The 57,671-nt window shown below is 70.9% G+C and carries 47 protein-coding genes, 1 tRNA gene and 1 pseudogene (1 of these 49 only partly in view); 30 read left to right on the forward strand and 19 right to left on the reverse strand.

Annotation, left to right across the window (positions count from 1 at the left end; translation table 11 throughout):
* From ACIQM4_RS14510 to ACIQM4_RS14525, 4 genes are all read right to left on the reverse strand, one after another.
* A partial coding sequence (locus ACIQM4_RS14510) for a hypothetical protein (RefSeq protein WP_401590880.1) occupies window positions 1–637 on the reverse strand: 637 nt, incomplete at its 3' end.
* 123 nt (window positions 638–760) lie between these two features.
* Window positions 761–1,747: a hypothetical protein gene (locus ACIQM4_RS14515; RefSeq protein WP_401590883.1), complete on the reverse strand. Its 987-nt coding sequence runs from the start codon at window positions 1,745–1,747 to the stop codon at window positions 761–763.
* Window positions 1,748–1,927: 180 nt separating this feature from the next.
* The gene (locus ACIQM4_RS14520; protein ID WP_401590885.1) at window positions 1,928–2,509 is read right to left on the reverse strand and encodes an HD family hydrolase; all 582 of its coding nucleotides are present in this window, start codon (window positions 2,507–2,509) and stop codon (window positions 1,928–1,930) included.
* Between the two features lie 13 nt (window positions 2,510–2,522).
* A complete protein-coding gene (locus ACIQM4_RS14525; RefSeq protein WP_401590888.1) occupies window positions 2,523–3,653 on the reverse strand; it encodes a helix-turn-helix transcriptional regulator in 1,131 nt (376 codons plus the stop codon).
* A 192-nt stretch (window positions 3,654–3,845) separates the two neighbouring features.
* On the opposite strand from ACIQM4_RS14525, the gene ACIQM4_RS14530 reads away from it, so the two are divergent.
* Both ACIQM4_RS14530 and ACIQM4_RS14535 read left to right on the forward strand, forming a co-directional pair.
* Window positions 3,846–4,448 carry an ATP-binding protein gene (locus ACIQM4_RS14530; RefSeq protein WP_401590891.1) on the forward strand — a complete coding sequence of 201 codons (603 nt, stop codon included), beginning with the start codon at window positions 3,846–3,848 and terminating at the stop codon, window positions 4,446–4,448.
* A 38-nt stretch (window positions 4,449–4,486) separates the two neighbouring features.
* On the forward strand, window positions 4,487–5,683 hold the full coding sequence (locus ACIQM4_RS14535) for a protein-L-isoaspartate O-methyltransferase (RefSeq protein ID WP_401590894.1): 1,197 nt from the start codon (window positions 4,487–4,489) through the stop codon (window positions 5,681–5,683).
* Here the strand turns inward: ACIQM4_RS14535 and ACIQM4_RS14540 are convergent.
* Window positions 5,665–6,039, reverse strand: coding sequence for a hypothetical protein (locus ACIQM4_RS14540; RefSeq protein ID WP_401590897.1), 375 nt, complete (start codon window positions 6,037–6,039; stop codon window positions 5,665–5,667). The genes ACIQM4_RS14535 and ACIQM4_RS14540 overlap by 19 nt on opposite strands.
* Window positions 6,040–6,333: 294 nt before the next feature.
* Between ACIQM4_RS14540 and ACIQM4_RS14545 the strand changes: the two genes are divergently transcribed.
* From ACIQM4_RS14545 to ACIQM4_RS14575, 7 genes are all read left to right on the forward strand, one after another.
* Window positions 6,334–6,741: a DUF1232 domain-containing protein gene (locus tag ACIQM4_RS14545; protein ID WP_401590900.1), complete on the forward strand. Its 408-nt coding sequence runs from the start codon at window positions 6,334–6,336 to the stop codon at window positions 6,739–6,741.
* Between the two features lie 121 nt (window positions 6,742–6,862).
* Window positions 6,863–7,810: an LLM class F420-dependent oxidoreductase gene (locus tag ACIQM4_RS14550; protein ID WP_401590903.1), complete on the forward strand. Its 948-nt coding sequence runs from the start codon at window positions 6,863–6,865 to the stop codon at window positions 7,808–7,810.
* A gap of 86 nt (window positions 7,811–7,896) precedes the next feature.
* Window positions 7,897–8,682: an SDR family NAD(P)-dependent oxidoreductase gene (locus ACIQM4_RS14555; RefSeq protein WP_401590905.1), complete on the forward strand. Its 786-nt coding sequence runs from the start codon at window positions 7,897–7,899 to the stop codon at window positions 8,680–8,682.
* 130 nt (window positions 8,683–8,812) lie between these two features.
* On the forward strand, window positions 8,813–9,940 hold the full coding sequence (locus tag ACIQM4_RS14560) for an LLM class flavin-dependent oxidoreductase (RefSeq protein ID WP_401590908.1): 1,128 nt from the start codon (window positions 8,813–8,815) through the stop codon (window positions 9,938–9,940).
* Between the two features lie 223 nt (window positions 9,941–10,163).
* On the forward strand, window positions 10,164–11,912 hold the full coding sequence (locus ACIQM4_RS14565) for an amidohydrolase family protein (protein WP_401590911.1): 1,749 nt from the start codon (window positions 10,164–10,166) through the stop codon (window positions 11,910–11,912).
* Window positions 11,909–13,366 (forward strand): aldehyde dehydrogenase family protein, encoded by a 1,458-nt coding sequence (locus ACIQM4_RS14570; RefSeq protein WP_401590913.1) that lies wholly within the window; start codon window positions 11,909–11,911, stop codon window positions 13,364–13,366. Before ACIQM4_RS14565 ends, ACIQM4_RS14570 begins: the two co-directional genes overlap by 4 nt.
* Window positions 13,367–13,613: 247 nt before the next feature.
* Window positions 13,614–15,203, forward strand: coding sequence for an APC family permease (locus ACIQM4_RS14575; RefSeq protein ID WP_401590916.1), 1,590 nt, complete (start codon window positions 13,614–13,616; stop codon window positions 15,201–15,203).
* Window positions 15,204–15,230: 27 nt separating this feature from the next.
* On the opposite strand, the gene ACIQM4_RS14580 is transcribed toward ACIQM4_RS14575, so the two are convergent.
* Window positions 15,231–15,581, reverse strand: coding sequence for a hypothetical protein (locus tag ACIQM4_RS14580; protein WP_401590919.1), 351 nt, complete (start codon window positions 15,579–15,581; stop codon window positions 15,231–15,233).
* 113 nt (window positions 15,582–15,694) lie between these two features.
* On the opposite strand from ACIQM4_RS14580, the pseudogene ACIQM4_RS14585 reads away from it, so the two are divergent.
* From ACIQM4_RS14585 to ACIQM4_RS14605, 5 genes and pseudogenes are all read left to right on the forward strand, one after another.
* Window positions 15,695–16,521, forward strand: a pseudogene (locus ACIQM4_RS14585) (LLM class F420-dependent oxidoreductase).
* 73 nt (window positions 16,522–16,594) lie between these two features.
* Window positions 16,595–19,225, forward strand: coding sequence for a bifunctional FO biosynthesis protein CofGH (locus tag ACIQM4_RS14590; protein WP_401590922.1), 2,631 nt, complete (start codon window positions 16,595–16,597; stop codon window positions 19,223–19,225).
* A 201-nt stretch (window positions 19,226–19,426) separates the two neighbouring features.
* Complete coding sequence (locus tag ACIQM4_RS14595; RefSeq protein WP_401590925.1) at window positions 19,427–19,942, forward strand: hypothetical protein; 516 nt, start codon at window positions 19,427–19,429, stop codon at window positions 19,940–19,942.
* 54 nt (window positions 19,943–19,996) lie between these two features.
* Window positions 19,997–21,433, forward strand: a complete 1,437-nt coding sequence (locus ACIQM4_RS14600) for a flotillin family protein (RefSeq protein ID WP_401590928.1) — start codon at window positions 19,997–19,999, stop codon at window positions 21,431–21,433.
* A gap of 166 nt (window positions 21,434–21,599) precedes the next feature.
* Window positions 21,600–22,769, forward strand: coding sequence for an ADP-ribosylglycohydrolase family protein (locus ACIQM4_RS14605; RefSeq protein ID WP_401590931.1), 1,170 nt, complete (start codon window positions 21,600–21,602; stop codon window positions 22,767–22,769).
* 104 nt (window positions 22,770–22,873) lie between these two features.
* Here the strand turns inward: ACIQM4_RS14605 and ACIQM4_RS14610 are convergent, their stop codons facing one another.
* The gene (locus ACIQM4_RS14610; RefSeq protein ID WP_401590933.1) at window positions 22,874–23,665 is read right to left on the reverse strand and encodes an SDR family oxidoreductase; all 792 of its coding nucleotides are present in this window, start codon (window positions 23,663–23,665) and stop codon (window positions 22,874–22,876) included.
* Between the two features lie 80 nt (window positions 23,666–23,745).
* On the opposite strand from ACIQM4_RS14610, the gene ACIQM4_RS14615 reads away from it, so the two are divergent.
* Window positions 23,746–24,585, forward strand: a complete 840-nt coding sequence (locus ACIQM4_RS14615; protein WP_401590936.1) for a hypothetical protein — start codon at window positions 23,746–23,748, stop codon at window positions 24,583–24,585.
* A 193-nt stretch (window positions 24,586–24,778) separates the two neighbouring features.
* Here the strand turns inward: ACIQM4_RS14615 and ACIQM4_RS14620 are convergent, their stop codons facing one another.
* The 3 genes from ACIQM4_RS14620 to ACIQM4_RS14630 all read right to left on the reverse strand — a co-directional run bounded on the left by ACIQM4_RS14620 (window position 24,779) and on the right by ACIQM4_RS14630 (window position 27,202).
* Entirely contained in the window at window positions 24,779–24,985 is a 207-nt protein-coding gene (locus ACIQM4_RS14620; protein WP_401590938.1) for a DUF397 domain-containing protein, read from the reverse strand.
* Window positions 24,986–25,234: 249 nt separating this feature from the next.
* Complete coding sequence (locus ACIQM4_RS14625) at window positions 25,235–26,098, reverse strand: helix-turn-helix domain-containing protein (RefSeq protein ID WP_401590941.1); 864 nt, start codon at window positions 26,096–26,098, stop codon at window positions 25,235–25,237.
* A 336-nt stretch (window positions 26,099–26,434) separates the two neighbouring features.
* Complete coding sequence (locus tag ACIQM4_RS14630; RefSeq protein WP_401590944.1) at window positions 26,435–27,202, reverse strand: GPP34 family phosphoprotein; 768 nt, start codon at window positions 27,200–27,202, stop codon at window positions 26,435–26,437.
* 204 nt (window positions 27,203–27,406) lie between these two features.
* Between ACIQM4_RS14630 and ACIQM4_RS14635 the strand changes: the two genes are divergently transcribed.
* From ACIQM4_RS14635 to ACIQM4_RS14645, 3 genes are all read left to right on the forward strand, one after another.
* The gene (locus ACIQM4_RS14635; protein ID WP_401590947.1) at window positions 27,407–30,232 is read left to right on the forward strand and encodes a serine hydrolase; all 2,826 of its coding nucleotides are present in this window, start codon (window positions 27,407–27,409) and stop codon (window positions 30,230–30,232) included.
* A 411-nt stretch (window positions 30,233–30,643) separates the two neighbouring features.
* Window positions 30,644–30,847: a cold-shock protein gene (locus tag ACIQM4_RS14640; protein WP_189825182.1), complete on the forward strand. Its 204-nt coding sequence runs from the start codon at window positions 30,644–30,646 to the stop codon at window positions 30,845–30,847.
* A 237-nt stretch (window positions 30,848–31,084) separates the two neighbouring features.
* On the forward strand, window positions 31,085–32,677 hold the full coding sequence (locus ACIQM4_RS14645; RefSeq protein WP_401590951.1) for a DEAD/DEAH box helicase: 1,593 nt from the start codon (window positions 31,085–31,087) through the stop codon (window positions 32,675–32,677).
* A 127-nt stretch (window positions 32,678–32,804) separates the two neighbouring features.
* On the opposite strand, the gene ACIQM4_RS14650 is transcribed toward ACIQM4_RS14645, so the two are convergent.
* Window positions 32,805–32,877: transfer RNA gene (locus ACIQM4_RS14650), tRNA-Arg, on the reverse strand.
* Window positions 32,878–32,965: 88 nt separating this feature from the next.
* On the reverse strand, window positions 32,966–34,357 hold the full coding sequence (locus ACIQM4_RS14655) for a M6 family metalloprotease domain-containing protein (protein ID WP_401590953.1): 1,392 nt from the start codon (window positions 34,355–34,357) through the stop codon (window positions 32,966–32,968).
* A 270-nt stretch (window positions 34,358–34,627) separates the two neighbouring features.
* Between ACIQM4_RS14655 and ACIQM4_RS14660 the strand changes: the two genes are divergently transcribed.
* Window positions 34,628–35,296 (forward strand): TetR/AcrR family transcriptional regulator, encoded by a 669-nt coding sequence (locus tag ACIQM4_RS14660; protein ID WP_401590956.1) that lies wholly within the window; start codon window positions 34,628–34,630, stop codon window positions 35,294–35,296.
* Between the two features lie 169 nt (window positions 35,297–35,465).
* Complete coding sequence (locus ACIQM4_RS14665; protein ID WP_401590958.1) at window positions 35,466–37,004, forward strand: MFS transporter; 1,539 nt, start codon at window positions 35,466–35,468, stop codon at window positions 37,002–37,004.
* Between the two features lie 42 nt (window positions 37,005–37,046).
* On the opposite strand, the gene ACIQM4_RS14670 is transcribed toward ACIQM4_RS14665, so the two are convergent.
* A complete protein-coding gene (locus ACIQM4_RS14670; RefSeq protein ID WP_401590961.1) occupies window positions 37,047–37,580 on the reverse strand; it encodes a MarR family winged helix-turn-helix transcriptional regulator in 534 nt (177 codons plus the stop codon).
* Between the two features lie 44 nt (window positions 37,581–37,624).
* Here ACIQM4_RS14670 and ACIQM4_RS14675 point away from each other — a divergent pair, with 44 nt between their 5' ends.
* Window positions 37,625–38,407 carry a dioxygenase gene (locus tag ACIQM4_RS14675; RefSeq protein WP_401590964.1) on the forward strand — a complete coding sequence of 261 codons (783 nt, stop codon included), beginning with the start codon at window positions 37,625–37,627 and terminating at the stop codon, window positions 38,405–38,407.
* A gap of 15 nt (window positions 38,408–38,422) precedes the next feature.
* Here ACIQM4_RS14675 and ACIQM4_RS14680 read toward each other — a convergent pair whose 3' ends face one another.
* Together ACIQM4_RS14680 and ACIQM4_RS14685 are read right to left on the reverse strand one after the other, a co-directional pair.
* Window positions 38,423–39,448 carry a questin oxidase family protein gene (locus ACIQM4_RS14680; protein ID WP_401590967.1) on the reverse strand — a complete coding sequence of 342 codons (1,026 nt, stop codon included), beginning with the start codon at window positions 39,446–39,448 and terminating at the stop codon, window positions 38,423–38,425.
* A gap of 170 nt (window positions 39,449–39,618) precedes the next feature.
* Complete coding sequence (locus tag ACIQM4_RS14685; RefSeq protein ID WP_401590970.1) at window positions 39,619–40,176, reverse strand: GNAT family N-acetyltransferase; 558 nt, start codon at window positions 40,174–40,176, stop codon at window positions 39,619–39,621.
* Between the two features lie 174 nt (window positions 40,177–40,350).
* On the opposite strand from ACIQM4_RS14685, the gene ACIQM4_RS14690 reads away from it, so the two are divergent.
* Complete coding sequence (locus ACIQM4_RS14690) at window positions 40,351–41,346, forward strand: RNA polymerase sigma factor RpoD/SigA (protein WP_401590972.1); 996 nt, start codon at window positions 40,351–40,353, stop codon at window positions 41,344–41,346.
* Window positions 41,347–41,782: 436 nt separating this feature from the next.
* Here ACIQM4_RS14690 and ACIQM4_RS14695 read toward each other — a convergent pair whose 3' ends face one another.
* Window positions 41,783–42,772: a helix-turn-helix transcriptional regulator gene (locus ACIQM4_RS14695; RefSeq protein ID WP_401590975.1), complete on the reverse strand. Its 990-nt coding sequence runs from the start codon at window positions 42,770–42,772 to the stop codon at window positions 41,783–41,785.
* 63 nt (window positions 42,773–42,835) lie between these two features.
* Between ACIQM4_RS14695 and ACIQM4_RS14700 the strand changes: the two genes are divergently transcribed.
* The 4 genes from ACIQM4_RS14700 (at window position 42,836) to ACIQM4_RS14715 (ending at window position 48,730) form a co-directional block, all read left to right on the forward strand.
* Window positions 42,836–44,449 carry an MFS transporter gene (locus tag ACIQM4_RS14700; protein WP_401590978.1) on the forward strand — a complete coding sequence of 538 codons (1,614 nt, stop codon included), beginning with the start codon at window positions 42,836–42,838 and terminating at the stop codon, window positions 44,447–44,449.
* A 199-nt stretch (window positions 44,450–44,648) separates the two neighbouring features.
* A complete protein-coding gene (locus ACIQM4_RS14705; RefSeq protein WP_401590981.1) occupies window positions 44,649–45,410 on the forward strand; it encodes a DeoR/GlpR family DNA-binding transcription regulator in 762 nt (253 codons plus the stop codon).
* A 4-nt stretch (window positions 45,411–45,414) separates the two neighbouring features.
* Window positions 45,415–46,362: a 1-phosphofructokinase gene (pfkB, locus tag ACIQM4_RS14710; RefSeq protein WP_401590984.1), complete on the forward strand. Its 948-nt coding sequence runs from the start codon at window positions 45,415–45,417 to the stop codon at window positions 46,360–46,362.
* Window positions 46,363–46,585: 223 nt separating this feature from the next.
* Window positions 46,586–48,730 (forward strand): fructose-specific PTS transporter subunit EIIC, encoded by a 2,145-nt coding sequence (locus tag ACIQM4_RS14715; protein ID WP_401590987.1) that lies wholly within the window; start codon window positions 46,586–46,588, stop codon window positions 48,728–48,730.
* A gap of 39 nt (window positions 48,731–48,769) precedes the next feature.
* On the opposite strand, the gene ACIQM4_RS14720 is transcribed toward ACIQM4_RS14715, so the two are convergent.
* The 3 genes from ACIQM4_RS14720 to ACIQM4_RS14730 all read right to left on the reverse strand — a co-directional run bounded on the left by ACIQM4_RS14720 (window position 48,770) and on the right by ACIQM4_RS14730 (window position 52,121).
* A complete protein-coding gene (locus tag ACIQM4_RS14720; protein ID WP_401590989.1) occupies window positions 48,770–49,588 on the reverse strand; it encodes a DUF6227 family protein in 819 nt (272 codons plus the stop codon).
* A gap of 215 nt (window positions 49,589–49,803) precedes the next feature.
* Window positions 49,804–50,925, reverse strand: a complete 1,122-nt coding sequence (locus ACIQM4_RS14725) for a P1 family peptidase (RefSeq protein WP_401590992.1) — start codon at window positions 50,923–50,925, stop codon at window positions 49,804–49,806.
* The gene (locus ACIQM4_RS14730) at window positions 50,922–52,121 is read right to left on the reverse strand and encodes a low temperature requirement protein A (protein WP_401590995.1); all 1,200 of its coding nucleotides are present in this window, start codon (window positions 52,119–52,121) and stop codon (window positions 50,922–50,924) included. Before ACIQM4_RS14730 ends, ACIQM4_RS14725 begins: the two co-directional genes overlap by 4 nt.
* A gap of 273 nt (window positions 52,122–52,394) precedes the next feature.
* On the opposite strand from ACIQM4_RS14730, the gene pflB reads away from it, so the two are divergent.
* The 4 genes from pflB to ACIQM4_RS14750 all read left to right on the forward strand — a co-directional run.
* Complete coding sequence (gene pflB / locus ACIQM4_RS14735; protein WP_401590997.1) at window positions 52,395–54,674, forward strand: formate C-acetyltransferase; 2,280 nt, start codon at window positions 52,395–52,397, stop codon at window positions 54,672–54,674.
* Between the two features lie 214 nt (window positions 54,675–54,888).
* Window positions 54,889–55,716, forward strand: a complete 828-nt coding sequence (gene pflA / locus ACIQM4_RS14740) for a pyruvate formate-lyase-activating protein (RefSeq protein WP_401591000.1) — start codon at window positions 54,889–54,891, stop codon at window positions 55,714–55,716.
* 189 nt (window positions 55,717–55,905) lie between these two features.
* Window positions 55,906–56,982 (forward strand): MFS transporter, encoded by a 1,077-nt coding sequence (locus tag ACIQM4_RS14745; protein ID WP_401591002.1) that lies wholly within the window; start codon window positions 55,906–55,908, stop codon window positions 56,980–56,982.
* 17 nt (window positions 56,983–56,999) lie between these two features.
* Window positions 57,000–57,671 carry the 5' portion of a molybdopterin oxidoreductase family protein gene (locus ACIQM4_RS14750; RefSeq protein WP_401591421.1) on the forward strand. Its footprint extends 1,668 nt past the window's final position, so 672 of the gene's 2,340 nt are visible here — the first part of the coding sequence; its start codon is at window positions 57,000–57,002; the stop codon falls past the right edge of the window.

The following is a 57,671-nucleotide window of genomic DNA, read 5'->3' on the forward strand; positions in this document are numbered from 1 at the left end:
GGTTCCTCCAGGTGGTGCGGGCCGGGGAGTCTCCCAGGCCGATTTCCAGTAGTTCGGCGTAGTAGTCGCGGGACGTGGGGTCCACCGCCCCGAGGGCGCGGGCGAGTGCTTCCAGTATGGCCGGGGCCTGTGGTTCGTTGCCATGTGTCATGGCGGAGAAGGTCGCCATGGTCAGGTCTCTGGCGGCCTCCTCCGGGTCGGTGATCACGGGCACGTTGTCCGGGCCCAGGGCCATGGGGCGGACGGTGAGGGCTGTCCAGCCCTGTGCGGCGCAGGCGAACGGGCCCGCAGCCCATGCGGCTGTGGCGCGGTCTCGGCAGACCACCAGCAGCAGGGCGGGCATGCGGTGCTTCGACTCCAGGAAACCCAGGTAGTACCGCCAGCTGCGTTCCTTGTCGGGGTCGCGTCGGCCCTGGGCCTCGATGGCGAGGAGAAACGGCGGGCCGTCGCAGGGAGTGACGCGAAGGACGCTGTCCACCCGGCGTTCCAGTACCCGGATCTCGGTGGCCTCAGGGGTGAGGACTTCGACGGACGCCTTCTCGGGTACGTCCGCGCCCAGCAGGCGGAAGATCGGAGCCAGTAGTTCCGGCTTCTCCTGGAAGATCCGGTGAGAGGCCTCGTGTGAGGTGGTGACCATGTGGTCGACGTTAGGGCGGGATGTGCCAAGTGAGGTGGGCTTCTGGCATATGCCACCAGTGTGGGTGAGGGGTCGGGCGCTTGAGCGATTTCGCGTGCGGGTGAGTCTGAGGGGGTGGGCGGGTCAGAACGGGGGTGGGTTGTGGGATGCGCCCGTGCCGATCGGGGCCCACTCTCCGCCGTCCTCGCGTACCAGGCATTCCTCGATCTGCGGGTAGTCCCGGCGGCACCCGTCGCACAGGGTCTCGTCGCCGATCGGGCGGAACACGTGGGCGTACGGACGCCCGGGGCCTTGGCACTCGACGGCGGGCCTGGGGCGGGCCCGGTCGAGGAGAGGGTCAGCTGTCAGCTTCGCGAGCGTCGCGTCGTGGGCGGGGCCCAGGGGGTCGGCGACCTTATCCCGGAGGCGGTGGGTGACGAAACCGGCCGAGTTCCGGATCGGCGAATCCGGCAGGGCGTGGGTGAGCGCGTGCTGGACCTCCCAGACCGGGACGCCGCGCCGCAGCTGTGCGGCGACGGCCGACGCGAGGTAGCGGGCGTTACGGAAGCTGAGGGCGAGGTCCTTGCGGGTGTGCCCGAGCTGTCGCAACATCCGCTCGGCGACGGCGAATTGGCTGTCCTCCGGCTCTGTTCCCTGCGGGGTGCTCACCGCCGCTTCCGCCGCCGCTTCGGCTGTCGGTTCTTGGGGCGGGTGGGTGGGGGATGTCTTGCTGTCCGTCTTGGAAGTACCGGTAGAGCGGCCGACGGGCCGCACACTCGGCTGTCCGACGGTCGGTTGCCGCCCGTCGGTGCGCAGCGCGGTGAACTGGTCCTCCGTGAGGGGGACATTGCTGACCCACTGGTCGGTGAACCAGCGCCCTCCGGGGCCCTGTTGACGGTGGTCGTGGACGTACCCGTACTGGACGAGTTCCTTCTTGATCCGCTTGTACGCGGCACACTTGATGCCCAGCTTGGCGGCGTACGCGGAGAGCGGGAGGAGCTCGTCGGCGGGCTTCAGTCCGCTCAGGTGGGCGAGCAGGAGGCGGGCGGCCGGATCGAGCCGGGTGTCGTTGATGAGTGCCTTGGACACCTTGGTGAAGGCGCGCGAGGGCGAGATAGCATGCAGAAACATCGCTGAGGCTCCGATAGCAAGCTTTGGTGGTGAGGCCCTCGGCCGGTGTTGGAGCACCGACGGGGGCCGCCTCTACGCGCCGTAGCGCACGCGGAGAGTGATGACGCGGTCACCGTACCGTATGAAGTGCACGCTCTGTTACGGGACTTGAGAAGTTGCTGGCGGGTCCGGTTCGTGCGATCAGGCCTGACGCTCGCCCATGGCTCGGTGCAGCCAGTCCAGCGTGCCCTGCGAGAGCAGTTCGTCGGCCAGCCGAACAGCAGTTGGGGTGGTCAGGCGCTTGCGGCTGTTGTCGATCCACCGTTGGGCGCTTTCGTAACCCTGCGCCTTGTACTCGATGCCTTGCAGCAGGCACTCCAGCTTGTCCGCGTCGCGGGCACAGATGGACTCCGGGGTCGACTTCGCCTCGTACTCATCGACCAGCTCGCGGACGGTGGTCGCGAGCAACTCGGGCATGCCGGCAGTCTGGTCGGCGGTCACCGCGCGAGCGTCGGCACTCGGGGCGTATTTCTTGCCGAGGTGGTTCACATCCCCGGTGCGGGATTCCTGGGAATCGTGCCAGACGGCGAGGAACGCGGCCCTGGCCGGATCTGCGCCTTCCAGCTTGGCAATGACCGACGCGATCAGCGACGTACGCCAGGAGTGCTCCGCCACACTTTCCGGATCACGGACCCCGGCCATCCACCAACCGGTCCGCCGGGCATTCTTGAGAGTGCCCGCTTCGAACAAGAAGTGCGCCACGGCGGTCAGGTCGTCGGTCACCGTCGATCTCCTCTCACGCCTCTGCGAGGCGGATTGCGTACTGGATGCTCTCGAGCTCCCGGCGGGTCCGCGCCGAGAGCTCCAGGTCATCCAACAGCACGACGAGGCGGTCCCGCAGGCCGATACCCGCCAGCTCCGCAGGGTGCAGCAGTTTCGGCCTCGCCGTGAGAAGCGACCACAACGTGTGGACGTTGAGCTCGAAGAAGCCGTGTCGAGTGGTCAGGCCTCGGGCAAGGTGGCGCAGCAGCGCGCGGCCCTGGAATCCGCCCGGCAGGGGAGCGGCGATGAACGCGTCGGACAATTGGACATGTGGTGTCTCGCCGATCCAGTACGCCCAATAGTTGAGGTTGGCGGACTCACTCGCGTCGTCACCGCACAGGGTGCGGTCGATGAAGTGGAGCATGCGGTCCCGGTCGCCCTGCCGGGCAGCAACTGCGGCCGCCGACCGGCAGTTGAGCCAACGCGACAACCAACCTTCCGGCCGAAAGGCCCGCTGCTGGTGCGCGAGCCATGCGGCTGTGTCGTGTTGCTGGTCGAAACCGGACAAGTACAGCGCCTGCCGCCTGAGAAGGAAGTGGTCGTCGCCCTGGGCCCGCTCGGCGGTGAGGCGCATCCGTGCGAAGAGGCGCTCCCGGTCGGACGCTGAGAGCTCGGGAGCGGCCGGAGCTGGACCTCGGCGGGCCCGCGGCGGCGAGGGCAGTGCACGGACCGACGCCGGTGGCACGCCGTTCAGCGGCCAGGTGAGGACTTCGACGAGGTTCCGTTGCATGACCCAGGTTCCCAGCGCAGGAATTGCGGCGTCCGCACCCTCCTCCAGCAGGCCGACCAGTAGTACGTCGGCTTCCAGGGCGCGTTCCATGGTGGCCAGAAGCGAAGGCGGGACGCCCAGCTGGAGTAAGCGGTGCCTGTGCGACAGCGTCTGACCCACCGGGAGCGAGGTCAACGGACGTCGCCCGGTCTCCCACCCGGCGACAGTCTCGGGCGACACACCGATGGCATCGGCCAAAGACGCTTGTGTAAAACCGATCTGCTCACGCATGACGCGGAACACGTAGCCGGACACAACGCCGGCGTGCCGCCGGGCGGGCGATCCCTTACCACTGGTCAGGGTAGGACGAGAACCGGCTGGCATATTGCTCCCCATAGCTGGTGACTGGGTCAAAGAACCGGTACCGACAGTCACTTCAAGAGGTGGCCACTGCTCCCTAATGTCGTCAATGCAGAGACGACGGACCACAGAGCGTAACGGAATGAGGGTGCCGTGAATGCCACAATCCCCGGCGTAGGAAGCCTCCGCTTCGAAGGCGAGGTACGCGTCGCCGCCAGGGTGCCGCGTATGCCGACTGCCTCCCCCGACGCCGGTGCCGATCCTGCCGTGCCGACCTCCCTCCTCCCACCCGTCACCCACTCCTGGTCCACCGAGTGCGCCCTCACGCCCCGGGCCGTCGCGCTCGCTCGGTCCTTTGCCCGTACCCACCTCACCGTCCTCGGCTGGGCCGGTGACGTGGACACCGCCGTGCTCGTTGTCTCCGAGCTGGTCACCAACGCCGTACGGCACGCCCGGGTGCCCGGTCGGGTGGGGTGGTTGCGGTTGGCCGTGCTGGCGGACGGTGGGCTGCTCGTGGACGTTTCCGACCCGGTTGCCGGGTTTCTGCGGGGTGGCGGGATCGATGTGCCGCCCGGGGCGTGGGACGAGTACGGGCGGGGGCTCCATCTGGTGCGAGAGGTCGGGCAGTTGAGCTGGTTCCCACGGGACGGGGTCGGCGCGAACGGCCAGGACGGCAAGACCGTACGGGTGCGGATGTGGTGTCCGGCGCGGCCTGCGGCAGACAGCGAGCAATCAGGGGGAGCGATGGCCAAGCACAAGGGCGAACCGGACGACAAGCCGTGGACCCCGCCGCCGGACCCGCCGAGCCCGGACGGTTCGCGGCCGAAGTAGAGGGTGGAGGGATGCGAGGGACGCGAGTGGGGGAGGCCATGGATCACAAGCCCATCAGGGACCACAGGACGATCAGCCGGGCAGAGCTTGCCGTCATGGGGGGCTTCAGGACCCCCTGGCTCCGTGCTGCCTTCGACGGCGTCGATCGGGAAGCGTTCGTCCCGGAACGGTTCTGGGGGTACGCCACTGACGAGCACGGTGCGCATCTCGTGGTCGATCGGGCCCTCGACGAAGACGCCTGGCGACGCGAGGTGTGGAACACCCACCGTTCGCTCATCACGCAGATGAACGACCACCTCACGCCCGACAGCGGGCCCGCCACCGGCGACTTCTCCTCCTCTGTCTCCGCCCTCGACATCGTCTTCGAGAAATTGAACCGACTCGACGTGGCGGCGGGTGACCGGATCCTGCACATCGGGACCGCCTCCGGCTACGACTCCGCGCTGCTGTGCGAGCGGGTGGGGAGCGCGCTCCTCACCACCGTCGAGTACGACCCCTCCCTCGCCGCGTGGGGTGCGGAGAATCTGCGGGCCGCCGGCTACTCACCCACCGTGCTCTGCGGGGACGGCCTCGACGGCTGGGCGCCCCGCGCGCCGTACGACAGGATCATCGCCACGGCAGCCGTGCGGCACATTCCGGTGCGGTGGCGGCAGCAGGCTGCGGATGGCGCCGTCATCGTGGTGCCCTTCAGCACGCTGTTCGCCGGCGGCGGGTTACTGAAACTGCACGTCCGCGGCGGCGACGTGGCGAGCGGCAGGTTCGTCGGGGCCGCCTCGTACATGTGGGCCAGGAGCCACCGGCCGAAGCACCGGATGAACCCCGGCCCCGCGCAGCCCAAGGAAGCCTCTCCGATCGACCCGGAGGAGGTCTTCGGAGGCGGCTGGGCCGACCGGTTCGCGCTGGGGCTGTACGTGCCCGATGTCGCGTTCTCCCAGCGGGGGGAGGGTGAGGGCAGGCAGACGCAGCTCTGGGACGAGGCGGGGACCTCGGTCGCTGTCGTCCGCCACGGCGAGTGGTGGCGTCCGAGCACTGTCACCCCGTACGGGCCCCGGAACCTGTGGCGCGAGCTGGTCGGTGCGTACAGCGCGTGGCGGCACGCGGGGCAGCCGCACCTCACCCGGTTCGGCCTCACCCTCGGCGACGGAGCCGCCGACCGGCTCTGGCTCGACGAGCCCGGCCGGGTTGTACGCACCGGGGGCGTCGTGAGCGCGTGTGCTCAGGCCCCGTTGCCGTAGCCGGGGTTCGGCTCGGTGCGGGGGGTCCACCACTCCGCGAGGCCCCAGGTCGCGAGGGCCAGCGCGGCCAGAGCGGCCAGGGCCGTGAGCCAGGGCCGGTCGGTCCATCTGCGGGTCAGCGCCCACGTGCCGAGCGGGATCAGTGCGCCGCCGAGCACGATGAGCGGCAGGTCGAGGTAGAGCACGCTCAGGTCGCGGGCGTGGCCCTCGAAGCCGCCCTCGATGTTGATCGCGGCCTTCGGCGCCCACACCACTGGTGCGGCTGCCGCTCCCAGTGCGGCGAGCAGGCACCCGGTGCCGCCGCCGCCGGCCTTCGGGTGCGCTCTGGCAGCCGGGCCCGCGGGTTTCTGGTCCATGCCCGCAAGGGACGCCCCCGGGGCGCTGTTCGGTTCCGGCGGGCGGTCCCGGCGGGGCGTTCCGGCGGGCCCCCCGACGGGCCGCTCCCGTGGTCCGTTGCGGCGGGCCGTTCCGATGGTCCGTCCCGGCGGGCCGTTCCGGCGGGCCGTACCGGAATCTCCGTGCCTCGCGTACGCACTGGAAGGTGCGGCGCCCCCGCGATGTGAGTGAACCTCTCTCCGTCACCGCGCGGACCGCCTTCATCCGGGTACACGGTAGGAGACGCCCGACGGGCGGTGGTGCGAGGAGTGCGTATGAGTGACGGGACAGTCGTCCTGCTGGTCCTGGCGGGACTCGCGGTCGTGGCGATGGTCGTGGTCGCCGTGATGCTGCTGGTCAAGATGGTCAAGGCGCGCAAGCTGCTCAACGAGGCCGGTATTCCGGTGGAGAACAAGTTCCTGTTCTGGGGAGCTGTCGTCTACCTCCTGAGCCCGGTCGACCTGCTGCCCGATCCGCTGCTGCTCGACGACATCGGAGTCATGCTGATCGCGCTGCGGTCGCTGTACGCGGCGGCCGAGAAGGCGGGGGTGACACGAGGACGGGGGCGGGAGCCGGACCGGGTGCCCGTCATCGACCCGGCGGGCAACCCGGTGCGCAGGCGGGACAGGAGCTGGGCGGACAAGGCGCCGACGGCCGATCCCTCCCGGGCGTACCGGCGCTGAGCGGCCTTGCGTCCCGGTGCGGAAATCCGCCCTGCGGAACCCCTTGTCTGACGAGGCGTCAGCTATGACGATGGGCCGGTCGATGAGTGCATGACGGTCCGTCAGTTCTGGGGGTCTTCTCATGGTACGCGTCCTGCCCGAGGGACGGCTGTCGTACGGGATGCAGTTGCCCGTGCAGTCGCAGAGCGTCATCTACGCGGAAGGGTGGGAGGCCGGCGCCGGACCCGAGGATCTCGCGGAGATCGCGCGGGTGGCCGACCGGAGCGGCTTCGCGTACATCGCCACCTGTGATCACGTGGCGATACCCCGGCGGCTGGCCGACGCCATGAGTACGGTCTGGTACGACCCGGTCGCGACGCTGGCCTTTCTGGCCGCCGTGACCGAGCGCGTGCAGTTGCTCAGCCATGTGGCGGTGGTCGGCCTCCGGCACCCGCTGGTGAGCGCGAAGCAGTACGCGACGCTGGACCATTTGAGTGGCGGGCGGTTGATCCTCGGGGTCGGCGCGGGCCACGTCGAGGAGGAATTCACGGCGGTGGGCGCCGACTTCGCCGGACGCGGCGCCGTTCTCGACGAGACGATCGACGCCCTGCGGGCCGCGCTCGGGCCCGAGGAGTTCCCGGAGTTCTCGGGGGAGCGGTTCTCGTTCAGCGGGCTCGGGCAGAGGCCGCGACCCGCACGGGAGCGGGTGCCGGTCTGGGTGGGCGGCTCGTCGCCCGCGGCCGTACGCAGGGCTGCCGTACGGGGAGACGGATGGCTGCCGCAGGGTGACCCCCGCGACAAACTCGCCGTGCAGATAGAGAAGTTGCGGCGGCTGCGGGCGCAGGCCGGCAACGAGGAACCCGTCGAGATCGGCGCCATCACCGAGCCGTTGTACGTCGGCCCGGCCGGCTGGGACGTCGGGCGGCGCACCCTGCGCGGCGGCCCTGACGCGATCGCCGAGTCCCTGCGGGCGTACCGGGCGATGGGTGTCGACCAGATCCAGGTCCGGTTCCGCAGTCGGAGCAGGAGTGAACTCACCGACCAGATGGCGGCGTTCGCGACCGAGGTCGCCCCCCTGCTCCAGAAATAGCGCCGGCTGTCCCCGCTCCGTCAAGCAGCGGTGGCTGTCCTGCGCCATCAGTCGGACTCGGCTCAAGCAGTAGGGGTGTGGTCGGTATGGGCAAGCTGGACGGGCGCGTGGTCGTGGTCACCGGGGCCGCGCGCGGGCAGGGCGAGCAGGAGGCGCGTCTCTTCGCTGCCGAAGGGGCGCGGGTGGTGCTGGCGGACGTACTGGACGACCAGGGCGAGGCGTTGGCGAAGGAGCTGGGGGAGGAATCGGCCAGATACGTACGTCTTGACGTGAGTCAGGAGGACGACTGGACGCGCGCCGTCGCCGTGGCCAAGGAGGCCTTCGGAAAGATCGACGGACTGGTCAACAACGCGGGGATCCTGCGGTTCAACGAGCTGGTGAACACCCCGCTCGCGGAGTTCCAGCAGATCGTCCAGGTCAACCAGGTCGGTGCCTTCCTCGGCATCCGTACCGTCGCCCCCGAGATCGAGGCGGCCGGCGGCGGGACCATCGTCAACACCGCCTCGTACACGGCCCTGACCGGCATGGCCTACGTGGGTGCCTACGCGGCCACCAAGCACGCCATCCTGGGTCTGACCCGGGTCGCGGCGATGGAGCTCGCGGCCAAGGGCATACGGGTGAACGCCGTGTGCCCCGGGGCGATCGACACCGCGATGTCCAACCCGGCGCCCCTCGGCCCGCCGGCGGATCCCGAGGCGGCGGCGGCCGGCATTGCCGCGCTGTACAAGAAGCTCGTCCCACTGGGGCGGATCGGGAAGCCGGCAGAGGTCGCGGCGCTCGCGCTGTTCCTGACCTCCGACGACTCCTCGTACATCACGGGCCAGCCGTTCGTCGTGGACGGTGGGTGGCTGGCGGGGGTCTCGGCCTTCTGAGCCGGGTGTACGGCGGGCACGGAGCGCATCTGATGGGTCGTCAGTATTGACGGTCCAGAGGTGCGGTGGAACAGTCGGTCACATCCATATCTGACGGGGCGTCAGCAAACATCAAGGACGGTGGACTTCCGTGGAGTTCGGTCTCTTCGTGCAGGGTTACGTGCCTGCCGCGCGCCAGAAGGTCGACCCCGAGGCAGAGCACCACGCTCTGATCGAGGAGACCGAGTACGTCATCCAGGCGGACAGGTCCGGGTTCAAGTACGCCTGGGCGAGCGAGCACCACTTCCTCGACGAGTACTCCCACCTGTCGGCGAACGACGTGTTCCTCGGGTACCTTGCGCACGCGACGGAGCGCATCCACCTCGGGTCGGGAATCTTCAACCCGCTGGCGCCGGTCAACCACCCCGTCAAGGTGGCGGAGAAGGTGGCCATGCTGGACCACCTCAGCGGCGGGCGGTTCGAGTTCGGCAGCGGGCGCGGCGCGGGGTCCCACGAGATCCTCGGGTTCATGCCGGGCATCACCGACATGAACCACACCAAGGAGATCTGGGAGGAGACGATCGCCGAGTTCCCCAAGATGTGGCTCCAGGACGAGTACCAGGGCTTCCAGGGCAAGCACTGGTCGCTGCCGCCGCGCAAGGTGCTGCCCAAGCCGTACGGGAAGGGGCACCCCGCCATGTGGTACGCGGCCGGGTCGCCGTCCTCGTACGCGATGGCGGGCCGGATGGGGCTGGGGGTGCTGGGCTTCAGCGTCCAGAAGGTGTCGGACATGGAGTGGGTCGTCGAGTCGTACAAGAACGCGGTGAAGGACGCCGTGCCGGTGGGCGCCTTCGTGAACGACAACGTCATGGTGACGTCCACCGCCATCTGTGCGGAGACGCACGACAAGGCGGTGGAGGTCGCGGTGAACGGCGGGCTGAACTACCTGCAGTCGCTGCTGTTCCGGTACCACGACACGTTCCCGAGGCCGGAGGGCATTCCGGAGTGGCCGGAGCTGCTGCCCGAGTACAACAGGGAGATCGTCGAGCTTCTGATCGCTGAGGAGCTGATGATCTGCGGGGACCCGGACGAGGTGCTGACCCAGTGCAAGAGGTGGGAGCAGGCGGGGGCGGACCAGCTCACGTTCGGGCTGCCGATCGGGGTGCCGAAGGAGGACACGCTCAATTCGATCAGGCTGATCGGGGAGCACGTGATTCCTCGGATCGACACGGATCCGGTCCACCGGACGACGCGGCAGCGGCAGCAGGCGGCGGGTTAGGGGTCGGGGTCGGGTCTTTCCCCGTCTGCCTTCCGGGGCGGGGGCCCCGGGCCGCGCCCGGCACACGCTTGCGCCGCGCGTGCCCGAACGCCGCACGGGCCACACGCGTCCGAGCTCGCCCAAGGTGTCCGGACGGACCACACGCGTCCGAGCTCGCCCAAGGTGTCCGGACTGACCGCACGCGTCCGGACACCTCCGAGATACCGCTCTCGAAAGGAATCCCATGCTCGACCACCTCATCCGCAACGCGACCCTCGTGGACGGGACCGGTGGGCCCTCGCGGGTTGCCGATGTCGGGATCCGGGATGGGCGTATCGCCGTCGTCGCCGTGCCCGGCACCCTTCAGGAGCGGGCCCGTACGGAGGAGGACGCCAGTGGGCTCGTCCTCGCGCCCGGGTTCGTCGACCCGCACACGCACTACGACGCCCAGCTGTTCTGGGACCCCTACGCCACCCCTTCGCTGAACCATGGGGTGACCACCGTCGCCGGCGGGAACTGCGGGTTCACCCTGGCCCCGCTCCACCCCGACCGGCCCGAGGACGCCGACTACACGCGGCGGATGATGTCCAAGGTCGAGGGCATGGCGCTGGCCGCGCTCGAAGAGGGCGTGGAGTGGTCGTGGTCCTCCTTCGCCGAGTACCTGGACGCGCTGGAGGGGCGGATCGCCGTCAACGCGGGTTTCATGGTGGGACATTGCGCGCTGCGGCGGTACGTGATGGGCGCCGACGCGGTCACCGACCGGCAGCCCACCGCCGCCGAACTCACCGAGATCGTCCGGCTGTTGCACGACGCGATGGACGCGGGGGCGTGGGGTTTCTCGACCACGCAGTCGTCCACCCACTCGGACGGGGACGGCAAACCGGTCGCTTCGCGGCACGCCAGGCCGGCCGAACTGCTCGCGCTCAGCAAGGCCGTCGGTGAGCACGAGGGCACGCAGATCGAGGCGATCGTCGCCGGGTGTCTCGACCAGTTCGACGACGACGAGATCGAGCTGTTCGTGGACATGAGCGCGGCGGCCGGCCGCCCGCTGAACTGGAACGTCCTCACCATCGACGCCGCCGTCCCCGAGCGCGTGCCCCGGCAGCTGATACCCAGCGAGCGGGCCCGTAAGGCGGGCGGGCGGATCGTCGCGCTCACCATGCCCATCCTGACCCCGATGAACATGTCACTGGGGACCTTCTGCGCGCTGAACCTGATTCCGGGCTGGGGCGAGATCCTGTCCCTGCCCGTGCCGGAGCGCATCGCGAGGCTGCGCGACCCCGAGGTGCGTGCGGAGATGCTGAGGCGGGCCGACTCCAAGGAGGCGGGCGTCTTCCGGCGGCTGGCCGACTTCGGGCGGTACGTCATCGGCGACACCTACAGCGACGAGAACCAGCGGGCCGGTGTCAGCGGCCGGGTCGTCAACGACATCGCGGCCGAGCGCGGCCAGGACCCCTTCCACTGCCTCGTCGAGATCTGTGCCAACGACGACCTGCGGACCGTCCTGTGGCCGATGCCCACCGACAACGACCCCGCCTCGTGGACCCTGCGCCGCGAGACCTGGGAACACGAGGACGTGCTGCTCGGCGGCTCCGACGCCGGGGCCCACCTGGACCGCATGTGCGGCGCGCCGTACACCACCCGCTTCCTCGGCGACTGCCTGCGCGGGCGGAAGCTGGTGGCTCTGGAGCAAGCGGTGAAGATGCTCACCGACGATCCCGCCCAGCTGTTCGGGCTGCGGGAGCGGGGGCGCGTCGAGGAGGGGTTCCACGCGGACCTCGTCCTCTTCGACCCCGAGCGGATCGACGCCGCGCCCGCCACCCTCGTGCACGACCTGCCGGGGGACAGCCCGCGGCTCGACTCCAAGGCGCTGGGGATCGTGAGCGTACGGGTCAACGGGGTCGAGACCATCCGGGACGACCGGGTGACGGGCGCGGTCCCCGGGACCGTGCTGCGTTCCGGCCGTGACACCAGGACGGTGGCCACCAAGTGAGCGCCGAGCAGGGACTGTTGATCGGTGGCGAGTGGGTGGAGCCCGACGGCGGGCACTACGAGGTGGTCAACCCCGCCACCGAGGAGGTGGTGGGGCTCGCTCCCGAGGCCTCCGCCGGACAGGTGCGCGCCGCCGCCGACGCCGCCCGCGACGCCTTCGGTCCGTGGTCCCGTACGAAGCCGGAGGTGCGGGCCGCCCTCCTGGACCGCGCGGCCGACATCATCCGGCGCGAGTCCGTCCCGTACGCCGCACTCGCCCGGGCCGAGACCGGGGCCACCACCGCCACCGCGCTCGGGATGCAGGTGGCGGTCGGGGAGGCGCGCTTCCGCCGGTACGCGAAGGGCGCGCTGGAACCGACGGAGACGGCGATCGGGCCGCAGGTCAGCCCGGCGGGGCCGATGGGCAGGGCAGGCGTCTTCGGCGCGCTCGCAGTCCGTCAGCCGGTCGGCGTGGTCACCTGCATCACCTCGTACAACAATCCCTGGGCCAACCCGGCGGGCAAGATCGCACCCGCGCTGGCGATGGGGAACACCGTGCTCGTCAAGCCCGCGCCGCAGGACCCGCTGTCCGTCTTCCGGATGGCGGAGGCGCTGGTGGAGGCGGGGATTCCGCCCGGGGTCGTCAACGTCGTCAGCGGGACGGCGGTCGGGGTGGGGGAGGCGGCCGTGGACTCGCCCTCGGTCGACATGGTCAGCTTCACCGGCAGTACCGGGGTCGGGCAGCGCATCGCGGAAGTCTGCGGGCGCGGCATGAAGCGGCAGCTGATGGAGCTGGGCGGGAAGGGCGCGGCCCTCGTGCTCGACGACGCGGACCTGGACTCGGCGGTGCGCGGGATCGGGACGACGTTCTCCTTCTACAGCGGGCAGATCTGTACGGCGCCGACCCGGGTCGTCGTCCAGCGGGCGGTGTACGAACCGCTCCTGGAGAGGCTCGCCGGGTACATCGGGTACCTCAAGGTCGGGGACCCGGCCGACCCCGCCACCGTGGTCGGCCCGCTCATCTCCGCCGCGCACCGCGACCGCGTCGAGTCGTACGTCGAGCTGGGGAGGAAGGAGGGGGCCAGGCTGGTGGCGGGCGGCGGGCGACCGGCCATGGAGCGGGGCTTCTACGTCGCGCCCACGCTCTTCGCCGACTGCACGAACGACATGCGGATCGTCCGCGAGGAGATCTTCGGGCCGGTCGTCGTGGTCGTCCCCTTCGACGACGAGGAGGAGGGCGTCGCACTGGCCAACGACAGCGACTACGGGCTGATCGACTACGTCTGGTCGGGCGACGTCGCCCGTGCCTTCCGGGTGGCGCGGCAGCTGCGGGCCGGCGGGGTCGGCATCAACACCGTGGGCCGCAACATGGAGGCGCCCTTCGGCGGCTTCAAGCAGAGCGGAGTGGGCCGTGACGTGGGCTCTTACGCACTGCACGCGTACAGCGAACTCCAGGCGGTGGTGTGGCCCGGGTGAGGCACGCGTCACCGCGCGGAGCCCCGGAAGAGGGACGACGGGAAAATTTGGAATCGGTACAAAGTGGACGGACCTGCGGTTTTCGCATAGGGGGGAGGAGTGGATTGACTCGTAGTTTGGGTGGGTGCCATCTGCCTTTCTCCTTGGGTTCCTTGATCCTTGAGGTTTTTGTCCCTCTCAAGTCAAGGAACTCTGAGCGGACTTCAACCCTCCGGATGTGGAAACCGCAGGACTTAACGTCCTGTTCATGACTCAGGTGGAAGCAAAGCCGCAGGCCGGAGACCCGGTAAGGGGCGTCCCCGAGGATGCCGCCCCGCACCAGCCCGGTGACGGTGTACGCAGCAAGGGCCTCGGCGGCAACTCGGTGGGCCTCTTCGGCAGTGCCGTCATCGGCATCTCCACCGTCGCCCCCGTCTACTGCCTTACCTCCACCCTCGGCTCCACGGCCGGCGAGGTCGGCCTCCAGATGCCCGCGATCTTCCTCGCCGGGTTCCTGCCGATGCTGCTGGTGGCCTTCGCGTACCGCGAGCTCAACAAGGTCATGCCGGACTGCGGCACCTCCTTCACCTGGACCGTGAAGGCCTTCGGGCCGCGGGTCGGCTGGATGTGCGGCTGGGGTCTGGTGGTGGCCACGATCATCGTCCTGTCGAACCTCGCGGGGGTCGCCACCTCGTACTTCTGGCTCCTCGCGGGCGAGGTCACCGGCAGCGAGGCGATCGCCGGGCTCGACGACAGCAAACCGGTGCACATCCTCACCTGCCTCGCCCTGATCGCCCTCGCCACCCTGGTCAGCTACCGCGGCATGACCGCCACCAAGGGCGTGCAGTACGCCCTGGTGGGACTCCAGCTCGCCGTGCTCGCGCTGTTCGTCGTGATGGCGTTCAGCAAGGCGGACAGCGGCCTGCCCGAGTTCGCGGGCGGCCTCGACTTCTCCTGGTCCTGGTTCAACCCCTTCTCGGTGGGCTCCTTCGCCGCCTTCACCGCGGGGCTGTCCCTGTCGATCTTCATGTACTGGGGCTGGGACGCCTGCCTGACCGCCAACGAGGAGACCACCGGAGCTGAGAAGACGCCCGGCCGGGCCGCGCTCATCGCGATGGTCGTCCTGGTCGGCTCCTACCTGGCCACCGCGGTCGCCGCGCAGATGGCCGTCGGGTCGGGGGACAAGGGCCTCGGGCTCGGCAACCCCGAGACCTCGGACAACGTCTTCGCCGCCCTCGCGGGCCCCGTCATGGGCCCCGTACTCGGCATCCTGCTCTTCGTCGCCGTGCTGGCCTCCGCGACGGCGAGCCTGCAGACCACGTTCATCCCGGTGGCGCGCACCGTGCTTGCGATGTCCTCGTACGAGGCGCTGCCCGCCGCGTACTCCCGGGTGCACCCCCGCTTCAAGAGCCCGGGGCGCGCGACCGTCCACGCGGGCGTGGCCACCGGCGTCTTCTACACGGTGATGACCCTGGTCAGCGAGCACGTCCTGGTCGACACGATCTACGCGCTCGGCCTCATGATCTGCTTCTACTACGCGCTCACCTCGTTCGCCTGCACCTGGTACTTCCGGCACGAGCTGACGCGGTCGGTGCGCGACGCCTTCTTCAAGGGCGTCTTCCCGGTGCTGGGCGGCGCGCTGCTCGCGGCCGTCTTCGCGAAGACGCTGTACGACATGTGGGACCCGGCGTACGGAAGCGGCTCGTCCGTCTTCGGTGTGGGCTCGGTGTTCGTGATCGGCGTCGGACTGCTGCTGGTCGGCTTCGTGATCATGCTGGTGATGCAGCGGCGCAGCCCGGCGTTCTTCCGGGGCGAGGTACTGACGAAGGACACGCCCGCGCTGGTGGTCGCCGACTGAGGAACGTCCGGCCCCTGCTGCCGGGGCTCAGGTGCTGCGGCGGTTGCGGCGCACCAGCAGGAGGACGACGACCACCAGGACGACCAGGACGACCACACCGAGCACCAGGCCGATGACCAGGCCGCTCGCGAGGCCCTTCGACTTCTTCCGCTTCTTCTTGGGCTTGGGCTTCGACTCGGCCGCGTGCACGGTCGCGGGCGTCCGGCTCTCCGCCCCGGTACGGGCGGCGGGCGCGGCGCCCGGCAGGCTCCGGCCGTGCGCCGCCGTCGCCGTGGTGCGCGCCGTGGGCGCGGCCGATGCGGCGGACAGCGACACGGCAGGGGCGCCCAGGAACAGGGTGCCCGCGAGGAGGAACGTGGTGGTGGTCCTGGTGCTCATGCGCATGGCGATGCGCCCTTCCCCGTGAGGGCCGGATCCGCTCGGACTCTCGGCTTTCGGCACCGTACGCCTTAGCGTGTGGCGGCTACCAGGTTCCTGACGGAGGAGTTTGCATGCGGATCGCGGCGACGATTTTCCTGACCGACGAGACGATCACCCCCGTACGGCTCGCGAGCGAGTTGGAGCAGCGCGGCTTCGCCGGTCTCTACCTGCCCGAGCACACGCACATCCCGGTCGGACGCGAGACTCCGTACCCGGCGGGCGGAGACCTGCCGCGCGAGTACACCAGGACGCTCGATCCGTTCGTCGCGCTGGGGCAGGCGGCCGCGGTGACCCGGCGGCTGGGGCTCGGCACCGGGATCACACTGATCACGCAGCACGACCCGATCGGCCTGGCGAAGCAGATCGCGACCCTGGACCACCTGTCGGGCGGGCGGTTCACGCTGGGGCTCGGATTCGGCTGGAACAGGAGGAGGCCGCCGACCACGGCGTGCGGTGGCGCACCCGGCGGGAGCTCGGACGGGACCGGGTGGCCCTGATGCGGGCCCTGTGGGCCGATGAACCCACCGCGTACGAGGGTGAGTTCGAGTCGGTACGGGCGAGTGAGGCGCACCCGAAGCCGGCCGGGGGAGCACCGCGCATCCTGGTCGGCGGGGCGGCGGGACCAAGGCTCTTCGCGGACATCGCGGCCTACGCCGACGGCTGGATGCCGATCGGCGGGCACGGGCTCGGCGAGTCGATCCCGGCCCTGCGCGAGGTGTGGGAGGCGGCGGGCCGCGATCCGTCGGGGCTCCAGGTGGTGCCGTACGCGGTGCTGCCGAGCGCCGGCAAGCTGGCGCACTACGAGGAGCTGGGGATCGAGGAGGTGGTGCTGCAACTGCCGCCGGCGGCCGAGGCCGAGGTGCTCGCCACCCTGGACGGCTTCGCCCCGTACCTCTGAGGCGGGAAGGTGTGCCGGGGGTCACGCGTGCGGTGCGAGAACCGGGCCCGGGCGCCGAACGTATCCTCAAAAGATGACCAGCTCCGCAGCGCAGCCCACCAGCCAAGGTCCCACGACTCCTCCCCCCACCGAGAGCGCGATGCGGCGTGCCCTCAAACGTGCCAGGGACGGCGTCGCCCTCGACGTCACCGAGGCCGCCGTCCTCCTCCAGGCACGCGGCGCGGACCTCACCGACCTCTCCGCCTCCGCCGCCCGGGTGCGGGACGCGGGACTTGAGGCGGCCGGACGGCCGGGCGTCATCACGTACTCGAAGAAGGTCTTCATCCCGCTGACCCGGCTGTGCCGGGACAAGTGCCACTACTGCACCTTCGTCACCGTCCCCGGCAAGCTGCGCAGGGCGGGGCACGGGATGTACCTGTCGCCGGACGAGGTGCTGGAGATCGCCCGCGCCGGTGCGGCGGCGGGCTGCAAGGAAGCCCTGTTCACGCTCGGCGACCGGCCCGAGGAGCGCTGGCCCGAGGCGCGCGAGTGGCTGGAGGCTGAGGGGTACGACGACACCCTCGCGTACGTACGGGCCATGGCGATCCGGGTGCTTGAGGAGACCGGGCTGCTGCCGCACCTCAACCCGGGCGTGATGACCTGGACGGAGCTCCAGCGGCTCAAGCCCGTCGCGCCCTCGATGGGGATGATGCTCGAGACCACGGCCACCCGGCTGTGGAGCGAGCCGGGCGGGCCGCACCACGGGTCGCCCGACAAGGAGCCGGCGGTGCGGCTGCGGGCGCTGGAGGACGCGGGACGGTCCAACGTCCCCTTCACCACCGGCATCCTGATCGGGATCGGCGAGGACTTCGAGGAGCGGGCGGACTCGCTGTTCGCGCTGCGCAGGACGGCGCGCGCGTACCACGGCATCCAGGAAGTCATCGTGCAGAACTTCCGCGCCAAGCCGGACACGGCCATGGGCAGGATGCCGGACGCGGAGCTGGAGGAGCTGGCGGCAACCATCGCCGTCGCCCGGCACATCCTCGGGCCGGGCGCCCGCATCCAGGCGCCGCCGAACCTCGTCGACGAGGAGTACGCACTGCTGATCGGGGCCGGCATCGACGACTGGGGCGGTGTCTCGCCGCTCACCCCCGACCACGTCAACCCCGAGCGCCCCTGGCCGCACATCGACGAACTCGCCGCGAGGACCGCGGATTCGGGCTTCACGCTGCGCGAACGCCTCACCATCTACCCGGAGTTCATCCAGCGGGGCGAGCCCTGGCTCGACCCCCGGCTGGTGCCGCACGTGCGGGCGCTCGCCGACCCGGAGACCGGACTCGCCAAGGCGGACGTCATGCCGACCGGCCTGCCCTGGCAGGAGCCCGACGAGGCGTTCACCGCGACCGGCCGCACCGACCTGCACCACACCATCGACACCGAGGGCCGCACCGGCGACCGGCGCGACGACTTCGACGCCGTGTACGGAGACTGGGAGGCGCTGCGTGAGGCCGCGGCGCCCGGCATGGTGCCCTCGCAGATCGCCGGCGACATCAGCCGCATCGACGGCGAGGTGAAGGCGGCGCTGTCCCAGGCCGCCGACGACCCGACCGGCCTGACGGACGCCCAGGCGCTGACACTGCTGCACGCGGACGGGCCCGCCCTCGACGAGCTGTGCCGGATCGCCGACACCCTGCGCCGGGACGTGGTCGGCGACGACGTCACGTACATCGTCACCCGGAACATCAACTTCACCAACGTCTGCTACACCGGCTGCCGCTTCTGCGCCTTCGCCCAGCGCCGCACCGACGCCGACGCGTACACCCTCTCCCTCGACCAGGTCGCCGACCGCGCCGCGCAGGCGTGGGACGTGGGCGCCGTCGAGGTCTGCATGCAGGGCGGCATCCACCCGGACCTGCCGGGGACCGCCTACTTCGACATCGCACGGGCGGTGAAGGAGCGCGTGCCGGACATGCACGTGCACGCCTTCTCACCGATGGAGGTCGTCAACGGGGCCACCAGGACCGGACTTTCGTTCCGCGAATGGCTGACCGCGGCGAAGGAGGCCGGTCTCGGGTCCATCCCCGGCACGGCGGCGGAGATCCTCGACGACGAGGTGCGCTGGATCCTGACGAAGGGGAAGCTGCCGACCGCCGAGTGGATCGACGTCATCAGGACCGCCCACGAGGTGGGACTGCGGTCGTCCTCCACCATGATGTACGGGCATGTGGACCAGCCCCGGCACTGGCTGGGCCACCTGCGCACCCTCGCCCGCATCCAGCAGGAGACGGGCGGCTTCACGGAGTTCGTGACACTGCCGTTCATCCACACCAACGCGCCCGTCTACCTGGCCGGTATCGCCCGCCCCGGGCCGACCGTCCGGGACAACCGCGCCGTCACCGCCATGGCGCGGCTGCTCCTGCACCCGCACATCACCAACATCCAGACCAGCTGGGTGAAGCTGGGCGCCGAGGGCGCGGCGGAGATGCTGCGCTCGGGGGCCAACGACCTCGGCGGCACGCTGATGGAGGAGACCATCTCGCGGATGGCGGGTTCGAGTTACGGCTCGTACCGCTCCGTCCAGGACCTGATCGCCATCGCGGACGCCGCAGGGCGCCCCTCACGACCGCGCACCACGCTGTACGGAGAGGTGCCCGAGGAGCGCGTGGCCGCCGCCCGCGCCTCGGACGGACATCTTCCGCAACTGCTCCCGGTGTTGGGGGACTGAGCCGGAACCACCGGGCCACCAAGGGCGTCGTCGCTGTTGCGGCGGCGCCCTTCGGCGTACCGGGGCGGCCGTCGCCGGTACGGCATCAAGAGCGCGTAAAGATTGCCGGGATCGGGCAATGTCGAATGTCAGTGCCGTGTGCGAGGGTTCGGACAGGTCAGTGAAGTCGGCGGATCGGCGTTCCTGGGGGAAGGGGCAGACATGACCTTGTTTCTCGGTCTCGGCATCGCGGGACTGGTGGTGCTGCTCCTCGCGCTGATCTTCGACGGGCTGCTGGAGGCCGTCTTCGGCGGATTCTCCGCCCTGGAGGGGCTGTTCGACGGATTGCTCTCGCTGCCGGCCGTCGCCGGATTCACGGCGATGCTCGGTTTCGCCGGGGCGATCACGCTGGGCACGACCGGGTTCGGTGCCGGTGCCGCCACGGGGGTGGGCATCGTCGCCGGGCTCGTGGCCGGCTGGCTGACCATGCGGTTCACCCGTGTGCTGATGAGGGACCAGACCGACGCGACACCGCGCGGCGAGGACCTGATCGGGAGCGCGGGGTCGGTGGTCACGGCGATACCGGCCGAGGGGTACGGCGAGGTGCTGCTCCGTCTCGGCGGCCAGCCGGTGAAGTACGCGGCGAAGAGCGCGACACCACTGGCCCGGGGGGCGGACGTGTGGGTCGAGGCCAGTCTCTCCTCGACGTCCGTCGCCGTCCGCCCTGTCGAACGCTGACAGCCGCCCGCTGACCGTCACGTAACGCACCACCCACTTCTCGGGGGAACGCCCATGAGTCCAGTCGTCATCGCCGTCGTCGGAGTCGTCGTACTCCTCGTCCTGCTCGCCCTCGTCGTCGTCTCGCGCTACAAGGTGGCCGGGCCGAGCGAGGCGTTCATCATCACCGGCAGGCGCGGCAAGAAGTCCACCGACCCGGTCACCGGCCGGATCAGCACCGACAACAGCGGACAGAAGGTCGTGGTCGGCGGCGGCGTCTTCGTCGTCCCCTTCGTCCAGCAGAAGTCCACCCTCGACCTGTCCAGCAGGCAGATCCCCATCGCCGTGCGCGGCGCGGTCACCCTGCGCGGGGTGAAGGCCAACCTCGAAGGCGTCGCGATCGTCAAGGTCGGCGGCAACGAGGACGCGATCAGGGCCGCGGCCCAGCGCTTCCTCCAGCAGCAGGGCTCCATCGTGAGCTTCACGCAGGAGGTGCTGTCCGGCGCGCTGCGCGCCATCGTCGGCCGGATGTCGGTCGAGGACATCATCAGGGACCGGGCCGCGTTCGCGGGCCAGGTCGCGGAGGAGGCCGAGGCCAGCCTGTCCGGGCAGGGCCTGGTGCTGGACGCCTTCCAGATCCACGACATCACCACCGAGGGCTCCTACCTGGAGGACCTGGGCAGGCCCGAGGCGGCCCGTGCCCGCCAGGAGGCGGACATCGCCGAGGCGATCGCCAAGCGGGCCTCCGAGCAGGCCAGGCTGAAGGCCGCCGAGGAGATCGCCGTCGCGGAGCGGACGTTCTACCTCAAGCAGGCGGAGATCCGGGTGGAGACCGAGGGCGCCGCCGCCAAGGCGAACGCGGCGGGGCCGCTGGCCGAGGCGGCACGCCAGCAGGAGGTCCTCTCCGAGCAGGAGAAGGTCGCCCAGCGGCAGGCCGCGCTGACCGACCGCGAGCTGGACACCAAGGTCCGCAAGCCCGCGGACGCCGCCCGCTACCAGGCCGAGCAGGAGGCCGAGGCGCGCAGGATCAGCCAGGTCAAGGAGGCCGAGGCGGACGCCGAGCGCTCCAGGCTCACCGGTGAGGGCGAGAGGCTGCGCCGTGCCGCGCTCGCCGCGGCCGTCCGGGTCGAGGGCGAGTCGGAGGCCGCCGCGATCGCCGCGAAGGGGGCGGCGGAGGCCGAGGCCATGCGGAAGAAGGCCGACGCGTTCGCGCTGTACGGTGACGCGGCCGTCATCCAGATGCTGGTCGAGGCACTGCCGCAGGTCGTCGCCAAGGCCGCCGAGCCGCTCAGCGCCATCGACAAGATGACGGTGATCTCCACGGACGGCGCCTCGCAGCTCTCGCGCACCGTCACGGACAACGTCGCCCAGGGCATGGAACTCCTCAGCTCCACCACGGGCGTCGACCTGACCGCCCTGCTCAAGGGCATCGCACAGAAGGGGGCCAAGTCCACCACCCAGGTCCCCGACCAGGGCACGGCCGCGAACGGGCAGATTCCGATCACGGACTGAACCGGATTCGGGTCACGGACTGAAACAGATTCGGGTCACTGACTGAATCGGCCGGAGAATCGGAGTGAGGCACTCCGATTTACTCAACCCAACTGCACAGAACTGACCGGGTTGTGGCTTTTCTGAACCTGAAAGGCCACAACCCGATCTACTACTGTGTCCCGCCATGAGCAGTACAGCCGCCACCGCCGCCGCGACCGGTGTCTGGGGCCGCGCCGAGCAGCAGGACTTCCGCAGCAGGGTGCGCGGCGCACTGCTGGGCGGCGCGCTCGGCGACACCCTCGGAGCAGCCGTCGACACCCTCCCGCTCGCGGCGATACGGGAGGCCCACGGCCCGGCCGGGGTCATCGACCTGCTGCCGGTACCGGGCGCGGCGCCGGGTGCGGCGCCGGACGCCGCGCGGGCCTGGGCGCGCGGGACGGTCACCGCCACCACCCAGCTCACCCTGTTCACCGTCGACGGCCTGATCCGCGCCCAGGTCCGCCGGGACACCGGCGCCTGGCACCCGCCGACCGACGTGCACCGCGCCTATCTGCGCTGGGTCGCCACCCAGTACGACTGGGGCCCCGACGAGCGCCGCGCCGACAACGGCTGGCTGGCCCGCGAGGAATGGCTGTACGCCAGGCGCTCTCCCGGCCGTGCCTGCCTCACCGCGCTCCGCGACCCCGGCATGGGCACCCTCGCGCAGCCCAGGAACCCGGAGGCCACCGACCCGGGGGCCCTCGCCAGGTCCGCACCGTTCGGCCTGCTGGTCGGCTGGGAGCCCCAGCTCGTCTTCCAGCTCGCCGTCGAGTGCGCGGCCCAGACCCACGGACACCCCGCCTCCTGTCTGGCCTCGGGGGCGCTGGCCGTCGTCGTGCACGGCCTGACCAGGGGGGAGGGTCTGGACGGCGCCGTGCAGCGCGCCCTCGCGCAGCTCGCGGCCCGCCCCGGCCACCAAGGCGTCACCGACGCGCTGCAGGCCGCGCTCGGCGGCGTACGGCAGGGCATGCCCGCCCCGGAGCGGGTCGAGGCGCTGGGGGACGCACGGACGCCCGAGGGGGCCCTCGCGGTCGCCGTGTACTGCGCGCTGGTCGGCGAGGACGTCCGGCACGGGCTGCGGCTGGCCGTCAACCACAGCGGGTCCTCCGCCGTCACCGGCGCGCTGTGCGGGGCGCTGCTCGGGGCGATGCACGGCGAGACGGCGCTGCCGCCGGGCTGGCTCGCCGAGCTGGAGGGCCGGCCCACCGTCCTCGCGCTCGCCGACGACTTCGCGATGGAGATGACCCAGGGCCCGGCCCTGCACGGCCCGACCTCCAGCGCCCCGGGCTGGCTGGCACGCTACCCACGGGGGTGAGGGGGCGGCCGTACGGCGTGCGGGTGCCTCGATGCCGGCTGCGCGGTCCGCCGCGCCCCTGCCGCACGGACGGCGCGCGAAAGCCCCGGCCCCCATCCGGCCCCTCACCGCATCAGCTCACCCGCGTTCACCAGCAGCTGCTGGCCGGTGATGGCCCGTGACCGGTCCGAGGTGAAGAAGAGGACCGCGTCCGCCACGTCCCCGTCCGTCGCCAGCTCGGGCAGCGCCATGCGGGCGGTCAGGCGCCCCCGTACCTCCGCCTCCGGCACGTTCTCCGTCTGCGCCGCATACGCCACGTACCCCTGCACGGGTGGGCCCCACATCCACCCCGGCAGCACCGTGTTGACCCTGATCCGGTGCGGGCCGAGCTCCCGGGCCAGGGCGTACGAGGCCGAGGTCAGCGCGCCCTTGGACGCCGCGTACGCCGCCTGCTCGACCTCCGTCGGTGCGGCCACCGCCGACTGGGTTCCGATGATCACGACCGAGCCGCCGCGCTCCTTCAGGGCCGGCAGGCAGGCCCGGGTCATCCGCAGGGTGCCGAGCAGATTGACGTCCAGGACCTGCTGCCACGCGGCGAAGTCGGCGGACTCCAGACCGCCGAAGTAGGTGTCGTACGCGGCCACATGGACGACGGCGTCGATCCGGCCGAAGCGTTTCACCGCGTGTGCGGCGAGGGCGGCGCAGCTGCGTTCGTCGGTGATGTCCGTGGGCAGCCAGGCCGTCCGGGAACCCTCCGGGTCGATCTCGGCGGCGCACTTGGCGAGATTGGCCTCGGTGCGGGCGCCCAGCACCGCGTTGCCGCCGTCGCGGATCACGGCGGCGGCGACCTGATGGCCGAGTCCCGCGCCGACACCGGACACCACGACGGTCCTGCCCTCGATGAGATCGCTGCGCACCTGGTTTCCCCCTGGCTCTGGCCGATTTCCTGACGGGCCGTCAGAGTAGGTCTGTCGCAAGCCACTTGGAAGGGGCAGGGATGAGCGAGGACACCCGGAGCGGTACGTACGCGGAGCTGGCGGCGGTCGGCCCCTACGGGGTGCGCCCCGGCCACGCGCTGATCACCATGGTCGAGCCCCACCCCGGCCAGGAGTACGCGTACAACCGCTGGTACGAGGACGACCACTTCATGGCCGGCGCGATGGCGATGCCCTGGATGTACGCCGGTCGCCGCTGGGTGGCCACCCGGGACCTCCAGCTCCTGCGCCACCCGGCCACCTCGGCCGTCGCCGACCCGGTCACCGCGGGCTGCTACCTCAGCACGTACTGGATCACCGAGGGCCGCTACGACGAGCACATGAAGTGGACGGTGGCCATCAACAAGCGCCTCAACAGGGACGGTCGTGTGCACCAGGCCCGTACCCACGTCTTCACCGCCTTCCAGGACCACGAGGCGACCGTCTACCGGGACGGAGCGGCGGGCCCCCGCGACTTCCACGCCCTGGACCACCCCTACCGGGGGCTCGTCCTGGAGGTGATCGACGCCCGGGACGCCGAGCAGCGCGCGGAGTTGCTGGAGTGGCTGCGCTCCTCGCACCTGCCCAAGCAGCTTGCGGGCTCCTCCGCCGCCATGGTCACCGTCTTCCGGCCGACACCGCTGCCCGGGGACCGGATGACGTACGTCAAGCAGGTCGAGGGGGTGGACACCCGGTTGACGCTGCTGTGGTTCCTGGAGGAGGACCCGCGCGAGAGGTGGCAGGAACGCTTCGGCGGGCTCGGCGACGCGGTCGCGGAGGCGGGACTGGGACGGGTGGAGCTGGTGGCGCCGTTCGTGCCGACGGTGGTGGGCACCGACCGTTACGTCGACGAGCTGCGCTGAGGGGGCGGCAGCCTGGACCGCCGTTGGCGGGAGCCGGGAGCGCGGGAGCCGGCGGTCGAGGACCGGTGGCCGAGGGCCGGGGGCCGGGAGCCGGAAATGCGAGGAGCCCCCTCGGCCAGGACGGCGGGCCGGACGAGAGGGCTCAGTGCGTGTTGCTCAGTGCGTGTCGCTCGGTGCGTGTTGCTCGCGCCTGTCAGCGGCCGAGGGTTCCCTGGCCGACCTCGGAGACGAACGACGTCCACGCGCCGGGGGCGAAGGACAGAGAAGGCCCCTCGGGAGCCTTCGAGTCCCGTACGTCGATGGCTTGGACCGCGGGGGACTTCACCTCCACGCAAGCTCCGTTGCCACCGGAGTACGAGGACTTCGTCCACTCGGCCGTCGCGCCCTTGAGAATTGCCATGTTCGTGTCGCCTCCACCAGTCGTTCCGTCGTTCACTGTGACTGCCAACGGTCTTGCTTGGCGTGATCGACGCTACGCCGGAACTCACCTGCCCAGGGCGGCCGTTCACTCGACCGGATGGCATATACCGATGGGTCTTCCACTGCTGTGGCGCGACGGTGTACGGTACGCGACTCCAGAGGGATCTCCAGGGCGATCCGGTCGCCGCCGGGCCCCGGGAGCCGTGCCGGGCGGCCTGGCGTCACCAGGTCACGAGGCTGCGTAACCCTTCGCGATCTCGTCGATGTACTCCTGGGAGTCCTCCGCGCTCAGCGCCTTGGCCCGCAGATGTTCGTACATCACCGTGTACTTCTGGACGTCGGCCGTCTTCTCCAGGTAGAGGTCGCTCGTCACGCCCTCGATGTAGACCACGCTGGAGTCGGTGGTCTCCGGGAACTCCAGGATCGCGTAGTGCCCGCTCAGGCCCGTGTGTGCGCCCGCCTTGAACGGCAGCACCTGCACCGTCACGTGCGGCAGCCGGGCCAGCTCCTGCAGGTACTCCAGCTGTGCCAGCATCAGGTGCCGGTCACCGACCATCCGTCGCAGCGCCGCCTCGTCGACGACCGCCCACAGCCGCAGCGGGGCCGCGGCGGTGGTGACGCGCTCCTGCCGGCGCAGCCGCACGCCGACGCGCTTGGCCCACTCCTCGGGGGTGCTCTCGGGCAGCGCGCCGGAGATGACCGCTTCCGCGTACTGCGGGGTCTGCAACAGGCCCGGCACGACCTGGGGTTCGTACACGCGCAGGCTCTCGGCGTCGGTCTCCAGGCCGATGTAGACGCTGTACGGGATGTCACCGAAGGCGTGCCACCAGCCCTGCTGGCGCGAGTCCTTGGCCATCTGCATCAGCGACTCGACGACCCGGGGGTCCTCCACCTCGTACACCCCGCAGAGGTCACGGACGTCGCGCGGACTGATGCTGCGGCGGCCGTTCTCCAGCCGGCTGATCTTGGACTGCGAGACCAGCAGCTTCTCGGCCACGCCCTCGGCGGTGAGGCCCTTGGTCTCGCGGAGCCGACGCAGCTCCTGGCCCAGTCGACGTCGCCTGACGGTGGGATTGATGTTGGGGGACGCCACGGGAACTGCACCTCCGGCTGCGTGCTGCGCGTATCTACTGTTCAGCAGCCTGCCACCAACTGGCCGGATCGCGCTGGCGAATGGCGACACAGGGTGCTGCGACGAGTACGCATCCGTACGGACGCGGTCGCATCGACGGCGGTGCTGGTGGCGCTGCCGGTGACGGTGGTGTCGGTGGTGTCGGTGGTGACGCACGAGTACGCGCGGGGCGGCGGCCCGGCCCTCGTCCGGACGGCCGGTCCACTGCCCCGCGCGTTGTTGCGGCTCCCGAACCGGGTCTTGGGGACGTCGGTGCGGCGGCTTACTCGGGTGGTGCGGTCGTGCACTCCTGCGGTGTCAGTGCGCCGCGGCTCGGGCCATGCTGCCGCGGTGCGGCTGCGTGGTGATCGACGCCGACGCGGACTGGCGTACTACGCCACCGCCGCCGCCCGGGTTGCCCGGGACCGCGGCTGTGCCGGGTGCTGCACGGCGTGGCTGAGCGGCCACACCGTTCTGGACGTCCATCACGGCGTGTGCCACGAGTCCGCCCATGGGGTCGTGCCGAATCAGGTCCCGGAGACGGGACCTGGACGACCGGCCCTCGTTGCCGGGATACAAATGCTTGCCGAGGCCGACCGCGTGGGCCAGTGCGGCGAGCGCCGCGGTCCGCGGGTCCGGCGGTACGCCGGTGCGGATCGCACTGTCCAGCCGGGCACGGATGTCCCGGCTGATTGCCGTGTCGGTCGCCTGGTAGCGAGTCGTCGGCAGCACCCCGCACATCTGGCCCGACACGGCATGCACCATGCCGCACCGCTCCAGGTGCGCGAGATAGATCTGGCGCAGCCCCAGTCGGGGCCCGCCGATCCAGTGGACCGCCCGGACCGGGCTGCCGCGACGGCGCAGCAGTTCCAGTGCGGAGTCCAGTGTCGGATCTCCGGTCGGCCGTGGCATCACCACGGCGATACGATCCCCGTCAGGGGCTATCCGTCCTGCCAGAGCCAGCTCCACTAGCTGTGCCCCGGCCAGGCCGAGGTCGAGCGACTGCGGCTGCGCTGTGGTACCCGTTGCCGGGTCCAGAGCGAGCAACAGAAGCTCCTCCGGAATTGTTCTGCGGCTCCTGCCCATCCATGCCTCCCCGCGTGGATGAATGACAGGGTGACCCCTCTCACATTCATCTGTCGAGGGTGCCTGGTCGCTTCGTACGGGAACCAGTAGGTATGTCGTTCTCGTCTAGCACGTGGGTGCGGGTTCCGTAGCGGGACACTGGTCCATGGATCGGACAGGCGGGGGATAACCCCGCTACGACCTTTTTGCGTTGAGGAGGCATCGGTGGCGGGCGAGTCCCCCGGCAAGTCGGAGCAGCGGAAGTCGTCGGGGGAGACGGCTGAGAGCGAACGCGATCCCCGGCTCGCGGTCTTCCGCGAGAGGGCGCGGGAGGCGGCGGACCCGGCCGCGGAGCCGGAACCGGAGCGGAACTCTGCTCCGGGGGCGGCGGACGAGGGCGAGGGTGCCGCTGACGAGGGTGCCGCTGACGAGGGTGCCGGAGCGGGGGCCGACTCCGGGGCGGCGTCCGACGACGCCCCGAAGGCGGAGGACTCGCGTCTGCGGGCGGCGGTGGCGGCCTGGGTGGCCACGACCGAGGAGCCGGCGGAACCGTCCGCGGAGCCGGTCGGGGACGCGGGTGGGGACATCGGTGCGGGTGCTGCCACCGGTGTACGTGCGGCCGGCACGGGTGCGGTTACCGGCACGGGTGCTGCTGCCGACACCGAGTCGCGTGCCGAGGCGGAGTTGGATGCCGAGGCGGCGGACGACGAGGTCGTAGACGGCGAGGTCGTGGACGGCGAGGTCGCAGACGACGAGTCGGTGTCGGGCGAGGGGTCTGTCGCGGGCGGCGATGCCGGGCGCGGGGAAGACGCCGTGCACGTCGACGATCCCGCTTCGGCGGGGACGGACGCGGCTGACGTGGCTGCGGCTGACGTGGATGCGGGTGGCTCGGGTGCGGGTGGCTCGGCTGCGGCTGGTTCGGGTGCGACGGGTTCGGCCGTTACGGTCGCGGCCGTTTCCGGCTCGGCCGCGACCGGATCGGACGCCGCTGCGAGCGATGCCACCGACGCGGAGGCCGCTGACGAGGCGATCACCACCGGGGCCGCTACCGGTACGGACGCCAAGCCTCACACGCACGACACGCCCGAGGCGGTCGCCAAGCCTGACGCGGACATCAAGCCCGACGCGGACGGGAAGCTCGACGCGGACGCCAAGCCGCACACGCACGTCACGCCTGAGGCGGACGCTGAGCCCGACGCGGACGCCAAGTTCGACGTGAACGCCAAGCCTGACGCGGACGCGGACGCAGACGCCAAGGCCGCCGCGGTCGGTGCCGGCACCGACGAGAGTGGCGAGAACGACGCCGCCCCCGTCGCGGACGACGGCGACACCGAGGCCGAGGCCGACGCCGACCCCGACGACGGCAAGGGCGTGGATCAGGCCACCGCCGTCTTCAGGACGACACCGCGTCCGGCGCGTCAGACCGACCAGCCGACGGCGATGCTGAAGCTGCCGCCCACGGAGCCCAAGGGCGGTTCCCGAAGCGGGCAGGACGTCAAGGGCCGCCAGGGCCCCCGGACCGACCGGCCCGAGTCGGACGCCGAGCGGACCAGCACTTTCGTACCGCTGAAGCCGGACGGCGCAAGGCCTGTTGGGCCGCCGCGCACGCCCGGACAGGGCGCGGGCCGGCCAGGTTCGCGCCCGGGGCAGTCCGGCCGCGCCGGTGGGCCCGCGTGGGCCGCCGGACCGCAGCCCGCCCCTGCGGCGGCGGCCACATCCGCCCTGCCCGAGGCCGAGCTGACCAAGCAGCAGCCGGTGCCGCCGAAGCCGCCGCTCGACCTGCTCGCCGAGCTGACGAACAAGCCCGCGCCGCCGGAAACGCCGGTACGGACGACCGTGCGCCGGTTCAAGATCTGGACGCCGCTGGTCCTGCTCCTGCTGGTCATCTTCGCGGTGGTGCAGTTCGTGCGCCCGCTGCCGGAGGCGAAACTGGCGCTGAGCGCGACGCCGACGTTCACCTTCGACGGCGGCAGGACCGAGATGCCGTGGCCCGGCGAGGGCCAGTCGGCGATCGAGGTCGACGGCGTCGGCAGCATGGGCACGGAGGGACCGCAGAAGCCCGCGCCCATCGCGAGCATGGCCAAGGTCATGACGGCGTACGTGATCCTCAAGGACCACCCGATCACGGGCAAGGAGAACGGCCCGAGGATAAAGGTGGACCAGCAGGGCGAGGACGACGGGAACAAGGGCGACGAGTCCACGGCGAAGATCAAGGCGGGCCAGGAGTACACGCAGCGCCAGATGCTGCAGATGCTGATGATCCCGTCCGGTAACAACGTGGCCCGTCTGCTGGGCCGTTGGGACGCGGGGTCGGAGGACAAGTTCCTCGAGAAGATGAACACGGCCGCCAAGGACCTCGGCATGACCAACACCAAGTACACCGACTCCAGCGGCTTCGACAAGGGCACGGTCAGCACGCCGGTCGACCAGATCAGGCTCGGCCGGGCGGTGATGAAGAACGACATCTTCCGCAAGATCGTCGACATGCCCGACGTCGAGGTCCCCGGACTGCCGGAGCGGATCTACAACAACAACAAGATCCTGCTCAAGCCGGGTGTGAACGGCATCAAGACGGGTTCGACGACCCCGGCCGGCGGCAACCTGCTCTTCACCGCGAGCACGATCGTGGACGGCAAGGAGCGCCGGATCATCGGCGCGGTGATGAACCAGACCACCGGCACCGTGCTCAACGACCGGCTCGACAAGGCGATCTTCGACAGCCTGAAGCTCATCGAGAAGGCCCAGGCCGCCGTCACGTCGGCCACGGTGGTCAAGAAGGGTGATGTCGTCGGGTACGTGGACGACGGGCTCGGCGGCCGTACGCCGGTCGTGGCCACGAAGGACCTCAAGGCGGTGGGCTGGCCGGGTCTGAAGGTGGACCTGGCGATCGGCGGGGCGCCGGGCAAGCCGGTGCCGCACACCGGGAAGGCGGGCGACGTGGTCGGCGAGGTGACGGCCGGGGCGGGCCCCGGAAAGGTCTCGGCGCCGGTGGCGCTCCAGTCCCCCCTGGCCGAACCCGGCTTCGGCGCGAAGCTGACCCGGGTCGGCTGAGGACCACTCACCGGGGGCGGGGCGGGGGAGCAGGCCCCGCCCCGGCAGTCCCCACAGCCCCGGCAGTCCCTGCACCCCCCGTGCGGAGCAAGAAGATGCTGCTCGGGACGGTTGGTTCCCGCCCGGCGGGGGTACATTCCCACCGGCGCTCTGCGGGCGAGATGCGATGAGATGCGACACGAATATGTGCCGTGCCGAAATGCTCGCGGCATGCTACGGTTATTCGCAGTTGCAGTTGTGGTTCCCGAAAAGACTTACAAGTGCTCTCCTCGGATTCGTTACCTTCGCATCCGTTGGGCGCACTTTTCTTTTGTATTTCCGGTGCTTTTCTCCCGGACGGGGTCATCATCGCGCGACGTGGGACATGCACAGTGTGTGTTCCCCGGGTTTTTACCCCGAAGGAGATTTGACATGGCTACTGGCACCGTGAAGTGGTTCAACTCGGAAAAGGGCTTCGGCTTCATTGAGCAGGACGGCGGCGGCGCCGACGTCTTCGCCCACTACTCGAACATCGCCACCTCCGGCTTCCGTGAGCTCCAGGAAGGCCAGAAGGTGAACTTCGACGTCACGCAGGGCCAGAAGGGCCCGCAGGCGGAGAACATCGTTCCCGCCTGATCACTGATCACCGGCTTCGTGCCTGATCAGCGGTGACAAGCGCGGCTGGGACCTGCACCCTGGGTGCAGGTCCCAGCCCGTTTTTGCGTGTCACGGGGAATATGACGGGTCCGTTCGTTGTTAAGACGAGCCGGACCTACTTTTTGTTTTTAGTTGACTTCGGCTCGTTCTTGAAATGCGGCCCCGCCGAGGGCGCCGGGATTTCCTCGATACGTGCCGGTATCGAGAGGACTCCTAGTGAGTACGAACTACGCCCGCTTCGGCGGCAATCGTGACACCAGTGCCGGAAAGAAGTCCGGCGGCGGCTCGGGGAACGGCAGCCGCAGCGGTGCCCGCACGGCCGGCACCGGCGGCAACCGAACCGGCGCGGGCCGCACCGGTGGCAGCAACAACAGCGGCGGTGGCGGCCGGTCCCGCAGGCCGGTGACGCTGAAGGGCGAGTTCGCCCTCCCGGTCACGGTCACCCCCGCACTGCCCCCGGTCACGGCCTTCGCCGAACTGGACATGCCGTCCTCCGTGCAGAGCACGCTGGTCGCCGAGGGGGTCACCGAGCCCTTCCCGATCCAGGCGGCGACCCTGCCCAACGCACTCGCGGGGCGCGATGTGCTCGGCCGTGGCCGCACCGGTTCGGGCAAGACACTCGCCTTCGGCCTGGCACTGCTCACCCGTACGGCCGCCTACGGCAGGCGGGCGCAGCCCAAGCTGCCGCTCGCGCTCGTGCTCGTACCGACGCGGGAACTCGCGCAGCAGGTCACGGACGCGCTCACGCCGTACGCCAAGGCGCTGAACCTCAGTGTGGCCACCGTCGTCGGCGGCATGTCGATCGGCCGGCAGTCGTCCGCGCTGCGGCGCGGCTCGGACGTCGTGGTGGCCACCCCTGGCCGGCTCAAGGACCTGATCGAGCGCCGGGACTGCCGCCTCGACCAGGTGCGGATCACGGTCCTCGACGAGGCGGACCAGATGGGTGACATGGGCTTCATGCCGGACGTCACCGAGCTGTTGCAGCAGGTCAGGGAGGACGGGCAGACGATGCTCTTCTCCGCGACCCTCGACCGCAACGTCGACAAGCTGGTGCGTACCTTCCTGACCGACCCGGTCGTGCACTCCGTCGACCCGTCGGCGGGCGCCGTCACCACGATGGAGCACCACGTCCTTGAGGTGCACGGCGCGGACAAGCACGCGACGACGATCGAGATCGCGGCCAGGGACGGACGGGTGCTGATGTTCCTGGACACCAAGCACGCGGTGGACCGGCTCACCAAGGACCTCCAGGACGCCGGGGTACGCGCGGCGGCCCTGCACGGCGGCAAGTCGCAGCCGCTGCGCACGCGCACGCTCGACCGGTTCAAGAACGGCGGGATCAGCGTGCTGGTCGCCACGAACGTCGCCGCGCGCGGGATCCACATCGACAACCTCGACCTGGTGGTGAACGTCGACCCGCCGACCGACCCCAAGGACTACCTGCACCGCGGCGGCCGTACCGCGCGGGCCGGGGAGTCCGGCAAGGTCGTCACCCTGGTCACCCCCGGCCAGCGGCGCGACATGCACCGGCTGATGCGCGAGGCGGGGATCAACCCGCAGACCGCCGCCGTGCGTTCGGGCGACGCCGAGCTGAGCCGGATCACCGGCGCCCAGGCCCCCTCGGGCGTGCCGGTCAGGCCCGAGCCCGCCGACCGCCCGCGCACGGGCGGGACCGCCACGGGCGACGCCGACCAGGGCAGGGGCCGGCCCGGCCGCTCCCGGCGCTCGCCCGCGCCGTCGCGCGGACGCCGCGAGTCCGCGGAGCTGGCCGCCGCGCGCAAGGCGGCGGCGGTGCGCAGGGCGTCCTGACCGGACGGCCGATCGCGGTTCCGAGGGACCTGTGAACCTGAACCCATCCGCCCCCGAACGCCGAAGGGCCCTTCCGCTCGACTGCGCGGAAGGGCCCTTCGACGTCACTGACCTGCTACTTCACAAGTGCCCCCGGCAGGATTCGAACCTGCGACACCAGCTTTAGGAGAGCTGTGCTCTATCCCCTGAGCTACGGAGGCGACACTGCCCCTGGGGGCAGCTCAGGACAGGTTAGCGGATGGACGGCGCGGCTCGCTCGAAGGGGGAGCGGTGGGGTGCGGGCGGGGGTCAGCGGCGGGTGATGCGGATGCGGTGGTTGCCGGCGTCGTCGGCGTCCAGAACGTCGACGCGGATGCCGGTGCGGCGGTCCTTGAAGGACGTGCCGGGAGTGAAGGGGGCGTCGGAGAGTTCCAGGTGGACGTTGGGGCGGCGGGTGCAGCCCCCGCTCTCGCGCTCGCTGTCGGCGACGGTGATGGGGCCGTTGCCGGTGTCCACGTCCGCGTCGACGCGGTAGACCAGGACGCCGGGCTTGCAGACCGCGTCGTCGTTGCCGCCGGGGGTACGCACCTCGACCGCGTAGCCGGTCTTCTCGGACACGGGGACGAAAGCGAGCTTCCGCTTGTCGGACCGGGAGGACAGCGGGGCGAGCGTGAACTCGGTCTTGCCCGCGAGGGAGGCGCAGCCGATCTGGTGGCTGTCCAGCCAGCCGAGCTTCCACTTGTGCCAGCCGAGGAGGTCGTTGTTGGCCCCCCAGTCCTCGGACATGATGTCCCAGTGCCCGACGGCGGCGCCGCCGTCCGTGGTGTACAGGTCGGGCAGCCCGAAGACGTGGCCGTTCTCGTGCGGCAGTACGCGAAAACCCGTCTCCGCGTACGAACCGGAACCGTCGTCCTGCCGGCTGTAGACGAACGACGTGTTGGCGAGCGGGACACCGTCGGCGACCGGGGCCTCCTGGTTGCCCGAGAAGGTGACGGACAGCACGGTGTCCAGGGCGGAGGGGCCCGCGTTCGGGGTCATCAGGATGTTCACCAGGTCGTACGAGGAGAAGTCGACCTTGGGGTCGGCGGTGGTGACGATGTCCTGGACGAGCCGTTGGTAGCCCGGCTCGAAGGGGGCGCCCCGCTCGATCCCGTACTCGGCGAACGGCAGTGGCATCCGGAGCCAGCTGGTGACGGGGGCCTCGGGGATGTACCGCAGCCGTCCGTAGCTGCTGGTGTCGAACCAGGCGGCGGTCTGCGGGGCGAACTCCTGGAAGCGGTCGAGGGCGCGGCCCTTGCCGCGTGCGTCCGAGAAGTCGATCATCAGGTTGAGGGCGCGGACCTCGCCGGTCGAGCGCGTGTAGCCGGGCGCGGTGGGCATTCCCTCCGACATCTGGACGCCATGGGCACCCGATATCCGGCAGGGCTGGACCGCTGCCTCGGCGGCCTCCCGTGAACCGGGCGGCCCCGCGGGCTCCGGAGTGCCGCGGACCTGGGCCCGGGTGTCGGCCACGGCCTGGGGGCGGAGGGTGCCGCCGGGTCCTGCGGACGCGTGCCCGGGGGTACCGACGGGCGTGCCCACCGAGGTCACCGCGGTGAGGGCGAGGGCCGCGGCCGCGGTGAAGGTCAGGGTGCGGCGCGGGGCGCGGGAGCGCGAGTGGCGGCCGCCGGCTATGCCGGGGCGGGGGCGCGGCTGCTGCATGGGAATCGCCTTCCGCTCCATGCAGCCCTGCCCGTTCTGTCCCGGACAGTCCCGACTGCTCCTGTTCGCCCACCCTCCGGTGAGGTGGCCGGAGGCGCTCGCTGGGTGGGCCGATGGTGGGGCGGCTTGTGATTCAGGTCACATGGCTCCGCGAAATAACTGGGGATGCCGTCCCCGTTTACACCTGTGTCCGTACGAAGTGGGGAAGCTGTCCCCGCTTCGGAACAGTGGGGAAGCCGTCCCCGCATCCGAACACCGAGGAGAGTCGTGGTGGCCAGCCGAACCGGTGCCCCCGCCGTAGGGCGTACCGTCCCGCGTCCGCGTGCCGACGCACTGCGGAACCGGGAGCGGATCGTCGCGGCGGCCCGCGAGATGTTCGTCGAGCTCGGTCCCGAGGTGCCGCTCGACGAGATCGCGCGGCGCGCGGTGGTCGGCAACGCCACGCTCTACCGTCACTTCCCGGACCGTAAGGACCTGGTCCACGACGTCGTGCTGTCGGTGCTCTCCCGCACCGCCGACCGCGCCGAGGCCGCTCTCCTGGCGGCCGCGGCGGAGGGCGGCGATCCGTTCGGCGCCCTGCGTCGGTTCGTCCACGAGGCCGCGGACGAGCGGATCGGGGCGTTGTGCCCGATGCTGTCCGAGGGGTTCGACCAGAACCACGCGGATCTGCTCGCCGGGCGTGACCGCCTCGAAACGGCCGTCGAAAACCTCATGGACCGGGCCAGGAAGGCCGGCCGTCTCCGCGCCGACGTAGCCGTCGGAGACCTCATGGTGGCGCTGTCCCAGCTCACCCGCCCGCTGCCCGGCAGCGGCTGCGTGAACTTCGACCAGTTCGTCCACCGTCATCTGCAGCTGTTCCTCGACGGGCTCGAAGCGCCCGCCCGCTCCGAGCTGCCCGGCAGTGCAGCAACTCTGGAGGATCTCCGCCGGCCCCGGTAGCCGCTCGCAGACAGACATTCCGAACGCCGGCACCACTCCCGGCCGACGGCACCATTTCCCGGCCGCCGTGGCACCACTCCCAGCTGCCGGCACCCCCAGCAGTCGGCTCCCGCATCAGCGCGCCGTACGTCCCTTTTTCGGCTTTTCGCATCCCTAGGTGGCTACTCCCATGCCAAGAACAACCCACTCCCCGTCCTCGACCGCCGAGGCCATACCCGATCCCAACCGGTGGAAGGCGCTCGTCTTCATCGCGCTCGCCCAGCTGATGGTGGTGCTCGACGCGACGATCGTGAACATCGCCCTGCCCTCCGCCCAGCAGGACCTCGGCATCTCCGACGCCAACCGGCAGTGGGTCATCACCGCCTACGCCCTCGCCTTCGGCGGGCTGCTCCTGTTCGGCGGACGCCTGGCCGACCTGTGGGGCCGCAAACGCACCTTCGTCGTCGGCCTGATCGGCTTCGCGGCCGCCTCCGCCCTCGGCGGCGCCGCGTCCGGCGAGGCCATGATGCTCGGTTCGCGCGCCCTCCAGGGCCTCTTCGGCGCCCTGCTCGCGCCCGCCGCGCTGTCCCTGCTCGCGGTGACGTTCACCGACGTCAAGGAGCGCGCCAAGGCGTTCGGCATCTTCGGTGCCATCGCGGGCGGCGGCGGCGCCGTCGGCCTGATCCTGGGCGGCTTCCTCACCGAGTACCTGAACTGGCGCTGGACCTTCTTCGTCAACATCCCCTTCGCCGCGGTCGCGGCCCTGGGCGCGTACTTCTTCATCCGTGAGCCGGCCGGCAGCCGCAACCGCTCGCCGCTCGACATCCCCGGCGTGGTCCTCTCCACCCTCGGCCTGGTCTCCCTTGTCTACGGCTTCACGCGCGCCGAGGGCGACGGCTGGCTGGCCGGTTCGACGCTCGGCCTGTTCGCCGCCGCGGTCGTCCTGCTCGCCGCCTTCGTGACCGTCGAGGCCCGGGTGAAGAACCCGCTGCTGCCGCTGCGCGTACTGCTGGAGCGCAACCGCGGCGGGGTCTACCTCTCCCTCGGTCTGGCCGTCATCGCGATGTTCGGACTGTTCCTGTTCCTGACGTACTACCTGCAGATCGTGAAGGGCTACTCGCCGGTCATGACCGGCTTCGCCTTCCTGCCGATGATCGCGGGCATGATCACCGGCTCCACCCAGATCGGTGCCCGCCTGATGACCCGGGTTCCGCCGCGGCTGCTGATGGGCCCCGGGTTCCTGGTCGCCGCGCTCGGCATGCTGCTGCTCACGCAGCTGGAGATCGGTTCCTCGTACGCCGGTCTGATCCTGCCCGCGCAGCTGCTGCTCGGCCTCGGCATGGGTACGGCGTTCATGCCGGCCATGTCCCTGGCGACGCACGGCGTCGAGGCGCGGGACGCCGGCGTCGCGTCCGCCATGGTCAACACCTCGCAGCAGGTGGGCGGCGCGATCGGCACCGCCCTGCTGAACACCATCGCGGCGAGCGCCACCACCGCCTACATCGCGGCGAACGCGGCCGGAGCCACCAACGAGCAGCTGCTCCAGGCACAGGCCATGGTGCACGGCTACGCCAGCGCCATCTGGTGGGCGGTCGGCATCCTGGTCGTCTCGGCGACCATCGCGCTGACCCTGATCAACACCGGCCGGCCGAGCTCCCCGGTCGTCACGGGCGCCGGTGACGGCGAGGGCGCACAGGACGAGGTGCGCATCCCCGTCGTCGCGCACTGACCCGCGACCGCCCGACAGCCCCCGGATCTGCCCTGGTTCCGCTCAGCGGAGCCAGGGCAGATCCGCGCCCGTGCCCGTCGGTTCGAGGCCGTCGGCGATGACGCACATGATCTCGCCCAGCTGCCGCACCTGCTCCTCGCTGAGGCGGTCGAAAATGGCCTTTCGTACCAGTGACACGTGTTGCGGGGCGGCATCCCTGAGGACGCCGTAGCCCTCCTCCGTGAGGATCGCGTTCTGGCCGCGCTTGTCGGACGTGCAGTCCTGGCGGCGCACCCAGCCGTTCTTCTCCAGCCGGGAGACGGCGTGCGAGAGCCGGGAGCGGGTGATCTTCGCGTTCCTCGCCAGTTCCGTCATCCGCATCCGGTGGCCCGGCGCCTGGGCGAGCTGCACCAGCAGCCCGTAGTACATGTGCGGCATCCCCGCGTCGCGCTGGAGCTGGCGGTCCAGGGTGTCGTCGAGGAGGGTCGTGGCGTGGATGTACGCGCGCCAGACGCGCTGCTCCTCGTCACTCAGCCAGCGCGGCCCTCCGGTGGCCGGCGTCGCGTCGTTGCGGGCCGCATTCTTCGGTGTGCTCATGCGGTCCATGGTAGAGCTCCTCATTGAAAGTTAAACTAGCGTGCATGACGAACTCCGCAGTGCGCATGCCCGCCCTGTACCTCAGTCACGGAGCGCCGCCGCTCGCAGACGATCCTCTCTGGCCGGGTGAACTCGCGGCCGTCTCCGCCGCGCTGCCCCGCCCCACCGCGATCCTCGTCGTCTCCGCCCACTGGGAGGAGGCGCCGCTGGCCCTCGGCGCCACCACCACCGTGCCCCTCACCTACGACTTCTGGGGATTCCCCGAGCACTACTACGCGGTCCGCTACCCGGCTCCCGGCGCCCCCGAACTGGGCGAGAGGGTGCGCAAGCTGCTGCGCGGCGCCGGAACGCCCGTCCAGGACGTACCCGACCGAGGGCTCGACCACGGTGCGTACGTGCCCCTGGTGGAGATGTTCCCCGACGCGGACGTGCCCGTCCTCCAGATCTCCATGCCCAGTCTCGACCCGCAGCGGCTGATGGACATCGGGCGCAGGCTGGCGCCGCTGCGCGACGAAGGCGTGCTGATCGTGGGCAGCGGATTCTTCACGCACAACCTGGCCGCGCTCCGGCACCAGGGCCCCGGAGTGCCGGGCTGGTCGGCGGAGTTCGACGACTGGGGGCAGCGGGCGCTGGCCGCCGGTGACCTGGACGCGCTGCTCGACTTCGAGCACAAGGCCCCGGCGGGCCGCCTCGCGCACCCGCGCACCGAGCACTTCGCGCCGCTGTTCGTGACGCTCGGGGCGGCCGGGGACGAGAGCACCGCCGGCCGCAGTGTCATCGACGGCTTCTGGATGGGCCTGGCGAAGAGGTCGGTGCGGTTCGGGTGAGCGCTCCGGGGGCGGTTACGGGGCGGCTTTGAGCGGCTCGCTGATCTCCACGGCGTACAGGGCGGACGACAGCGCCTGCTCGCCGCCGACGTCGAGCGCGGTGTCGGCGAACTTCACCACGTGCTCGTCGCCGTGCGCGGCGGCCCGCTCGAAGACCTCGTCCGGGGACAGCGAGGCGGCGCCGCGCGAGCGGTAGGCGATCGGCTCGTCCGGCGCGTACATCGCGGTGACCGCGGCGGACGCCGTCCAGGCCGCGTGCAGACTCGGCACCCACAGCGCCCGCGGCAGCGCGGGCAGTGTGCGCAGTACGGCGTTGGGCGCCGTGGACGCGTGCACCAGCATGGTCTCCTCGCCGTGCCCGTGGGTGGCGTACCGCCGGACGGCCGCCCGCACCAGCTCGGCCAGCTTGGCCCGCGCCTCCTCGGGGGACCCGGGGGCCACCGCCCACGCCGGCAGGTGCGTCACGCGCGCGAGCCGGTCGGGAAAGCCCCCGTCGCGCACCCGGAGCGGCGGTACGGAGTCCAGGGCCGCGGCGGCGGACACCGCGCCGGGCAGCGGTACGGCGTCCGGTGCCAGGTGGTGACGGGCCGCCCAGTAGCCCAGCCCGTGCGCCAGCTCGGTCAGCCGTGGCGCGCTTCCGTCGTCCTCCAGCAGGCCCCGCACCGCGTGCCCGACCCGGATCACCGGGTGCGTGGAGCCGCCGTACATGCCGGGCAGCAGCCGTGGCCACCACTGCGCCAGGACGTCCCGCCAGGCACGCTCCGACAGCAGCCGCTCGAAGTGGGCGATCCAGTCGGCGGCCCGCCTCGGATCGCCCAGCGCCTCGGTCCAGTTCGCGTCCGTCACGCGCGCGTGGGCGCTGGGGAACTCCTCCAGCTTGGCCGCGTACACGTCCAGCCAGCGGTGCACGGCCGGTGCCTGCCCGCGGGCGGCGAGGGCCTCAACGGCCATCGGGGCGTGATTGGTGAGCCGTCCGAGCCGCTCGGGTCCGGTGGTGTGCAGGCGGGTCAGGGCTTCGTCGTACGTGCCGGTGGTGTCCATGCCAAGGACGGTAGGCGCGCGGGCGGGGCTCCGTAACGGTCCGCGGTCCCGGGTCCGCACATCCGGCGGCCTAGGCCGGGAGACGTACCGGACACGGTTCCGGCGCACGGCCACGGCTGTGCCTGTCGCTGCCGCTGCCGCTGCCGCTGCCGCTGCCGCTGCCGCTGCCGCTACGGCTGTGGCTGTGGCTGTGGCTCCGAGCCCGGCGCGGTGAGGTCCTTCTCGTACCAGGCGACGTCCCAGTACTGCCCGAACTTGCGGCCGACCTCGCGGAACAGGCCTACCTGCGTGAAGCCGAAGCGGGCGTGCAGGCGGGCGGACGCCTCGTTGGGGTGGGTGACGCCCGCGTACGCGCGGTGCACGTCCTCCTTGGCGAGCGCCTCGAAGAGCGCGTCGTAGAGGAGCGTGCCGACGCCCCGGCCGCCCGCGTCGGGCGCGCAGTAGACCGTCGTCTCCACGGAGGTGCCGAACGCGGCCTTGGGGCGGAACGGACTGCTCGTCGCGTAACCCAGGAGCCGGTCAGTCCGGGCGTCGCGAGCAACCACCAGGCGGTGCGGGCCGTCTTCAGGGTGGGAGAGCAGCCACGGACGACGCTCGTCGAGCGTGAAGGGCGCCGTGTCGAAGGTGATCGGGGTCTCACTGATGAAGTGGTTGTAAAGGTCGGTGAGCTCTCTCAGATCGGCCTCTACACCCGGCCTGACCTGCACTTCTGCGGTGATTTGGGACAAGATTCCTCCATGGTGGGCCGACAGGGTACTGCAAGATCCTCCGATTGAGGTCGCGCGCGGGGAATTCTGTCCCGATTCCAACCGTTGGTTCTTTTGGAAGCGGGGAACCCGAAGGGAGTCCCGGCAGCCACAGCCACACCACTCGCGACCTACTCACGCAAGGGAGCACCCAGCATGGCAACCCGTGCCGTCGCCCGTCGGTCCTCTACCGGATCGACCCGGGCAAGCAGCGTTCGCGCCGTAGGCGGGGAGATCGCCGACCGCGACCTGGTCGGCATGTACCTCGACGAGATCGCACGGACGCCACTGCTCGACGCCGCCAAGGAGGTCGAGCTGTCCCAGACCATCGAGGCCGGTGTGTACGCACGCCAGATCCTCGACGGCGAGACGGCCGACTCCGACGCCGCCGGTGCTTCCCGCGACGAGCTGGAAGCGCTTTACGAGGCCGGTGAGCGCGCGAAGGACCTGTTCATCCGGTCCAACCTGCGTCTCGTCGTCGCGGTGGCCCGACGCTACCCGCGCAGCGGTCTGCCGCTGCTCGACCTCATCCAGGAGGGGAACGCGGGCCTGGTCCGCGCGGTCGAGAAGTTCGACTACGCGAAGGGCTTCAAGTTCTCCACGTACGCGACCTGGTGGATCCGCCAGGCCATCACCCGCTCCATCGCCGACCAGTCGCGCACCATCCGGCTGCCCGTCCACCTGGTGGAGGAGCTGGGCCGGATCCGGCGGGTGCAGCGCGAGTTCAACCGGGAGAACGGCCGCGACCCCGAGCACGAGGAGATCGCGCGCGAGCTCGACACCAAGACCCAGCGCGTCAGCGACGTGCTGGACTGGGCCCGCGACCCGGTCTCGCTGAACATGCCGGTCGACGACGGCGGCGAGACCCAGTTCGGCGACCTGCTGGAGGACACCTCCGCGGTGTCGCCCGAGCAGTCGGTGCTCTCCATGCTGCGCAGCGAGGAGCTGGAGGACCTCATAGGCAAGCTCGACCAGCGCACGGCCTCGATCATCCGTATGAGGTACGGCATCGAGGACGGCCGGGAGCGCACGCTGACCGAGGTCGGCAAGGAGCACGGGCTGACCCGCGAGCGGATCCGCCAGATAGAGAAGCACGCGCTGCTCGAACTGAAGAAGATGGCCCGCGACACGGGGTTCGACGCGGCAGCCTGACGCCGGCCGCGCGCTCACGCGGGCGGTGGGGCAGCCTGATACGACGGCCGCGCGCTCCTGTGGGCGACGCGGCAGCCTGACCCAACGGCCGCGCGCTCCCGTGGGACGGCGGCTGGCCGGCCGGGCCCCAAAGCGTGCGGGCCGGACGGCGCGGGACAGAGGGCGGCCCGGAGACCTTGGCCGCTCACAGACCTCGGCAGGCCCACAGACCACGACGCGGCGGTGTTCCACCACCCGGCCGCCGCGTCCTTCCAGGGACGAAGCCCCGGCGCATCTCCCCCCGAGCGCCGGGGCTCCCCGCCAATCGGTGTCGAGCGGGTCGGGGGCGCCCTGCCGATCGGTGTCGAGCGGGCTGGGGGCGTCCTGCCGATCGGTGTGAGCGGGTCGGGGGCTCCCTGCCAGTCGGTGCTGAGCGCCGGGCTCCCCGGCCCTCTGCTCAGCCCGGTTCCGCGGTGGCCACCGCTCTTGTGACCCTGCCGGCGAGCGAGGTCAGGTAGTCCACCAGTTCCTGCGGTTCGTGCACCCGGAACTCGCACTCCACCATGGCCAGCCGCAGGGCCGTCCACTCCACCGACGAACCCAGCTCCGCGTCGAGCCGGCAGCTGCCGTCGCCTGTTGCCTCCGGCGTGCCCAGCGGGCCGGGCAGCCGCGCCGCGACGAACTCCGCCGGCGCGTCGAACAGCACCACCAACCGCCGCGGCTCCTCGTTCCCCCGTACGCCCAATCCGCTCAGCGACCGCCGGATGAAGTCCGCCGCGTTCCCCGTCGGAACCCCGCGCGGTACGAAGCGTGCCCCGGTGGCAAAGGGCTCCGCGACCCGGTCGACGCGGAACGTACGCCAGTCCTCGCGGTCGATGTCGTACGCGACGAGGTACCACCGGCGCCCCGTGCTGACCAGCCGGTGCGGCTCCACCAGGCGCTTGCTCGCCGTGCCGTCGCCGGAGCGGTAGGCGAACCGCAGCCGCTCCTGCCCGGCCGCGGCCCCCGCCATCACGGTCAGCGTCTGCGGGTCGATACTCGCGCCGTCACCGCTGGTCAGCGGGATCGTCGCGGCCTGGAGCACCGAGACCTGGTGGCGCAGCCGGGACGGCAGCACCTGTTCCAGCTTGGCCAGGGCGCGCACCGACGCCTCCTCGATGCCCTCGACCGCGTGCCCGGCGCCGGCCCGCAGGCCGACCGCGATCGCCACCGCTTCCTCGTCGTCGAGGACCAGCGGAGGCATCGCCTTGCCCGCGACGAGCCGGTACCCGCCCTCCGCGCCCATCGAGGCCTGCACCGGATAGCCCAGGTCACGGAGCCGGTCGATGTCCCTCCGTACCGTGCGGCGCGAAACGTCGAGCCGATCGGCGAGTTCGCTGCCCGGCCATTCGCGGGGCGTCTGGAGCAGCGAGAGCAGTTGCAGCAGCCGTGCCGGTGTGTCCGTCATAACGCCTAGGATGCGCGCGATATGGGCCACAGCTTGTCCTACATGACGACTAACGTCGTCGGCATGACTTCAGCACCCCCGTCGGGGACCCCGGACGACGAGTCCTCGATATCTGCCGCCGCGCCTCCCGAGGGCGCCGTGACCGCCCAGTCCGGTGGCCCGGCCACGCCCGGCGACCGCCGGCGCTGGTTCGCGCTAGCCATCGTGATGACCGCCGCGTTCATGGACCTGGTGGACGTCACGATCGTCAACATCGCGATACCGAGCATCCAGGGCAGCCTCGGCGCGACCTTCAGCGCGATCCAGTGGATCACCGCCGGTTACGCGCTCGCGTTCGCCGCCGGGCTGATCACGGGCGGCCGGCTCGGCGACATCTACGGCCGCAAGCGGCTGTTCCTGATCGGTATCGGCGGTTTCACGCTCGCTTCCGCCCTCTGCGGATTCGCCGCCAACCCGGACGTGCTGGTTGCGTCCCGCATCCTCCAGGGAGCGACGGCGGCGCTGATGGTGCCGCAGGTCCTCTCGATCGTGCACGCCACGTTCCCGGCCCACGAGCGGGGCAAGGTCTTCGGTCTGTTCGGCGCGATCGTCGGCCTCGGCGCGGTGACGGGGCCGCTGCTCGGCGCACTGCTCACCGAGTGGAACCTGTTCGGACTCGAATGGCGTCCGATCTTCCTGATCAATCTGCCCGTCGGCATCGCCGGGCTGATCCTGGGGCGCAAGTTCATCACCGAGTCCAAGGCCCCGCGCGCGCTGCGGCTCGACCTGCCGGGTGTCGCCCTGGTGACTCTCGCGCTGCTCGCGCTGATCTACCCGCTGACCCGTGGCCGCGAACTGGACTGGCCGCTGTGGGGATACCTGTCGATGGCGGGCAGCCTGGTCGTCCTCGCCGTGTTCGTCGCGTACGAGCGGTGGAAGACGCGGCGTGACGGCTCTCCGCTGGTGGAGCTGTCGTTGTTCAAGGTCAAGAGCTTCGCCGCGGGCATCGCCGTGCAGCTCACCTTCGGTGTCTTCACCGGCGTCTTCTTCATGGTGTGGACGCTCTACATGCAGATCGGTCTCGGTTGGAGCGCGCTGCGCGCGGGCGTCACCGGAATCCCGTTCTCCGTCGCCGTGTCGGTGGCGGCCGGGATCTCGGTCCAGAAGTTGGTGCCGAGGTTCGGCCGGAAGGTGCTGCAGACGGGTGCGCTGACGATGGCGGCCGGGCTGCTGCTCTACATCTGGGAGGCCGATCACTACGGCAAGGACATCTCGTCCTGGCAGATGGCGCTGCCGCTGATCGTGATGGGCCTCGGCATGGGCCTGATCGTGGCCCCGTTGACGGACGCGGTGCTGTCCGAGGTGCCCAAGGAGCATGCCGGCTCGGCGTCCGGGCTGATCAACACCACCGGACAGACCGGTAACGCGTTCGGCATCGGTCTGGTGTCGGTGATCTTCTTCGGGATCGTCGACGACAAGGTCGAGGCGGCGAGGGGTGCGCGCAGTGCGGTCGGCGCAGCCTATGTGGACGCCTTCCAGAACGCGCTCGGCTGGGTCGTCGGCGTGCTGCTGGTGATCTTCCTGCTGATGTTCGCGCTGCCGAAGAAGGCGGCGGGACACGGGGTCGCGGAGGCCGTCGCGGCGGCGGGCCCGGACGACGGTACCGACGTACCCAAGGAGCCCGCGCTGACGGCCTGACCTGCTGCGGCAGGCAGTACGGGACGAAGCCCGCGAGGTCCACGGACCCCGCGGGCTTCGTGCGTGCCAAGGTGCCCGACCTTCCAGGACCAAAGTCCGTTCATGCCCGAATAGGACCCGAATGTGTTTACCTCGCGCTAATCGGCGCGTAGGATCCAGGTAATCAACAAGTTCGGGCATTGAACGGACGTAAATCCACATGTACGCACCGGAGCGCCAGCAGGAGATCCTTCGACTCGCCCGCGAGGGCGGGCGGGTCGACGTGCTCTCTCTCGCCGACACCTTCCAGGTCACCGCCGAGACCGTACGGCGCGACCTCAAGGCCCTCGACCGGGCCGGGCTGCTGCGCCGGGTGCACGGCGGGGCGATCCCGGCCGGGCGGCTCGACTTCGAACCTGATCTGGCCGAGCGGGAGTCCACGGCCGCCGACGAGAAGGACCGCATCGCGCAGGCGGCGACCGCCGAACTGCCGTCCGAGGGCAGCGTCGTCCTCGACGCCGGATCGACGGCGGCACGCCTCGCGGCGGATTTCCCGCTGGAGTGCGGGCTGACCGTCGTCACCCACGCGCTGCCCGTCGCGGCGCGGCTCGCCGACCACCCGGGAATCGACCTCCACCTCGTCGGCGGCCGGGTCAGGCACCGCACCCGGGCCGCAGTCGACGCGTGGGCGCTGCGGGCGTACGGCGAGATCCGGGCCGACGTCGTCTTCCTCGGCGCCAACGGCTTCTCCGCCGCGTACGGCCTGACCACCCCTGACCTCGCCGAGGCCGCGGTGAAGCGGGCGGTGATCGCGGCGGGCCGCCGGGTCGTGCTGCTCGCCGACTCGGCCAAGCACGGCCAGGAACACTTCGCGCGGTTCGGCGACCTCGCGGACATCGACCTGCTCATCACGGACACCGGGCTGAGCCCCAAGGACGCCGCCGCGATCGAGGCGGCCGGAACAGAAGTACAGCGAGTGTGACCCGATGATCCTCACCGTCACCCCCAATCCGAGCCTGGACCGCACCTACGAGGTGCCCTCGCTGATGCGCGGGGAGGTCCTAAGGGCCACCGCCGACCGCATCGACCCCGGCGGCAAGGGCGTCAACGTCTCGCGCGCGGTCGCCGCGGCCGGGCACCGCACCCTCGCCGTCCTCCCGCTGGGCGGCGCCCCAGGCGCGCTCGTCGCCGAACTCCTGAGCGCCGAGGGCATCGAGGTCGAGCGGGTGCAGGTGGCCGGAAGGACCAGGTCCAACATCTCCGTCGCCGAGCCGGGCGGCGCCCTCACCAAGATCAACGCGTCCGGCCCCGAGCTGACCGCCGCCGAGTCCGAGGCACTGCTGAGCGCGGTGCGGGCCCACTCGGCCGACGCCGACTGGATCGCCTGCTGCGGCAGCCTGCCGCACGGCCTGGCGCCCGACTGGTACGCGGCGCTGGTCGCCCGGGCACACGGGGCGGGGGCCCGGATCGCCCTGGACACCTCGGGACCTTCGCTGCTCGCGGCGCTGCGCGAGCGGCCCGACGTGGTGAAGCCCAACGCCGAGGAGCTGGCCCAGGCGGTCGGACGGCCGCTGAAGACGCTCGGCGACGTGGTCGAGGCGGCCGACGAGCTGCGCGCCCTGGGCGCACGGATCGTGCTCGCCAGCCTGGGCGCGGACGGACAGCTCCTGGTCTCCGACGCCGGGACCTGGTTCGCGACGGCTCGGGTCGATGCCGTGCGGAGCAATGTCGGCGCGGGCGACGCGTCCCTGGCCGGGTTCCTGACGGCCGGCGGCGAGGGCCCCGAGGCGCTGGTCGCGGCGGTCGCGCACGGCGCGGCGGCGGTACGGCTGCCGGGCAGCGTGATGCCGACACCCGCCGACCTGGACCCTGCCGCGGTGACCGTGACCGCGGAACTCCCGCTGGACCGCGCACTGACGGAGCCGGCGCTGTGAGGGCCGTGAGTGCCGTGAGTGCCGTGAGTGCCGTGAGTGCCGTGAGGACTGTAAGTCCCACGAGCTTCCTGAGTCCCACGAGCTTCCTGAGTCCCACGAGCGCCGTGAGTCGCATGAGCCCCCTGAATCCACCGATCCCCCCGGATCCTCTGGGTCCTATGGGCCCCGTAGTGCCTGCCCCTCCCGCCCCATCCACTGATGCATCCGTGCAAAGGAGCCCGCGATGAGCAGCCAGATGATCACCGCGGACCTGGTCGACCTCGACCTGGCCGCCGACACCAAACAAGAGGCGGCGCGCCTGTTGGCGGCCCGGATGGTGGCCCTCGGCCGGGTCACCGACCTCGACGGCTTCCTCGCGGACGTCGCGGCGCGCGAGGCGCAGATGCCGACCGGACTCGAAGGCGGCATCGGCATCCCGCACTGCCGCAGCGCGCACGTCACCGAGCCGACCCTGGCCTTCGGACGCAGCGCCGCAGGTGTCGACTTCGGCGCGTCGGACGGCCCGGCGGACCTGATCTTCCTGATCGCGGCCCCGGCGGGAGCGGACGACGCCCACCTGACGATCCTGTCCAGCCTGGCGCGCCAGCTGATGAACACGGAGTTCACCGACTCGCTGCGAGCAGTCGGAGACGCCGCGTCGGCAGCGGCGCTGATCAGGGGCGACGAGGCGGCACAGACCCCGGGTCCGGCACAGACCTCGGAGCTGGCACAGAGCCCGGAACCGGCGCAGAGCCCCGAGCCGGCACAGACCCCGGAACCGGCACGGACCCCGGACCAGGCTCCGGCCGCCCCGGTGGCGGACACACCCACAGCAGCCGCCCCGTTCCGTATCGTCGCCGTCACCTCCTGCCCCACCGGCATCGCGCACACCTACATGGCTGCCGAGTCCCTGGAGCAGGCGGGCAACGGCGACGGCGTGCAGCTCACCGTCGAGACCCAGGGCTCCTCCGGCTTCACCCGCCTCGACCCGGCCGTCATCGCCGCCGCCGACGCGGTGATCTTCGCCCATGACGTGCCCGTACGGGACCGGGAGCGGTTCGCCGGGAAGCCGACGGTCGACGTCGGCGTGAAGGCGGGCATCAACCGGCCGCTCGAACTGATCGCCGAGGCGAAGGACAAGGCGGCCAGGGGCGAGGTCTCCGCCACCCCCGCCAAGGGGAGCCCGGTCGAGGAGGCTGGCGAGGGCGACGAGAGTTACGCCGCGAAGCTCCGCACCTGGCTGATGAGCGGTGTCAGCTACATGGTCCCCTTCGTCGCGGCGGGCGGCCTGCTCATCGCCCTGGGCTTCGCCATCGGCGGGTACCAGATCGACAAGGCGCCCTCCGTGATCGAACACTTCGCGTGGGGCGACCACACCAGCTGGGCCGCGCTGATGTTCCAGATCGGCGGCCTCGCCTTCGGGTTCCTGGTGCCGGTGCTCGCCGGCTACATCGCGTACGGCATGGCGGACCGGCCGGGTCTGGTGCCAGGTTTCGTCGGCGGCTCGATCGCCGTGGCGATCAACGCGGGCTTCCTCGGCGGTCTCGTCGCGGGTCTGCTCGCGGGCGGGGTGGTGATGGCGATCCAGCGGGTCAGGATCCCGGCCGCGCTGCGCGGGATCATGCCGGTGGTGGTGATCCCGCTGATCTCCTCGATAGTCGTCGGCTTCCTGATGTTCCTGGTGATCGGCGAGCCGATCGCGAAGCTCCAGACGGCGCTCACCGACTGGCTGTCCAGCCTCTCCGGCGCCAACGCGATCATCCTGGGCGTCATCCTCGGCCTGATGATGTGCTTCGACCTCGGTGGCCCGCTCAACAAGGTGGCCTACGCCTTCGCCGTCGGCGGTCTCGCCAACCCCAACGACGGCAGCCTCAAGGTGATGGCCGCGGTGATGGCCGCCGGCATGGTCCCGCCGCTCGCGATGGCGCTCGCCACCACCGTCCGCGGCAAGCTCTTCACCAGGACGGAACGGGAGAACGGCAAGGCGGCCTGGGTGCTCGGCGCCTCCTTCATCACGGAGGGCGCGATCCCGTTCGCCGCGGCCGACCCGCTGCGGGTCATTCCCGCCTCGATGGCGGGCGGCGCGGTCACCGGCGCCCTGTCGATGGCCTTCGAGAACACCCTGCGCGCCCCGCACGGCGGTGTCTTCGTGGTGCCGCTGATCGGCAACCCGCTGCTCTACCTGGTCGCCATCGCCGCCGGGGTCGGCGTCACCACCGGCCTGGTCGTGCTGCTCAAGGGGATGCGCAAGCAGCAGCCGCAGGACCAGGCGCCGACTGGACCGGGCGCCAAGGACAGCGCCGGTGACAGCGCCGGTGACAGCGCGAAGGACATCCCCGAGGGAGGCCCCAAGGGCAGCCCCGAGGAGAAGGTGACCGCTGCGGCCTGACACCACCGCCCCACCCCCGGGCCCGGCAGGACCGGCCGGTCAGCGCACCCGCCCGCGAAGCTCCATCGCCTCGCGGGCGGAGTGCTTGTCCGCGTACACCTCGCACATGTGGCGTCCGTCGGGGGTCGCCGTGTGCTCGACCTCCCACAGGCTCGCCTCGCCGCCGTCCAGCAGCAGGAACGCGTGCTCGTACAGTGTGAAGCCCACCTCGCGGCCCTGGATGCGGCACTGCCGTCCGAACACCTGGGTGATCTCGTGCGCGAGGGCGTCGGCGAGCAGCCGTGCGGTCTCCTCGCCAGGCCGGTCCGCGTTCTCCGCGCGGCGCAGCACCCGGCGCGCGTGGTCGGGGGAGTCGTCCGGCACGAAGGAACGCCTGACCTCCCCGCGGGGGCGGGCCAGCAGACCCGAGAGCACCTCCAGGTCGCCCGCCACGTGCTCCGAGAGGTCGTCAGGGACGGCTATCGCGTCGTACCCGTCGATGTACTCGGGGAAGAGCGGCACGCCGTCGGCGGCCGGACCGCCGTTTCCGGAGAGCCGGTCGGCGGCGAGTCCGGCCTCGGTGACGTCCGTGTACAGCTCGTGCTCGGTGCGGTGGTCGCGGCCCGCGTTGTGCACCAGCTCCCACAGGGTGAGCGAGGAGCCGTCGGCGAGCAGGAAGGTGTGCCGGTGCAGGGAGCGGCGCAGGCCGGCGCTGTGGTGCGAGGAGCGCAGCGACGAGCTGTGCGCCAGCGCGGACGCGAGCCGGTCCACCGTCTCGTCCGGCAGGTCGAAGGAGTTCAGGGCGCGGCCCAGGAGCAGCCCGAGGTGGTCCTCGGTGGATTCGAGGCCGTCGCTCTCGTTCTCATACGGATCGTTCAAGGCTTTCTCCAGGCCGTCGCCGCAGGTGACTTGCTCGGTACTCAAAGTAGCCGCTGGGTCTGACATCGCGCCCCGGGTTGGCACTTATTTGCCTGTGAACGACGGGCGGCCCACGAGAGGTTCCCGCGATCCGCCCCGAAAGCGGGCGGTTCGCCGACTCGCATCGTGCACCGGGAGCGCCCGGTAGTGCGCTCACCCCACACGCTGGTATGCGCTCAGCCCGCGCCCGGATACAGCTCCCCGTACGCGGGGAAGACCCCGCCCGGCCCGTCGGCGCCGGTCGCCGCCCGGACCGCCTTGACGATCGCCCGCGTCACGGTGTCCGCGCCGGCCGCCAGTACCTCGTTGAGTGCGTCCGCCGCCAACTGCGCGGCGAACGCCGGGTCCTGCTCCCCGGTGAGCAGGGGCAGAGCGCCGGTGGACAGGGCGAACACCGTGTCGCCGTCCGTCAGCTGGTGCACGGGACGCAGCGCACGCGCGAAGCCGTCGTGCGCCGTCCCGGCGAGCTTCTGCGCCTGGGCGCGCGTGAGCAGCGCGTCGGTGGCGACCACCGCGAGGGTGGTGTTCAACGGGGGGCGCACGGACTGGGCGTAGCGGCGCGCGGACTCCTCGCGTGCCTCCCGGGTGCGCCGCAGCGCCTCCCGGTGCACCTCCTCGCCGGGGTGGGCGGCACGCCCCTGGAAGTACTCCCCGTAGAGCACCCCGGTCAGCGGATCGACGGCCGAGCCCACCGCGTTCACCACCACCAGCGCGGCCACGGTCACCCCCTGGGCGAGTCGTGCGCTCGCGGTGCCGACGCCGCCCTTGAGACCGCCGACCACCGCGCCCGTGCCGGCGCCGACCGAGCCCTGGGCCACCGGGGCGCCGGCCTCCGTGCCTGCGGCGGCCATCACGGCCGCCCGCCCCGTCGCCGCGTCGGGACGCGAGCGCCAGTCGCCGCCGCGGCCGAGGTCGAAGAGGCACGCCGCTGGCACCACCGGCACCACTTGCGCCGGGTCGAGGCCGATCCGGAAACCGCGCTGCTGCTCCTCCAGCCAGGCCATCACCCCGGACGCGGAGTCCAGCCCGTACGCACTGCCGCCGGTCAGCACGATCGCGTCGGTGTGCTGCACCAGGTTGCGCGGGTCCAGGGCGTCCGTCTCACGGGTGCCGGGCCCGCCGCCCCGTACGTCCACCGCGGCGACGAAGCCGCCCTGCGGGCCGAGCACCACGGTGGTCCCCGACAGGGCGTGCGCGCCGCTCACGCGCGCGTGGCCGACCCGCAGGCCCGCCACGTCGGTCAGTGCGTCGTTCGCCCCGGGGTGCCGCTGAGTTCTGCCATGGGCCTTGCGTATCACGTCGGCCGGGGCCTGCGGAGGGTACCGGGGTCCGGCCGTGCGGAGAGCAGCACACCGACCGCCACCGCCAGCGCCATGACCAGCCCCGCCGCGAGCACGCCCGGGACGCCGAGGAAGGTGCACGCGAGCACCGCGACCACCGTCACCGGCATCAGCGCCTTCTCGGCGAGGTCCCGCTTGAAGTACCGGGCCTGCAGCAACCAGCCGGTGAACAGGAACAGCGCGGTCGGGACCGTCACCGCGGCGGCCGCCGCGACGGCGGAGATGTGCGCCTTGCCCACCACCTGCTCGACCGCCACCTCGATGCCCGCTCCGATCGCCGCCGCGGAACCCAGGATGAACAGGTGCCCGTACCCCCACTGCACCGCCCGCCGCATGGAGGTGAGCCGGTCCTGTGCGGGGGAGGAGAAGTAGATCCACCAGGCGGCGAAGACGATCAGCAGGCCGCCGCCCGCGAGGGACAGCAGCTCTCCCAGCTCGTCGTGCTCGTCCAGTGCCTCCTGCACGGCGACCGTGGCGGCGGTGATGGACTCGCCGAGCACGATGATGGTGAACAGGCCGTACCGCTCGGCGACGTGGTGCGGGTGCCACGAGGTGTGGAAGCCCTTTTCGGCGAGCACCGGCACGCTCAGTTCGGCGACGGCGAGCACCGCGAAGACGTACAGGCGTGCGCCGTCCGGCACGGACAGCACGGCGAGCCAGCCGACCTGGACGATCACCAGGCCCGCGGCGTACTTCAGGGCGGTCGCCCGCTCGGCCCCGGTGTTGTGCCTGGCCACCCGTAGCCACTGACAGGTCATGGCCAGGCGCATCACGACGTACCCCACGACGGCGACGGCCCAGTCCCCGTCGTCGAACGCCCGCGGCACCCCGGCCGCCAGCACCAGTACGCCCGCGATCTGCACGAGTACGGCGACGCGGTAGAACACGTCGTCGTTGTCGTACGCGGAGGCGAACCAGGTGAAGTTCACCCACGCCCACCAGATGGCGAAGAAGACCAGGAAGTAGCCGAGCACCCCCGAGCCGAAGTGTCCCTCGGCGACCGCGTGCACGAGCCGCGCCCCGGCCTGGGCGACGGCGACCACGAAGCACAGGTCGAAGAAGAGTTCCAGCGGGGTCGCGGCGCGGTGCCCCTCGTCGGGACTGCGCGACGTCATGCGGCGCAGCAGGCCGGTGGGCGCGGGTGGGTGGCTCATACGTACAAGAGAGCAGAGCCCGCGCGGGGGCGCGCGCGGGACGGCGCCGAGGTGGTGGCCGCCCATGCGCGGAAATCTTTGTGAATGCGTTCACAAGCGAACTAAGGACTTTGGGCCCGACAGGAAGAGCAGGTCAAGGCCGGTATGCCGAAGAGAGGCAGGCAGAACTGAGGTCCTTCGGTCCTCGAATGGGGACCATTGCGCGCCGCCGCGGCGGCCTGGGAGGAGTGCAATGAAGACATAGCGACGAGGCAGGAACGGAAGGTGCGGACGATGACCACAGCCCCCGTGGAGACAGCGGTGAACGGTGCGCAGAGCGCGGTGACCCCGGACGCCTGGGAGGGCTTCCAGGACGGCCCGTGGCGCGACGCCGTCGACGTCCGCGACTTCGTGCAGCGCAACTACACCCCGTACGACGGTGACGCCGCCTTCCTGGCCGGTCCCACCGGACGCACCACGGCCGTCTGGCAGAAGCTCCTGTCGATGTTCCCCGAGGAGATCAGCAAGGGCATCCACGACGTCGACGTGAAGACGCCTTCGCGCATCGACGCCTTCGCCCCCGGTTTCGTCGACGCCGACAAGGACCTCATCGTCGGTCTGCAGACCGACGCCCCGCTCAAGAGGGCGATCATGCCCAACGGCGGCTGGCGGATGGTGGAGACGGCCCTCAACGCGTACGGCTACGAGGCCGACCCCGAGGTCCGCGACATCTACACCCACCTCCGCAAGACCCACAACGAGGGCGTCTTCGACGCCTACACCCCCGAGATCCGCGCCTGCCGCTCCTCCGGCATCATCACCGGCCTGCCCGACGCGTACGGCCGTGGCCGCATCATCGGTGACTACCGCAGGGTCGCCCTGTACGGCGTCGACCGTCTGATCGAGGCGAAGGAGGCCGACAAGGCCCGTGCGGGCGAGCAGTGGGCCACCGAGCACGTCATCCGCGACCGCGAGGAGATCTCCGAGCAGATCAAGGCGCTGAACGAGCTCAAGTCGATGGCCGCCTCGTACGGCTACGACATCTCGGGCCCGGCCCGTACCGGCCGCGAGGCCGTGCAGTGGCTGTACTTCGCCTACCTGGCGGCCGTGAAGGAGCAGAACGGCGCGGCCATGTCGATCGGCCGCATCGACAACTTCCTGGACATCTACCTCCAGCGCGACATCGACAAGGGCCTCCTCACCGAGGAGCAGGCGCAGGAGTTCGTCGACGACTTCGTCATCAAGCTGCGCATCGTCCGCTTCCTGCGCACGCCCGAGTACAACGAGGGCTTCTCCGGGGACCCGACCTGGGTCACCTGGTCGATGGCCGGCATCGGCGAGGACGGCCGCCCGCTGGTCTCGCGCACCACCTTCCGCGCCCTCCAGACGCTCTACAACCTCGGCCCGGCCCCCGAGCCCAACCTCACCGTGTTCTGGTCGCAGCACCTGCCGCAGGGCTTCAAGTCGTTCGCCTCGCAGGTGGCCATCGACACCTCGGCGATCCAGTTCGAGTCCGACGAACTGATGCGTCCGAAGTACGGCGACGACACCGCGATCGCGTGCTGCGTCTCCGCGATGGCGGTCGGCAAGCAGATGCAGTTCTTCGGCGCCCGCGTCAACGTCGCCAAGGCGCTGCTGTACGCGATCAACGGCGGCCGGGACGAGAAGTCCGGCAAGCTCGTGGTGCGCGGTTTCGAGCCGGTCACCGGTGACTACCTCGACTACGAGGACGTCGCGCCGCGCTACGACGCGATGCTGGACTGGCTGGCGAAGACCTATGTGCACGCGCTCAACGTCATCCACTACATGCACGACAAGTACGCCTACGAGCGCATCGAGATGGCCCTGCACGACCAGGAGATCCTGCGCACCATGGCCTGCGGCATCGCCGGTCTCTCGGTGGCGGCGGACTCCCTCTCCGCCATCAAGCACGCCCGCGTCAAGGTGATCCGGGACGAGAGCGGTCTTGCCGTCGACTACGAGATCGAGGGCGACTACCCGGCGTACGGCAACAACGACGACCGCGCGGACGCCCTCGCCAAGGGCATCGTCGAGGACTTCATGAAGAAGATCCGCAAGCACCCGACGTACCGCGACGCCGTGCACACACAGTCTGTGCTCACGATCACTTCAAACGTGGTCTACGGGAAGAAGACCGGCCACACCCCGGACGGCAGGCGGGCCGGCGCCCCCTTCGCACCCGGCGCCAACCCGATGAACGGCCGCGACGAGCACGGCTACATCGCCTCCGCCCTGTCGGTCGCGAAGCTCCCGTACGACGACGCGGAGGACGGCATCTCGCTGACCAACACGATCACCCCGGACGCGCTCGGCCGCACGGCACAGGAGCGGATCCAGAACCTGGCGGGCGTCCTGGACGGTTTCATGGCGAGCAACGGCTTCCACATGAACGTCAACGTCCTCGACAAGGCGATGCTCGAAGACGCCATGGAGCACCCGGAGAACTACCCGCAGCTGACCATCCGGGTCTCCGGCTACGCGGTCAACTTCGTGCGGCTGACCCGCGAGCAGCAGCTCGACGTCATCAACCGCACCTTCCACGGCTCGCTCTAGGGCCACCGGCTCCACGGCTCGCCCCTGAGCCCCTGAGCCCCTGAGCCCCCTCGGCCCTTGGGCCACCGGCCCGCCGCCTCGCGGCGGCGGGCGCCGCCCGCGGAGACCCGCGGGCCCCAGATCCGTACGGCGCCGGGGCCGATCCCCCTGACCTCACCCGGCCCCGGCGCCGTACGAAAAACCGTTTCTCCGCCCCGCCCAGGAGGCACCTGCCATGACCGCCGTACTGCTCGCGAGCGAGATCCCCGTACGGGCGGCCGCCCCGGCCGTCGTCGACTGCGCGACCCCCGCCGCCGCCGCCACCCACCGGCCGGTCACCGGCTCGGTGCACTCCTGGGACCTGTCCACCGGCGTCGACGGGCCCGGCACCCGCTTCGTCACCTTTCTCTCCGGCTGCCCGCTGAGCTGCCTGTACTGCCACAACCCGGACACGATGGCGATGCGCAACGGGAAGCGGTACGCGGCGGACGACATCGTCGCCGAGGCCGCGAAGTACACGACGTTCATCAGGGCCTCCGGCGGCGGCGCCACCATCAGCGGGGGTGAGCCGCTCCTCCAGCCGGTCTTCGCGGGCGAACTCCTCCACCGCTTCAAGCACGAGCTCGCCCTGCACACCGCCCTGGACACCTCGGGCTACCTGGGCGCCCGCGCCACCGACGCCCTGCTCCGCGACGTCGACCTGGTTCTCCTCGACATCAAGTCCTGGGACCCGGCGACCTACCGGAAGGTCACCGGCCGCGAGCTCGCCCCCACCCTGGCCTTCGGGCGCCGGCTGGCCGACCTGGGCAAGGAGGTCCATGTGCGGTTCGTGCTGGTCCCCGGCCTCACGGACGACCCCGCGAACATCGAGGGGGTCGCCGCCTTCGCCGCCTCCCTCGGTGTCGTCTCCCGCGTCGACGTGCTGCCCTTCCACAAGCTGGGCGAGGCGAAGTGGGACGCCCTCGGCAAGAACTTCACCCTGCGCGACACCCCCTCGCCCGGTCCGGCGGAGGTCGCCGCCGCCCGGGAGATCTTCGAGGGACACGGCTTGTACGCCGTCTGAGTGTCCCGAGGGGTGAAAGCGCATCTTTCGCCCTAATTTGATGGGGTGACCGAGCCCTCCATTGCACCTCCGGACCCGCCCTCCCCACCGAACCCCGTGGGCAGCGGCGCCCCGCCCCGTGGGCAGCAGGGCCACCCGGCGGGCGGCCCTGGCGGGCGAGGGACGGCCCCGGGCGGGGCCGCGGCCTCCGTGCCCACCACCCCGGTCCCGCCCGAGGCCGCCGTCCTGCCCGCCGCGACCCCGCCCTCCGTCACCCGCCGCGCCACCCTCACCGGCGCTGTCGTCTCCCTGCTCCTCATCCTCGCCATCTACTTCGGCAGCCGGATGCTGAGGGACTTCGACTCCGCCCTCATCCCGTACGCGGTCGCGAGCATCTTCCTCGCCTTCGGCGTTGCCTACCGCTACACCGTCTGGATCTCCGCCCCCGGTGCCCGACGGCTCTTCAAGCGGGGCTGGGGCAGCCTCTTCTCCGCCGAGAACTTCCGCAAGGCGCCCACCGCGCTGCCCAGGATGATCGCCACCTACCTGGGCTTCCAGAAGTTCCTCGGCGCCCGCTCGCACGCCCGCTGGGCCGCCCACCAGCTCATCTTCTGGGGCTGCATCCTGGCCGCCGCGATCACCTTCCCGCTCACCTGGGGCTGGTTCACCTTCACCTCGGGCAGCGGCTCGGGCCCCGGCTACGAGATGCGGATCTGGGGCATCAAGGTCCTCGGCTACGACTCCTCCAGCCTGATCGGCTGGCTGATGTTCCACGGCCTGGACATCGCCGCCGTCCTGGTCATCCCCGGCGCCTCGTACTTCCTGTGGCGCCGGATGAAGGACCGCGGCGCGATGACGGGACAGCGCTTCGCCTACGACCTGGTCCCGCTCATCGCCCTGATCGTGATCTCGGTGACCGGACTGCTGCTCACCTTCTCCTCGATCTTCCTGCACGGCGGAGGCTACGAGTTCCTGGCGATCCTGCACATGGTCTCGGTCGTCTTCACCCTCATCTACATCCCCTTCGGGAAGTTCTTCCACATCGTGCAGCGGCCCGCGGCCGTCGGGATGCAGCTGTTCAAGTACACCGGCCGGCAGCAGGAGGAGATCTTCCACTGCCGCCGCTGCAACACGCCGATCGACACCGCGCCGTACGTCGAGAACCTTGAGGCGACCATGCGCGACCTGCAGCTCGACTTCGCCCAGTGGGCCGAGTACTGCCCGCGCTGCAAGCGCGAACTGCGCGGCAACGCCTATCTCTCGCACGTCAAGAAGGGTTTCAAGTGACCGCGCAGGACGTCCCGCTGGGACGCACCGTACGGGGCGACCGGCCCGCCGCAGCGGCAGGCGGGCGCATCCCGCTCGACCCCTCCATCGCACCCCCAGGCACCCGCGGCTTCCGCGACGCCGGCGGCATCCCCGCCGACCAGTGGCACGCCGACCAGAACGGCGAGACCCTCGTGCCCACCCACTGCTGCTTCTGTGGCGTGCAGTGCGGGATGTACCTGCGCGTCGACAAGGGCGGCAAGGTCTTCGGCGTCGAGCCGCGCAACCACGACATCAACCGGATGCGGCTGTGCCCCAAGGGCATCAACGCCTACCAGCAGGTCAACCACCCCGACCGGCTGACCGCCCCGCTGATGAGGCGCTCCCGCGACGAGGAGTTCCGGGAGGTCTCCTGGGAGGAGGCCCTCGACTTCACCGCGTCCGAGGTGCGCCGGATCCAGCAGACGTACGGGAACGACGCGTTCGGCCTGCTCGGCGGCGCGAGCCTGTTCTCGGAGAAGACGTACCTGGTCGGCAAGTTCGCCCGGGTCGCGCTCAAGACGCGGCACGTCGACTACAACGGGCGGCTGTGCATGGTCTCCGCCGCGGGGGCCAACAAGCTGACCTTCGGCATCGACCGCGCGGGCAACCCGTTCTCCGACATCCTGCTCACCGACTGCCTGCTGATCGCGGGCTCCAACGTCGGCGAG

The organism is Streptomyces sp. NPDC091272, assembly GCF_044757485.1.
Lineage (GTDB): Bacteria > Actinomycetota > Actinomycetes > Streptomycetales > Streptomycetaceae > Streptomyces.

Coding starts and splice junctions, on each gene's coding strand:
- ACIQM4_RS14565 (WP_401590911.1), top strand. CDS start 10,164: ATGCTCGACCACCTCATCCGCAACGCGACCCTCGTGGACGGGACCGGT.
- ACIQM4_RS14705 (WP_401590981.1), top strand. CDS start 44,649: ATGTACGCACCGGAGCGCCAGCAGGAGATCCTTCGACTCGCCCGCGAG.
- ACIQM4_RS14620 (WP_401590938.1), bottom strand. CDS start 24,985: ATGGCAATTCTCAAGGGCGCGACGGCCGAGTGGACGAAGTCCTCGTAC.
- ACIQM4_RS14530 (WP_401590891.1), top strand. CDS start 3,846: ATGCCGACTGCCTCCCCCGACGCCGGTGCCGATCCTGCCGTGCCGACC.
- ACIQM4_RS14715 (WP_401590987.1), top strand. CDS start 46,586: ATGAGCAGCCAGATGATCACCGCGGACCTGGTCGACCTCGACCTGGCC.
- ACIQM4_RS14590 (WP_401590922.1), top strand. CDS start 16,595: ATGACCAGCTCCGCAGCGCAGCCCACCAGCCAAGGTCCCACGACTCCT.
- ACIQM4_RS14640 (WP_189825182.1), top strand. CDS start 30,644: ATGGCTACTGGCACCGTGAAGTGGTTCAACTCGGAAAAGGGCTTCGGC.
- ACIQM4_RS14700 (WP_401590978.1), top strand. CDS start 42,836: ATGACTTCAGCACCCCCGTCGGGGACCCCGGACGACGAGTCCTCGATA.
- ACIQM4_RS14680 (WP_401590967.1), bottom strand. CDS start 39,448: ATGGACACCACCGGCACGTACGACGAAGCCCTGACCCGCCTGCACACC.
- ACIQM4_RS14540 (WP_401590897.1), bottom strand. CDS start 6,039: ATGGACCAGAAACCCGCGGGCCCGGCTGCCAGAGCGCACCCGAAGGCC.
- ACIQM4_RS14655 (WP_401590953.1), bottom strand. CDS start 34,357: ATGCAGCAGCCGCGCCCCCGCCCCGGCATAGCCGGCGGCCGCCACTCG.
- ACIQM4_RS14545 (WP_401590900.1), top strand. CDS start 6,334: ATGAGTGACGGGACAGTCGTCCTGCTGGTCCTGGCGGGACTCGCGGTC.
- ACIQM4_RS14600 (WP_401590928.1), top strand. CDS start 19,997: ATGAGTCCAGTCGTCATCGCCGTCGTCGGAGTCGTCGTACTCCTCGTC.
- ACIQM4_RS14550 (WP_401590903.1), top strand. CDS start 6,863: ATGGTACGCGTCCTGCCCGAGGGACGGCTGTCGTACGGGATGCAGTTG.
- pfkB (WP_401590984.1), top strand. CDS start 45,415: ATGATCCTCACCGTCACCCCCAATCCGAGCCTGGACCGCACCTACGAG.
- ACIQM4_RS14730 (WP_401590995.1), bottom strand. CDS start 52,121: ATGAGCCACCCACCCGCGCCCACCGGCCTGCTGCGCCGCATGACGTCG.
- ACIQM4_RS14605 (WP_401590931.1), top strand. CDS start 21,600: ATGAGCAGTACAGCCGCCACCGCCGCCGCGACCGGTGTCTGGGGCCGC.
- ACIQM4_RS14690 (WP_401590972.1), top strand. CDS start 40,351: ATGGCAACCCGTGCCGTCGCCCGTCGGTCCTCTACCGGATCGACCCGG.
- ACIQM4_RS14515 (WP_401590883.1), bottom strand. CDS start 1,747: ATGTTTCTGCATGCTATCTCGCCCTCGCGCGCCTTCACCAAGGTGTCC.
- ACIQM4_RS14525 (WP_401590888.1), bottom strand. CDS start 3,653: ATGGGGAGCAATATGCCAGCCGGTTCTCGTCCTACCCTGACCAGTGGT.
- ACIQM4_RS14675 (WP_401590964.1), top strand. CDS start 37,625: ATGACGAACTCCGCAGTGCGCATGCCCGCCCTGTACCTCAGTCACGGA.
- ACIQM4_RS14595 (WP_401590925.1), top strand. CDS start 19,427: ATGACCTTGTTTCTCGGTCTCGGCATCGCGGGACTGGTGGTGCTGCTC.
- ACIQM4_RS14695 (WP_401590975.1), bottom strand. CDS start 42,772: ATGACGGACACACCGGCACGGCTGCTGCAACTGCTCTCGCTGCTCCAG.
- ACIQM4_RS14535 (WP_401590894.1), top strand. CDS start 4,487: ATGGATCACAAGCCCATCAGGGACCACAGGACGATCAGCCGGGCAGAG.
- ACIQM4_RS14575 (WP_401590916.1), top strand. CDS start 13,614: ATGACTCAGGTGGAAGCAAAGCCGCAGGCCGGAGACCCGGTAAGGGGC.
- ACIQM4_RS14555 (WP_401590905.1), top strand. CDS start 7,897: ATGGGCAAGCTGGACGGGCGCGTGGTCGTGGTCACCGGGGCCGCGCGC.
- ACIQM4_RS14630 (WP_401590944.1), bottom strand. CDS start 27,202: ATGGGCAGGAGCCGCAGAACAATTCCGGAGGAGCTTCTGTTGCTCGCT.
- ACIQM4_RS14615 (WP_401590936.1), top strand. CDS start 23,746: ATGAGCGAGGACACCCGGAGCGGTACGTACGCGGAGCTGGCGGCGGTC.
- ACIQM4_RS14665 (WP_401590958.1), top strand. CDS start 35,466: ATGCCAAGAACAACCCACTCCCCGTCCTCGACCGCCGAGGCCATACCC.
- ACIQM4_RS14670 (WP_401590961.1), bottom strand. CDS start 37,580: ATGAGCACACCGAAGAATGCGGCCCGCAACGACGCGACGCCGGCCACC.
- pflB (WP_401590997.1), top strand. CDS start 52,395: ATGACCACAGCCCCCGTGGAGACAGCGGTGAACGGTGCGCAGAGCGCG.
- ACIQM4_RS14580 (WP_401590919.1), bottom strand. CDS start 15,581: ATGAGCACCAGGACCACCACCACGTTCCTCCTCGCGGGCACCCTGTTC.
- pflA (WP_401591000.1), top strand. CDS start 54,889: ATGACCGCCGTACTGCTCGCGAGCGAGATCCCCGTACGGGCGGCCGCC.